This window comes from Zwartia vadi (assembly GCF_030410375.1).
Classification (GTDB): domain Bacteria; phylum Pseudomonadota; class Gammaproteobacteria; order Burkholderiales; family Burkholderiaceae_B; genus Zwartia; species Zwartia vadi.
In genome coordinates this window covers 1-41,835 of record NZ_JAUHHE010000021.1, presented here as the reverse complement: position 1 = coordinate 41,835, position 41,835 = coordinate 1, and the positions used below count along the sequence as shown (strand labels likewise).

Sequence of the window (41,835 nt, the reverse complement as noted above, 5' to 3'; positions counted from 1 at the left end):
GCCTTTTGTAGCCTCCGCCACCTGCTAAGTAATCATGAACTACTGATCTTTTAAATTCCTTTTCGTACTTCGCCATGAAAAACACCCCAAGAGTTGGATGGGTGTCCAACTTTTGGGGTGCAGTTCACGAAAGGTGCTTTTTTGCGGTCGCATCTAAACGGTAAACGCTTAGGCAGCGACTGTCTTGCGAACGAGCTTTTCTTTGATACGTGCGGACTTACCGGAACGGTCACGCAGGTAGTAGAGTTTCGCGCGTCGAACATCGCCACGGCGCTTGACTTCGATGCCAGCGATCTGTGGTGAGTACAACTGGAATGTACGCTCGACTGCCTCACCAGAAGAGATCTTGCGCACGATAAAGGCTGAGTTCAGACCGCGATTGCGTCGAGCAATCACGACACCCTCAAAAGCCTGTGTACGCTTGCGGTTACCTTCAACCACGTTCACGCTCACAACGACTGTGTCGCCTGGCGCAAAATCGGTGACAGGCTTGCCGCCAGTCAAACGAGCAATTTCTTCTTGCTCAATAATTTCGATCAAATTCATAAAAAACTCCAAGTCATCATGCTCTCGGTCAATATTATTTGGCTGGGATGTCCGACCTATTCGGGCATCTGCTACCGGGCAGAGGATGCGATAAAAAGTCATTGATTCTACTATATTTTTCGGCCTTTTGTCCTGAAACTAAGCGATTTTAGAGAGGCCTCCAGGCAAAAAATGTTTCAATATCTTGACAATTGCAGTGCCCAAGACCATCGTTGTCCTTTCATGGCAGTCCTTTCACTGAGCTTTCCTATACTGAGATCACTCTCGCATGACTTTTTCCGCACTGCTACTGGTCATCGTCGCGGCGATTTGTCATGCCTCGTGGAACCTCTTGGCCAAAAGAGCCGCTAAAGTTGGGCCACCCTTTGTTTTTGCATATGGCTTGTGCTCGACCATACTCTTTGCCCCCTGGGTAATTTGGATCCTAGTTTTTGAACAAAACGAATGGAGCTGGGCGATTTTAGGGTGCATCCTTTTATCAGGATCACTGCATCTAGCCTATAGCCTCAGCCTGCAACGCGGTTATCAAGTGGCAGACCTCTCCGTAGTCTATCCAATCGCCAGAGGGACGGGCCCGTTTTTATCGACAATTGGCGCCATTCTTTTTATTCGTGAACCCGCTACCGTGCTGGGTCTTGGTGGCATGCTCTGTGTGGTAGCGGGTGTGTTGATGATCGCCACACAAGGACAAATCAGGCGTTTGTTGCAACCAGAGGCCATGATAGGCGTGCGCTGGGGATTGCTGGTCGGCTGCTTGATTGCCGCCTACACGCTTGTGGATGCATATGGCGTCAAGGTGCTATTTATCGCTCCCGTGCTGTTTGACTGGGCAACGACTGCATCCAGAACAGTGATCATGCTGCCCCATATGGCTCGACAACCTAAACGAAACTGGCAGGCCATGCGGGGCTTTTGGCCATTGGCATGGGCTGTTGGCGTCCTTTCACCGCTGGGCTATATATTAGTTTTGTATGCTCTGCGCGATGGAGCACCGGTCAGCCTTGTGGCGCCCGCACGAGAAATGTCGATGCTGTTGGCGACACTGGCTGGTTTATATATCTTGCGCGAGCCTGTGGGCTGGGGCAGGCTTATAGGCTGTTGCTGTATTGCCATTGGTGTGGTGATGCTAGCAAGCAGCTAAGGCGGTGCAATGTTTTACTGCTCTGCTTTACTGCCATGGCATTAAAAACCTGCGGCAGTACCAATCCATAAGGAAACCGGCACCATGGCAATCCAAAAGGTCAGCAGTAATACATCGGAGACCATCTTTTTGGCTGTTGATGTCTGGCTGTCGGGACCGTATGCTGCAAATGATTGTGGGTAGTTGTGGCGGACTTCGCGTGTCATGTTGCTACTCCTTTTAAAGACTGAATACATAAACAGTACTGTATATTAAATCAGTACTGTTTGCAAGGACAGTATTTATTTTGTTTTTTTGCAACAACGCGCTTTATGCTAATTTCACCGCTATATGTTTTCCACTGCGATCTGAACATAGACAATTTATCATAAACAAAACTTAACTTAGCTAAGATTTTCATGAACGCTTTCACTTCCAGTCATGCACTCTTTCAAGTTTTTGCTGACCACAGTATCGATCGTATTTTTCTTGTCCCCGGAGAAAGCTATCTTGGTCTGCTAAATGCCGTCGTTGATTTTCCACAAATCGATGTCGTGACATGCCGACATGAAGGTGGCGCGGGCTATATGGCTGTTGCAGACGGTCGCTTGACGCGTCGTCCCGGAGTCGCATTGGTTAGTCGGGGTCCGGGCGCCTCAAATGCTGCGATTGCTGTTCATACCGCTCAACAAGATGCTGTGCCGATGATTCTGATCGTCGGCCAAATCGCCGCACGCGATTTGCGTCGCGAAGCCTTTCAGGAAATCGACTACCAGAAAATGTACGGCTCGATCGCCAAATGGGTGTTCGAATGCCAAACACCAGAACAACTTGGAGAGGCCGCATTTAAAGCGATCCGTATGGCGACCTCGGGCGTTCCGGGGCCGGTGGTGCTCGTCATACCCGAGGACATTCAGCAACAACCCGTTGCCAAGCCCGCCTTTCGCAATCATGCCCAAATTTTTGGCTTGCCAGATCAATCTGTCATGGACGAACTCAGTAAACGTCTAGCCAATGCCAAGCGACCTGTCGTAATCGCCGGCGGCATGTTTGATTGCCCGGGGGGACGCGAGGCACTCAAGGCCTTTGTGCACCACTGGCAACTTCCTACCATGGTGTCCTTTCGTCGCCACGACATTTTCCCCAACGACGATTCGCTGTTTGTTGGCGACTTGGGACTCTCCAACCAGGCCGCCCAGATGGAGACCCTGCAACAAAGCGATTTTGTTCTAGCGCTGGGCACGCGCTTAGGCGATATCACCACTCAAAATTTCCAATTCCCGCGCTACGCTCAGGCCTCTCAAACTCTCCTGCATTGTTACCCTGACTCACGGATCGTAAACTGGGATACGGTGGCTGATTATCCTTTGGTCTGTGATCCGGTCGCACTTGTACGCGCACTCACACAAGCTAATGCCACGCAACCCGGAACAGAGCGGCAAGAGTGGCTCAAGATATTGCGACAGCACTCACAGCCGTATGCCGCCTGGCCCAATCGCAAAGCAAAGAAAGGCGTCAACTTTACCGAAGTCGTACGTGCCGTGGCAGACATGGCGACACCTGATACGACTGTTTGTTTGGATGCCGGGACTTTTGCCGCCCCTGTTTACCGACATTTCTGCCTTAAAACCGGTCAGCGACTCATGGCTCCGCTTGCCGGCGCAATGGGGTATGGAACGCCGGCGGCGCTCGCATGCGCCCTGCGCCAACCTGAACGCATGACAATTTGCATGGTGGGTGATGGCGGTTTTCTGATGACTGGCAATGAGATGATTCTTGCTGTCGATAGGAAGCTTCCCATCGTTTTCATTGTGTCAAACAACGCCAGCTATGGCTCAATTCGACTGCACCAGGAGCGCAGCTACCCCGGACGCGTCAGTGGCACCTCGCTGTTCAATCCGGACTTTTGCACGCTTGCCACAAGTTTTGGGATGAAAGCTGCGCGGATTCAGGAGCAAGCTGAGATTGATTCCGTCCTGCGTGCGGCCATGACCGAACGCGCACCCATCTTGATCGAGGTCAATACAAGTCTTGACGCAATATTGCCCTAGGCGTGGCAAACCTGGCGGGGGACCACCAAATGAAAGCCATCCGCTAGCTTGCCTGCATCAAGGTAGAGTGATCAAGCGCTTGGGTCAACACCACGCCTTGGTGAATGGCATCAGCCAGAGCTTGCGTGCGGGGGAGAATCACACCCGCATAAAACACTGCGGTGGCAAATTTATTTTTGATGAAATCGGGAGAGACTTCTGTCAACAAACTCTCTGATTGCTCCTGCGCGCACACGAGAGCGGCACGCGCCATCAGCCATCCGCCAAGCACATAGCCCGAGAGCATCAGATAAGGCACACTGCCCGCATAGACTGCACGGATGTTGTGTTGCGTCTGCTCTTTCACGTATGACACAACCGAAGCGTAGTGCGCAACGGCTTGATTAAGTTTGTCCGCGATCAACAACAAACCAGCCTGGTGCTCAACCTGAGTCTGATTCGCGCATTCACGGAGTGCAGCAACCGTCTGACTCATGGACTCAATCAATTGTTCTGCAACCGCTCCGCCATCGCGCAAGGTCTTTCGTCCGATTAAATCGTTGGCCTGTATCGCTGTCGTTCCCTCATAAATCGTCAGGATTCTGGCGTCACGGTAAAACTGTGCAGCACCTGTTTCCTCGATAAATCCCATCCCTCCATGGACCTGCACACCAAGAGAGGAGACTTCCAGCGAGCACTCGGTGGAAAATCCTTTTACAACGGGCACAAGATAGTCGTAGAGGGCCTGATTGGCACGGCGAATCTCTGCATCGGCATGGTCGACACTGAGGTCATCCGCGGCAGCAGCCATACAGGCAATCGCTCTGGCCCCCTCGGTCAATGCGCGCATGGTCATGAGCATACGCTGAACATCCGGATGACGAATAATAGAAACGGGCCCCGCAGAGCCTTCTATCGCTCGACTCTGAACACGGTCACGCGCGTAAGACATGGCTTTTTGAGTAGCGGCCTCGCTCACACCGATGCCTTGCACACCCACGGCAAAACGCGCAGCGTTCATCATGATGAACATGTATTCCAAACCGCGATTTTCCTGACCGACCAAGGTGCCAACCGCCCCCTCACCGACCTCACCTTTGCCGTCGCCAAACAACAGTACTGCTGTGGGACTGCCATGGATGCCAAGCTTGTGCTCGAGCGAAGCGCACCAGACATCATTGCGCGGACCGAGCGAACCATCCGCGTTGACCAAGAATTTTGGAACAATAAATAGCGAGAGGCCTTTGACACCAGGAGGGGCATCTGCAGTGCGCGCCAAGACAAGATGAATAATGTTTTCGGCGAGATCGTGCTCTCCGAACGTGATGTAAATTTTCTGACCAAACAAACGGTAAAGACCATCCGCCTGAGGCACGGCGCGAGTTGTCACCAGAGACAAATCAGAACCGGACTGCGGCTCGGTCAAATTCATTGTGCCCGTCCATCGAGCACTCACGAGCGGCTCGATATACGTCTGTTTTTGAGTGTCAGAGCCAGTCAGCAACAAGGCCTCGATCACGCCATCTGTCAGCATCGGGCACAAAGAAAACGCGACATTCGCAGCGTACAGATTTTCAGTCGTGGCGGTCGCAAGCAACTTGGGCAGCCCCTGACCTCCCCACTGCTCTGGGTGTCTAAGACCTTGCCAGCCGCCTTCTACGAACTTTTTAAACGTTTCGTGAATTGCACGCGGCATGCTCACCTGTCCGGCATCACATACTGGCGGTTCGCGATCACTGATGCGGTTGGTCGGCGCGACAACCTCCGAGGTGAATTTCGCATTCTCCTCGAGGATCGCATCAACCAAGTCGGACTCAACACCAGAATATGCCGGCAGGTTTAAGACACCCGGCATATCCACGAGGTAGTTGAATATGAACTTAAAATCTTCGACGGGCGCACGATAAGTCATCTCGCCCCGCCTTCTTACAACGTACCGACTAGCTCTGGAACAGCAGTGAACAAATCAGCCACCAAGCCGTAATCCGCAACACCAAAAATGGGCGCTTCAGCATCTTTGTTGACTGCCACGATGACCTTGGAGTCCTTCATGCCTGCCAAGTGCTGAATGGCTCCAGAAATGCCAATCGCCACATACAGCTGAGGCGCAACGATTTTCCCGGTCTGACCGACTTGCCAGTCATTGGGAGCATATCCAGCATCCACTGCGGCACGCGAGGCACCGAGCGCAGCGCCAAGCTTGTCTGCCAAAGGATCCAGGATTTTGAAGTTTTCAGCGCTGCCCATGCCACGACCACCTGACACAACGACTTTGGCGCCTGCAAGTTCAGGACGATCACTTTTGGCAACTTCGCGACCGACAAAGGTCGACAAACCAGCTGCAGCAGCAGGTGAAACAGACTCAACAGCGGCGCTGCCACCCTCGGGGGCTGCATCAAAACCTGTCGTACGCACGGTGATCACTTTGACAGGGTCTGCGGACTGCACAGTGGCCACAGCATTACCTGCATAGATAGCGCGCTCAAAGGTATCGGGTGAAATCACGGACTGGATTTCAGAAATCTGTGCAACATCCAGACGAGCAGCGACACGAGGCGATACGTTTTTACCAGATGCGGTCGCGGCAAAAAGGATGTGGCTATAGCCTGAAGCCAAGGCAAGCACTTGCTCGGCAACGTTTTCAGCCAAACCATCCGCCAAGGCGGGAGACTCAGCCAGCAAGACCTTAGACACACCTGAAATTTTGGCAGCGTGCTGTGCAACCGCGGCAGCATTCGCGCCTGCGACGAGCACATGCACATCACCACCGATTTTGGATGCGGCAGCGACAACATTGAGGGTTGCGGCTTTCAGTTGAACATTATCGTGTTCAGCAATGACAAGTATTGACATGATCAAACCACCTTGGCTTCGTTCTTGAGTTTATCGACAAGTGCAGCGACATCGGGCACTTTGACACCCGCCGAGCGGGCTGAAGGCTCAGCGACCTTGAGGGTCTTGAGGCGAGGGGCAACATCCACACCCAGATCCTGAGGAGTCACGGTATCGAGCTGTTTTTTCTTGGCTTTCATAATATTCGGCAAAGTCACGTAACGAGGCTCGTTCAAGCGCAAGTCAGTCGTGACAATAGCAGGCAGCTTGAGCTCCAAGGTCTCGAGGCCGCCATCGACTTCGCGCGTGACGCGCGCAACACCTTCACCAAGCTCAACCTTGCTTGCAAAAGTCGCCTGAGACCAGCCCAGCAGAGCCGCCAGCATTTGACCCGTTTGGTTAGCGTCATCATCAATGGCCTGCTTGCCAAGGATAACGAGCTGTGGCTGCTCTTTGTCCACCAAGACTTTGAGGAGCTTGGCAACAGCCAAAGGCTGCAGCTCAACATCGGTTTGCACCAGGATGCCGCGATCCGCACCAATAGCCATGGCTGTGCGCAGCGTTTCCTGACACTGAGCGACTCCGCAGGAGACAGCGATGATTTCAGACACCGCACCTTTTTCTTTGAGTCGCGTGGCTTCCTCTACGGCGATTTCATCGAAAGGATTCATCGACATCTTGACGTTCGCAATATCGACACCCGACTGATCCGATTTCACGCGCACTTTAACGTTGTAATCAACGACACGTTTTACAGGCACAAGCACCTTCATCCAACGATCTCCAGAAATAAGTCATGCATTTGAAATATATATACCTCCGATTTTACCGGATATAGGTTTGATCTCGCCTGTCATCCCCTATGCGATTGTGAAACGATGCCTATGTCATTATGGAAGAAACACCTAAATCAGAAAAAAAACGGCTGTCTAGGTATCATAGCGACTATCGCCAATAAGGAAAATTTATGTTCCCACATCGCCGTACCCTGAACATTTTCGCCTTAAGCCTCATTCTTGGTACGGTTTTGAGCGCATGCTCAGGCTCGGCAGGGTCACCAGGCTCAAGCTCAGGCAATGACTCCGCCCGTGCGGCAATCAAAGATCAAGCTTCAGCCACCTCATCAGCCAGCGCGACGGAAAATAACCAACGTTACGATGCTCCAGCAGGTGGGCACACCCAAACATCTCGCAGCCAGGTTTTGCGTCAATTTGGCGTTGAACTCGCTTCCTCTCGCAATCTTTCAGAGCCCGCGGTCCTCAAATTAATTGAAGAGGCCAAGTACAACCCCACAGTGATCCGGATTGTGACCCCACCCGCTGTGGGTCAACCACGTGCGCCACGCAGCTGGGCCACCTATCGAGGCCGATTTGTTGAACCCATCCGGATCAATCAGGGCCGCGCGTTTATGCAGCAGTATGCAAAAGAACTCGATCGCGCAACAAAACGTTATGGCGTTCCACAAAACATCATTGCGGCGATCATAGGTGTCGAGACACTCTATGGAAAAAGCCAAGGCAATTTCCGCGTTCTGGATGCCTTGGCCTCACTTGGTTTTGACTATCCTGATCCTAAAAGACCCGATCGCGCAGCAATGTTCCGTGGGCAGTTCGCAGATTTGATTGAGCTCGATTTAACCGGAAAAATTGATGCCCGCAGTGTAAAAGGATCGTATGCCGGTGCAATTGGGATCCCTCAATTCATGCCTGGCAGCATCAAACGCTTTGCAGTCAGCGCGACCGGATCTCAAAAAATAGACCTTTCCAACAATATGTCCGATGCAATCGACTCCGTCGCAAACTTTTTGATTGAGCATGGTTGGCAGCGCGGACTACCGGTCTTCGCACCGGTCACACTGCCCGCTTCTGCCGACAAACTCGTGGACGGTGGTCTCACACCGAACTTGGATTGGCCGCAATTGCGTGCGGCGGGCGCAAAGCTCGCCCCCGGCGCAAAAGAAGCAGCTTGGTCCCGCGCACCACTTGGGGTGATTGACTTACCTGAAGAAGCGTCCGGTCGCGTCGAATTACGTACCGCGACACCAAACTTCTTTGCCATCACCCAATACAACCGGAGCTACTTTTATGCAGCATCCGTTGCAGACTTGGCCGAAGCGCTGAAGAACTAAGGGAGCGCGATGCACGCGGTGTGAGCGGGCTCTTCAAGCCGTGCTGCCTCACGCCTATTGAGCCTGCTCGTCAAATAGACCTGTGGAAAGATAGCGGTCACCACGGTCGCACACGATAAAAGCAATCGTGGCATTGCGTGCAGTCTGTGCGACGCGCAGTGCCGCAATCAATGCGCCCGCAGCTGAAACACCGGCGCAAATACCCTCCTCTGCGGCGAGTCGTCGCGCCATGTTTTCCGCATCCTTTTGCTCGATCTGCTCAAACTGATCCACTAAAGATGGATCGTAAATGGAAGGCAAATACGCCTCAGGCCACTTGCGAATCCCTGCGATTTGCGAACCTTCTGCGGGCTGAGCCCCAACAATTGTGATTGCAGGATTTCGACTTTTCAAATAACGGGAAACGCCCATGATCGTTCCGGTCGTACCCATGGCACTGACAAAGTGTGTGATGCGCCCCTCTGTTTGCTCCCACAACTCTGGACCCGTCGTTTTGAAATGCGCCAAAGGATTGTCTGGATTTGAAAATTGATCCAATACTTTTCCCTGCCCCTCGGCCTGCATGCGCGCAGCAAGATCCCTCGCATGCTCCATGCCTCCTTGACTTGCCGGAGTCAAAATCAGCTTGGCGCCATATGCTGCCATCGAAGCACGGCGCTCGATTGATAAATTGTCCGGCATGATCAAAATCATTTTGTAACCACGCATCGCAGCCGTCATGGCCAAGGCGATACCTGTGTTTCCACTGGTCGCCTCAATCAGCGTATCGCCAGGCTTGATTTCACCGCGCGCCTCCGCGCCCAGGATCATCGACAAGGCCGGTCGATCCTTGACCGAGCCAGCGGGATTGTTACCCTCTAGCTTGCCAAGGACGATATTGCCACGTTCACGGGCGACTGGACCAGGCAGTCTTTGCAACTGCACGAGCGGTGTGTTGCCAACTGTGCTTTCGACGGTAGGATATGTTTTCATAGTTGTTGATCATACCCAAAAGTGCAGAAAACTGTCCGTTCAAACCCATAAAATTTTCTAGAAAGGCTGAGGTGAAATGACCTCCGGTTTGGCAACGAACGACTGACTGTGAGACTGTGGTCTACGTTTTGCTGAGCTCGGTTTTTCCGGCATCTCGGGCAAAAGCGCCGCAGTCTCTTGTTGAGCGCCAGTCCCCGCCCTGTCTGAATGAACATCTAGACCTGCTTGGCGTAACGCACGCACCCGTCGCATACCCAGACCCCTGACCCGATCGGACAAATCCTCCATCGATACAAAGGCGCCCGCTCGACTTCGTTCCTGCACAATCATCTTGGCAGTTCTCGGACCAATACCTCGCAAGCTTTCAAGCTGGGTGACAGAGGCTGTATTGACATCGAGCGCTTGAGCCGGCAACACAATCGCTAGGCCTGCAGCGATCATGGCTGTTCGGTTTTTTTTCGAATGGCGAGGCTCGCGCACATGCTTGCTGCGCGCGCGCCAACTTGCGCGGGAATGCTGGACAAGGGGTTGTGCAACGGGGTCTTCAAGAAAAGGGTTCATGCGAGGTTTGCTCCGATAGTCTGACAACTTAAACAAACCCGGAATAGGTCCATTCAAGAGGCGTTATATTGGGGGACAAACCTGGCTGAGAAGTGTCAAAAACAAGCGCTCAGCCCTGCGGAGTTCACGCAACGGATTAGTGTTGATTTGCGTGCAACTGATGAACGTATTCGGACACCCCAGTTTCAACATCGCGCATTGGCTGAGTAAAGCCTGCGCGACGCAAGGCGGACACATCGGCTTGGGTATAGCTCTGATAGCGGCCCTTCAAGTCATCCGGAAAGCTGTCATAGCGCAACAAGCCCTGTTTGACCAAATCCTCGAGTGGCAAGTCTGACTTTCCCTGAATCTTGCGCATTGAATTGACCACTGCAGCTGCGACATCATTGAAAGGCTGCGCACGTCCAGTTCCGCAATTAAAAATTCCAGAGCTCTGGGGATGATCCAGAAAATGGAGGTTTACATCCACCACATCGTGCACGGAAATAAAGTCTCTCATTTGACCGCCATCGCCGTAACCATCCCAGCCACCAAACAAACGGACATAGCCCTCTGCGAGAAACTGATTCATATTGTGGAAAGCCACCGAAGCCATACGGCCTTTATGCTGCTCCTGGGGTCCATAAACATTGAAATATCTTAGGCCAACCACTTGGGCCGTCAGGGTATTCAACCGGGCACGGACAACCTGATCAAACAGAAACTTGGAATAACCATAAACATTCAGTGGTCGTTCGTTTTCAAGACTTTCAACATAAACAGGACCCGCACCGTAAACTGCAGCCGAAGAAGCATAAATGAATGGGACCTTGTGCGATTGGCAGTACTCAAACAACTCAAGCGTGACACGATAGTTGTTATCCATCATGAAATGGCCATTACGTTCGGTCGTATCCGAGCACGCACCTTGGTGAAAGACCGCGCGAATGCCTGGCAAAAAACCATCAAGCACACAACGACGGAAATCATCTTTGTGCATGTAATCAGAAATCTGCGCACCAACCAGATTCACGAACTTGTCGCCATCAGTGAGATCATCCACCGCTAGAATATTAGTCATACCCCTGCGATTCAAACCGCGCACAATATTGCTGCCGATAAAACCTGCCGCGCCAGTGACGATGATCATGAAAGCTCTCCTGCAGTAACGATGGAAGTACCTAGTTTACCGACAACGATACCACCGGCTCGATTTGCCCATCGCATCGCGCTCGGCCAGTCAACGCCAGAGGCACGCATAACCGCCAAAGTTGCCAATACTGTATCACCAGCACCTGACACATCGAAAACCTCATGGGCCTGAGCCTCCACATGCTCACGCCCTTGGGCCGTAAAGAGCGTCATGCCTTGCTCTGAACGTGTCACGAGCAACGCCTCAAGGCTGAGTTGCTCACGCAGCGTCTGCGCACGATCGGTCAAGGATTGCTCAGAGTCCCACGCACCAACAGCTTGTTGCATTTCACTGCGGTTTGGGGTGACAAGAGTCGCGCCACGATAACGCTGATAGTCGGTACCCTTTGGGTCCACCAGAATAGGCAAGCCTTTTTGACGCGCGAGCGCGATTAACATTTCAACCTGAGCTAAGGCGCCTTTGGCATAGTCGGACAAGACAATCACATCGTGATCAGAAAGCAAGTTTTCAACTTGGGCACGCAAATTCTCAAGCAATGAAGCGGTTGGTTTTTCTTCGAAATCAATGCGTAGTAACTGTTGTTGCCGCCCCAAGACGCGCATCTTGAGCGTCGTCGGATGCACCGCGTCCGCCATCAGATGAAACGCAATCCCTGCATCGGATAGCAGCTTGCGTACACTTTGGGCCGCCTCGTCTTCACCGACGAAGCCGACAAGGGTGGCTGAAGCACCCAAGGCAACAATATTGCGCGCCACATTCGCTGCACCACCCAGGCGATCCTCGCGTTTGACCACACGTACAACCGGTACGGGGGCCTCCGGAGAGATGCGCTCAACCTCGCCAAACCAGTAGCGATCCAACATGACGTCCCCGACAACGAGGACACGGGCACGCGCAATAGCTTCTTTAGGAAACGAACTCATTCCAACTCTTCCAATCTGCGCGGCTGATAGGTTTCCCACGCGTTACAACCCGGACATTGCCAGTAATAGCGGCGCGCCTGAAACCCGCAGGCGCTACAAATATATCGATCAAGACGTTGTGTATGGCGGTTAATCAGTCGGCGTAACAACGTCAAATCCGCACCTGGAATGGGGCTCTCGGACGGCGCATGATCGGCAGGCGCTTTTTGGGCCAACTCGGCCTCAAGCAAACGATCCAGACCCAGTAATGACGGATGCGACTGCAAAGCCAGTCTCGCAAAAGCCCAGGCTTGATCAACGCCTTGCTGTGTTCTCAACCCTCGAAATACAACATTAAATAAATCCAGGGAGGGATGTTGCTGATAGTGAGCTTGTAAACGTCCAAGGCCAGCAACAGCCTGACCTTGAGCACTGTAGCTGTTGAATAAATCAGAGGCGATCAAGCCTGCGAACTCTGGCGCTTCATCAAGGACTGACTCAAGATACCTCTGCTGCAGAGCAAAGTCCTTTAATGAACTCGCGATACTTGCATGAAGCATCGCGACGCGTACAAATGCCGGTGTTTTTCCAGTCGTTTGAACCTGTTGAACCGCGCGCTCAGCGAGGGCAAGGGCCACGCGTGCCTGCTCCACATTTGGTGGCTTCTCAGACAAAGAGGCTTGCGCCTGCTCGCAGTGATAGTGAACCAATTGAGGAACAGGCTCATTGACCAGCTTACGTAAATTCTCCACCGATGCGATTGCTCGCGCCCAATCATGTTCTGATTCGTAAATGCGGATTAAAGCTCGTAGCGCAGGTAATGCATAACTCGTGTCTTTAAGCACCGCAAAAGCTTCTTCGGCTCGATCCAGCATCCCCGCTTTTAAATAATCCTGTGCCAACTCATGTTGGGCATGATCTCGCTGAGCGATCGGGAGATCCTCTCTAAATAGCAGGCTTTGATGGACGCGTATCGCCCGCTCCATTTCACCTCTTCTGCGAAACAAACTTCCCAAAGCAAAATGCAATTCAGTTGTTTCCGGGTCGAGCTTAGCGACCTCGACAAAAGCATCGATTGCCCGATCGGGCTCTTCATTCAGTAGGAAATTTAAGCCTCGAAAATAAGAGTCTGGCAGATTGCGTGTCTCAGACAACATCTGCTTGATATCAAAACGAGCCGCCATCCACCCCAAAGCGAACAGTAACGGCAAGAAAATCAGCCACCAGGCTTCAAAATCCACGACTAGATTCCATAAAGATAAGTGGAATGCGGCACCGCAAAGGCACCGCGCGCATTACATCGGTGAGAGCGGCACCAGCGCATCAGGAGACAAACCAGCCTGCGTCTGAGGGTTGGAGGAAGCTTGAAGCTTTTCAATCTCTTTGCGTAAGCGTGCGAGCTCACGTCGGCGTCTGAGTGCAGGAGGAATCGTGAGTAACAGCCCGAAAATCGTACCCAATACAAACGTGGACAGCATCACCACGATCAGAGGTACATTCGGTATCGATAAACCATCGAAAAAGGTCACCGAGACGGGATTGGTGTTTTTAAGTGCGAATAAAAGTACTGCGAGAAAAACGATCAGGCGCAGGGCCCAGACGAAGTAGCGCATGGCTGATCCTCCAAAGTGCAAAAGGTGATTGTAAGCGCCCCGGGTACAGTACGCATAAAAAAACCGCCTTTCGGCGGCTTCAAACTATCCGGCTACGACCCCGGCCTGATCTTCATTTAAATCCACACGCTCGCGCAACTCCTTGCCAGCTTTGAAATGTGGCACCTGTTTTCCAGGCACCAACACTTGCTCACCCGACTTGGGGTTGCGCCCGACTCTAGGCGCACGTTCTGACAGAGAAAAGCTGCCAAAACCGCGTATCTCGATCCGCTGACCTTCAGCTAAAGCCTGGGTCATCGCATCAAGAACGGTCTTGACTGCGTAATCTGTGTCACGGGCGGCCAGCTGAGAGTAGCGGGCTGCCAGTGCGGCGATGAGTTCTGACTTAGTCACTGGATTTATTCAGTGTCGCGCGCTTGGTCGAGCTTGGCCTTGAGCAATGCACCCAAGTTTGTTGTGCCCGAAGAAGCACTTGCTTCAGTCATACGCTGCATCGTGTCAGCAGTTTCGGCTGTATCGCGTGCCTTGATCGACAACTGGATCGAGCGTGTTTTACGATCGACGTTGATGATCATGGCCTCGATATTGTCACCGACTTTCAAAGCTGTCGTTGCATCCTCAACGCGGCCTGTCGCGATCTCGGAGGCGCGCAGGAAACCTTCGACCTCATGAGACAACGTAACCGTTGCGCCCTTGGGCTCAACTGCCTTAACCGTACCAGGAACGACAGCGCCTTTATCGTAGGTGCCAACGAAGTTGTTGAATGGATCACCTTCGAGTTGCTTCACACCCAGGGAGATGCGCTCCTTGTCTGTGTCGATGCCCAGAACAACAGCGTCAAGCTCGTCACCCTTCTTGAAGTTGCGAACAGCCTCTTCGCCCGTTTCTGTCCATGACAAATCGGACAAATGAACCAAACCGTCGATGCCACCTGGCAAGCCAACAAACACGCCAAAGTCTGTGATCGACTTGATCGCGCCGCGGACCTTGTCGCCACGCTTGAAGTTGGAGGCAAACTCTTCCCATGGATTCTGACGGCACTGCTTCATGCCCAAGGAGATGCGGCGACGGTCCTCGTCGATCTCGAGAACCATGACTTCGACTTCTTCGCCGAGTGTCACGACCTTGCGTGGATCAACGTTCTTGTTGGTCCAGTCCATTTCGGAGACGTGAACCAGACCTTCGATCCCTGCTTCAACTTCAACAAATGAACCGTAGTCTGTGAGGTTCGTCACTTTACCGAACAGGCGTGTGCCCTGTGGGTAACGACGTGCCAAGCCCACCCATGGATCTTCGCCAAGCTGTTTGACGCCCAAGGAGACGCGGCTCTTTTCCTGATCAAACTTGAGGACCTTGGCTTCAACTTCCTGACCAACGGTCAAGACTTCGGATGGGTGACGCACGCGACGCCATGCCATATCTGTAATATGCAGCAAACCATCGATACCGCCGAGGTCAACGAATGCGCCGTAGTCGGTGATATTCTTGACAACACCCTTGACGATGGAGCCTTCCTGGAGGTTTTCCAAGAGCTTCTGACGCTCTTCGCCCATGCTGGCCTCGAGCACAGCACGACGTGACAACACAACGTTGTTACGCTTGCGGTCAAGCTTGATGACCTTGAACTCCATGGTCTTGCCTTCGAAAGGCGTTGTGTCCTTGACTGGACGCAGATCAACCAACGAGCCTGGCAAGAAGGCACGGATGCCTGCTGTCATGACAGTCAGACCGCCTTTGACTTTACCTGTAATCGTGCCAGTCACCAGTTCGTTCTTGTCGAGCGACTGCTCGAGTGACAACCAGGCTGACAGGCGCTTTGCACGATCGCGGGACAGCACGGTATCACCATAGCCGTTTTCAAGCGAGTCAATCGCGACAGATACAAAATCGCCTGGTTTGACTTCGAGCTCGCCCTGATCGTTGAGGAATTCTTCGAGGGGAATCAGTGCTTCTGATTTCAGTCCAGCATTCACCACAACGAAGTTGTGATCAATACGAACGACTTCGGCGGAAATCACTTCGCCGGACTTCATATCCTGTTTTTGGATACTTTCTGCAAACAGCGCGGCAAAACTTTCGCCGGCTTGGGTTGAGGTTTGTTGAGTTGACATGTACGGAAGATCCAGATGGCCTTTGGAGCCGGTAACACACCCTATTCGGGTGGAGTGGTTAAACCCTTGACCACAGGTCAAGGATGCTTTGCACAGTTTGTTCAATCGTCAGGTGAGACGAATCAACGACATGCGCATCCTGTGCAGGTAATAGAGGAGCGACCGCGCGTTCGATATCTCGCGCATCTCGCTCACGCATATCGGCAAGCAGGTCTTGTAGATTAGCAGAAATTCCCTTTTCGATCAATTGCTTACACCGCCTCTGGGCGCGCGCATTCACATCCGCAACTAAAAAAATCTTTAAGTTAGCGTCTTGAAACACAATTGTTCCCATGTCCCGACCGTCCGCAACAAGCCCGGGGCTCTGTCGAAAGGCCCGCTGTCGCCCAAGTAAAGCCGCTCGCAGAGCAGGGTTGGGTGCGAGCTGCGAAGCCAAATTACCGACGCGCTCTTGTCTGATCAACTCAGAGACTTCAGATCCGTCAAGCAGTATGCCTCCGGGGTGGAACTTAACCTGAAGAGTTCTCGCGATGTCTGCCACGGCCTGCGCATCAGACGGGTCAATACCCTTTTGCATCACGGCAAGCGCGGTGAGTCTATACAGGGCTCCACTATCAAGCACCCCCCACCCTAGCGCCTCGGCTACTCGATGGGCAACCGTGCCTTTACCAGAAGCAGTCGGGCCGTCAATCGTGATGACAGGGATAGGATGATTCATGTCAGCAGACCACTCAACACAGCAAAATAAGTTGGAAATGTTTTACTGACGCATTCAGGATCCATGATCCGCACACGGGATTGACCGAAGGCAGCCAGGGAAAAACACATCGCCACCCGGTGATCATCATAGGTATCGATCGAGGCATCGTGCCAAAGACCGGACTCGATGGGATGAACGCGCAACCAGTCCGGGCCACTCTCAACCCGAGCGCCAAGTTTTCTTAACTCAGTTTCCATCGCATGGATCCGGTCGGTTTCTTTGACTCGCCAGCTCGCGATATTGCGCAACGTGCACGGCCCATCAGCAAACAGCGCCAACGCCGCTGCAGTCATCGCTGCATCAGGGATCAAGTTGAAATCGGTGTCAAACGCCTTTAATCGATGACCTGCTGTGACATCGACCCCCGAGACTTCGATCGCAGCCTCTTCTCGACGCACCCTTGCACCCATGGACTCGACAACATCGGCAAAGGCTACATCACCCTGAATGCTATTGGCTCCAACACCTACCACCCGCACAGGTCCCCCACCGATCGCTCCAAGTGCCAGAAAATAGGAAGCAGATGACGCATCGCCCTCCACAAAAATGCTTCCAGGTGAGCGATAGCTTGCATCAGCATCAATCACAAACTGCTGCCAGCCATGACGCGTGACCACCACACCAAAACGCGCCATGAGATTGAGCGTAATGTCGATATATGGCTTAGAGATCAACTCGCCAATCACCTCGACAGTCAATGCTCGACCGGTGCGTGCCACAACAAGCGGCGCGGCCATGAGCACAGCTGTCAAAAACTGGCTGGAAACCGAACCTTGCACACGCACACGATCACTCAGCTGCCCGGGGGCAAGGATCTCAATCGGCGGGTAGCCTGGCTGATCGAGATAGTTGATTCGAGCTCCCATCTCCCTGAGCCCGTCAACAAGATCTCCAATCGGACGCTCGTGCATACGCGGCACACCAGAGAGACTGTAATGCCCGCCCATGACTGCAAGCGCTGCGGTGAGAGGACGTATCGCGGTTCCGGCATTGCCCATGAAAAGCTGCGCCTCAATGACAGGAAACCGTGCAACACCCGTCACGCTGACAGATTCAGAAGAATGCTTGATGACCTGGACCCCAAGCTGATTTAAAGCGGCCAGCATCACAGCCGTATCGTCAGATTCGAGCAGGCCCTCTATGCGCGTCGTTCCCTGGGACAGGGCAGAAAGCAGCAGGACACGATTAGAAATACTTTTAGAGCCGGGCAATATAACGGTACCCTCGGCATGTTTGGCTGGAGGCAAATCCAAGAACGCTTGACGACTCATGACCCAAGGTCCTGCCAATCACGACGCGCTTTAGAGGCATGATCAAGCATGTCCTCAAGCCACTGCGCATCATTTTCGCGCAAGGCATGTTCGGCGCGCTCAAAAACAGCCTTCATCGCTTGAAGTTCCGCAAGCATGGCGGGACGATTAGCGATAAAAATATCACGCCACATTTCAGCAGATCCTTGCGCGACGCGCGTGAAGTCTCGAAAGCCAGATCCCGCAGTCTCAAGCTTGAGCGCAGCGTCGTCGCTATGCGTCACATACTCCATGTAAAGCGCGGCCACCCAGTGCGGCAGATGACTAATGGCAGCTACTACGCCATCGTGTTGTGACGGTTCAATCGACACCACGTTTGCACCGCATGCCTGCCATGCCGAACGAACAGTCTCGACATCCTGAGGATGGTTTTCCACCAGTGGGGTCAGCATGACACGGCGTCCAACGTACAACTGCGGGTCTGCAGCCTGAGGCCCTTTTTCATGCGAGCCGGCCATCGGGTGACCAGGAACAAATTGCGCAATGCGAGTATTGAGTCCAACACGAGCGGCTTCAATTACGTTTTGTTTGGTGCTGCCACCATCAGTGATGATCGTTTTTGGACCAAGCCAAGGACACAACTCTTTGAAAATACTCTCAAAAGCCCCAACCGGTGCGGCCACAAAGATCAAATCCGCGCGTTGCGCAGCGTCTTTGTAGCTCACCACCTCGTCAATCAGTCCAAGCCTGGCGGCCTCTTGCAAGGTTTCAGGACGACGCCCCGCCCCCAATACCTTTTTCACTACGCCGGCTTGCTTGAGGGCGGCGGCAAATGAGCCACCGATCAAACCAACACCGATCACAGCAACAGTTTGAATCTTGAAAGCATCCATTTTGACGGCACTCATCTTGATCGCACTCACGCGCCCAACGATTTCAATATTGCAGTCAACGCATCAATAAACTTTTGATTCTCGTGCGGCAAACCGATTGAAACACGCAACCACTCAGGCAAGCCATCCCCTTTGACCGGACGGACAATCACCCCGCGCTTAAGGAGCTCGAGATTAATCCCAGCTGCGTCTCCGACCTTCACGAGTACAAAGTTTGAATAGCTTGGCACATAAGTCAAACCAAGCTTATCAAAAGCATGTTGCAGCTGAATCTTGCCTGCGCGATTGACTTCAAAGCTCTCGGCCAGGAACTTTTTATCACTCAGCGCGGCAATCGCAGCAGCCTGCGCAAGAGCGTTGACGTTGAACGGCTGTCGAACGCGATTGAGCAAGTCTGTCAGGACCGGTTGTGCCACGCCGAAGCCTACCCTCAAACCCGCCAGGCCATATGCTTTTGAAAAACTTCTGGATACCAATAGATTGGGATAACGTTTGACCAGTCCGATGCTATCCACGCGGAGCTCAGGCTCTAAAAACTCGTTATAAGCCTCATCAAGCACCACGGTCACGCGGGTGCCGTGACGCTGGGCCACAGCAGCTAAAAATGACTCAATTGCATCGTTGGCTAAATATGTACCCGTTGGATTGTTTGGATTGGCAATAAACACGAGCCTAGTATTGTTTTTAATAGCAGAGAGCATTGCAGGCAAATCATGTCCATAGTCTTTTGCCGCGACCACAATATGCTCCGCACCACGCGCTTGCGTGGCCAACCTATATACGACAAAGGCGAATTGCGAGTACACCACAGAGCTACCAGGCTCAAGCAAAGCAGAAGCCACAAGCTCCAAAATGTCGTTCGAACCGTTGCCTAGGGTGAGCCAATCTTGTGGTACCCCATAGCGTTCGGATAACGCCCTTTTGAGATCAAAACCCGCAGGGTCAGGATAGCGACCTAACCCAGCCACGGCATCGGCGATTGCGCGCCGTGCGGACTCAGGCATGCCAAGTGGGTTTTCATTTGAGGCAAGTTTCACAATACTGGCCGGATCCAGTCCGAATTCGCGCGCCAGCTCCTCGATGGGCTTACCGGCCTGATAGGGAGCGATTGCGGCAATGTGTGGGGGTGGAATCAATACAGAGTCTTGAGGGGACATGAGCGAGACACCAAGAAAACTGAACGAAGACGAAATAACCAACGAGCGCGCCGGACCTGGCACACTCGTGATTCATGAGAACTACTGCGCCGGATAAGAACCCAATAACTTATAGAACGCACACTGCTTTTCGAGAGCTGCGAGTGCCTTCTTGACCCGTGCATCCTCGCAATGTCCCTCGATATCGACATAGAAATAGTATTCCCATTGTCCAGTGCGAGCGGGGCGAGACTCAAAGCGCGTCATCGACACCCCATTTTCAGACAAGGGTGACAGCATCTGGTAGACAGCGCCTGCTCGATTCGGTACAGCGAGGATCAAGCTGGTTTTATCTCGTCCGCTAGGCAAAATATCGAGCTTTCCGATCGCCAGGAAACGCGTTTTATTTTGTGAGTCATCTTGAATCCCAAGTGCCACAACCTGTAAACCCCAAGTTTGCGCAGCGACTTCGCTGGCGATCGCAGCAATAGAGGGGTCTAGGGAAGCAAGGCGCGCAGCCTCGGAATTGCTCGAAACAGGCTCGCGCGCAATACCTGGATACTCACGATTGAGCCAGTTTTGGCATTGAGCCAAGGCCTGGGGGTGAGCGAGAATTTTAGTAATCCCCTGCATGTTGCCAGACTTGCTCAACAGGCAGTGGCGAATCATCAGAGAACGTTCGCCCAAAATTCGCAGAGAAGAACCGAGCAGCAAATCGAGCGTGCGGTTGACCGCGCCTTCGGTCGAATTCTCGACCGGTACCATTCCGACTTGTGCCGCACCTGCTTCGACTGCTCTAAACACCTCGTCAAACGAAGGACAGGCCAAACCTGTGACCGAACGACCAAAATGCTCAAATGCGGCTTGTTCAGAAAAAGATCCAGCAGGTCCTAAAAATGCAACAGTGAGTGCTTGTTCAAGCCCGCGGCAGGCAGAAATGATTTCAGTCCACACAGAGGCGACTGCTTCGGCGGGAAAAGGTCCGCGATTGAGTGATTGCAATTGCCGAATAACCTGCGCCTCGCGCTCAGGGCGCAGCACGGGACCCTCGGCGTGATGGGCATGCTTGACCTCACCCACCTCTTGCGCAGTCAGGGCACGTTTGTTGAGCAAATCGAGAATTTCAGCGTCGATCTGATCGATGCGCTGGCGTAGAGGCAACAACTGGGCTTGCAATGACTCATCCATGAGAGCGCTCGAAATCCTTGAGATAGTCGATAAGTGCCATGACACCCTCTAGAGGCATGGCGTTATAAATTGAGGCGCGCATCCCGCCCACACTCTTATGCCCTTTGAGTTGCATCAAACCGCGTGCTTGCGCCCCCGCCAGGAAGGCCGACTCCAGCGCAGTATCCGGTAAGAAAAAAGGCACATTCATCCTCGAGCGAACGGAGGGATGTACTGGAACTTTATAAAAGGAGCTCTGATCAAAATACCCGTAGAGTCGGGATGCCTTTGCGATGTTTTGCTGCTCCATCGCTGCAAGTCCACCCTGTTCCTTGAGCCATTTAAACACCAGTCCGGCAATATAAATGGCATAGGTTGGTGGCGTGTTGAACATTGAGTGTTCACGCGCAACATTGACATAGTCAAAAGCTGACGGGCAAATGGGCAAAGCATGACCGATCAAGTCACGTCTGACAATGACCACGGTCAAACCAGCCGGTCCGGCATTTTTTTGCGCCCCTGCAAAAATCATCCCAGTGCTGGAAATGGGCATTGGACGAGATAAAAAATGCGAAGAGGCATCGACTACCAAGGGGACGTCTGGAGCACCCAGATTAGCCATAACTGGCCAATCCATTGTCTCGACACCGCCAATTGTTTCATTGCTACATATATGCAGATACGCCGCATCTGGTCGTACGACCCAAGAACCAGAGGGCGGCAACCAGGTTCCGGGTGACTGAGCGCGCCCATCGATCACCGTCTCGGCTGCATTGGTCGCTGCCTCTTGGGCATCGCCATAACGCTGACATTCCTGCATGGATTTTTTGGCCCAAATCCCACTGATCACAAAATCCGCCTTGGGCTTGGCCACGCGACCCAGCAGATTCATGGGAATGATGGCATTTTCTGCCGTCGCACCACCCTGCATGAAGAGGACTGCATAATCCTCGGACACGCCCAGCAACTCGCGCAAATCGGCCTCGGCTTGAGAACAGATTTCAACAAACTGCTTGCCGCGATGACTCATTTCCATCACAGACATGCCCGAGCCATGCCAATCCAGCATTTCCTGCGCAGCCTGTCTCAATACTGATTCAGGCATCGCAGAAGGCCCGGCTGAAAAATTCCAGGGGCGCGCCATATTAGGACTCCGACCCTGCCTCACCAGCGGTATCTGGCGTAGCATCCGGTTTAGTCAAAGAGTCTTTCGCATCTGGCGATGCATTGGTTGCAGGTTGATCTGCATCCGCATCATCATCCACATCGCTTTCGACCACTCTGCGCACACCAGACAACTCGCTGCCGTCATCCACGCTAATGAGTGTGACACCCTGCGTCGCGCGACCCATTTCACGTATTTCCGCCACTCGCGTGCGTACAAGCACTCCGCCCGTTGTGATCAGCATGATCTCGTCCGTGGCATTTGCCAGAACGGCTCCGACAACTTTGCCGTTACGCGCAGATGTCTGAATCGCGATCATGCCTTTGGTGCCACGGCCATGGCGCGTGTACTCAGTAATCGGCGTGCGCTTTCCGAAACCATTTTGCGTGGCGGTCAAGACTGTTTGGGTTTCATCTCCTGATACAAGCATCGCAATGACCTGCTGGCCTTCCTCGAGCATCATGCCGCGCACACCGCGCGCGTTACGCCCCATGGGACGGACATCATTTTCGTCAAAGCGCACTGCCTTACCGGAGTCGGAGAAGAGCATGACGTCATGCTTACCATCGGTCAACTCAGCGCCTATCAGGAAGTCGCCCTCGTCGAGGTCAACCGCGATAATGCCTGCCTTGCGTGGGTTGGAGAAATCTGAAAGCGGTGTCTTTTTGACCGTTCCGCGCGAAGTCGCCATGAAGACTGTCTGATCATCGCTAAATGCTTTGATCGGCAAGACGACAGTGATCTTCTCACCATCCACCAACGGGAACATGTTCACAATCGGTTTGCCGCGCGAGATGCGTGTGCCTTGCGGCACCTCCCAAACTTTGAGCCAATAAACACGGCCGCGGTCTGAGAAGCACAGCAGATAGTCATGCGTATTGGCAATAAACAGCTGATCGATCCAATCATTTTCTTTGGTGGCAGTGGCTTGTTTACCGCGACCACCACGGCGCTGCGCACGATACTCGGACAAAGGCTGGCTCTTGATATATCCACCGTGCGACAAGGTCACAACCATGTCTGCAGGGGTAATCAAGTCCTCAGTATCCAGCTCAGTGGCGTTGAGCTCGATATCTGAACGGCGGACGTCTTTTGCATTAATTGAAAACTCGGTCTTGATTGCCTGCAACTCGTCACTAATGATGACGGTAATCCGCTCAGGTTTTGCCAAAATATCCAACAAATCCAAAATTGTTTCCATGACGGATTTGTATTCGCTAACAATTTTGTCTTGCTCAAGTCCAGTCAAGCGCTGCAAGCGCATGTTCAGGATTTCCTGAGCCTGCGTTTCACTCAAGCGGTACTGACCATCAGCCTGCAAGCCATATGCGTCTGGAAGATTGTCCGGACGATAGGCGCCGCGCCCGCCAACTGCTACGGTATCTGCTCGCGCAAGCATTTCACGCACAAGCGAAGAGTCCCAAGTCCTGTCCATCAAATCTTGCCGCGCAACGGGTGGCGTAGGCGCTGCCTTGATGATTGCGATGAACTCGTCGATGTTCGCCAACGCAACAGCAAGACCTTCGAGAACATGACCGCGTTCACGCGCCTTGCGCAGCTGAAAGACGGTACGGCGCGTGACAACCTCGCGACGATGCGCCAGAAAATACTCCACCATCTGCTTGAGATTGAGCAGACGGGGTTGGCCGTCGACAAGCGCCACCAGGTTCATCCCGAAGGTATCCTGGAGCTGTGTATGTTTGTAGAGATTATTCAGAATAACCTCGGGGACCTCACCTCGCTTGAGCTCGATCACCAGACGCATGCCGTCCTTGTCTGACTCATCACGGATGTCGGAAATGCCCTCGACCTTTTTCTCATTGACAAGCTCGGCAATGCGCTCCTGCAAGGTCTTTTTATTCACTTGATAAGGAATCGCATCAACAACAATCGATTGCCGATTATTACCAATGTCTTCGAAGTGGGTTTTGGCGCGCATGATCACGCGTCCGCGTCCCGTGCGATAACCTTCTCGCACACCGACGATTCCATAAATGATGCCTCCCGTCGGGAAGTCTGGCGCAGGAATGAGTTCGATCAGCTCATCAATCGTGCACTCGGGGTTGCGCAAACAATACAGGCAACCATCAATGACCTCGGCAAGATTATGCGGTGGAATATTGGTTGCCATGCCAACCGCAATACCCGAGCTACCGTTCACGAGCAAGTTTGGCAAACGTGAAGGCAACAGCAAAGGCTCGCTTTCACTACCGTCGTAGTTGGGACCGAAATCAACAGTTTCCTGGTCAATATCAGCCAACAGTTCGTGAGCGATTTTGGCAAGACGAATCTCGGTGTAACGCATTGCCGCCGCGCTATCGCCGTCGACGGAACCAAAGTTGCCCTGGCCATCTACCAACATATAGCGCAAGGAAAAGTCCTGCGCCATCCGCACGATCGTGTCGTAAACGGCTTGATCACCATGCGGGTGATATTTACCAATCACGTCACCAACGATACGCGCTGATTTTTTATACGCGCGGTTCCAGTCGTTATTGAGTTCGTGCATCGCAAACAACACGCGACGATGCACAGGCTTAAGACCGTCCCGGACATCCGGGAGGGCGCGCCCTACGATTACGCTCATTGCATAATCGAGATAACTGCGGCGCATTTCTTCTTCGAGTGATATCGGAAGAGTTTCCTTGGCAAAGGAATCCATAAAGTTCGCAACAAATGACAGCGGTTGAAAACCCGAGACGGGGTCGAAATGGTAAAAAGCAACTACAAATGGTCAGCCTTGGATTCTACACCGGCACTTGCCACGGTATCACTTCAAATAGGACGGCCAGTCGGCACACTGAAATAGAAAAAATATTTTTTTCTAAAACCGCTGAACTTTTCCAAAATTAGCCGGTCAGAAGTTCATCTTCTCTTGGGGAGGTATCGTCCTACCCACAAATTCCTGCAGGTTTTCGGATAGAAAATCTCGATAATTTGCGTCTAAACGTAAATTTTTGTTGCCAAAAACCAACAAGAAACGCCTGTTGAGCGTATAAATGCGCATATCAACGACTTAAGCGTGCCAGAAGAGTGACTAAACCTCATCAAATGCCTTAAGATTCGTTCAGCACGCAGGAAACCCAGCGGGTATTTTTAAATAGTGCTCACTGTGTTGCTATACTGGACCCGTTTCCTGATGTATTTTTTTATTTGCGGCGGGGGTTCGCTGCGAGTCACTTATCCAGCTTCAAGCTCAACGAGGAGAAACATGAACAAACCCTCCAAATTCGCTCTGGCACTCGCCTTTGCTGCTTTCACAGCAACAGGCGTCGCTTCCGCGCAAACGGTAGACAATTGGAAGAACGGCTCAGGTGAGCTCATTTGGAAGAACGGTTCCAATGAACTCTGCTGGCAGGACAACTTCTGGACCCCAGCTACGGCTGCAGCCGAGTGCGTCAAAAAATCTGGCCAGCCAATGGCTGACAAGATTTCGATCAAAGCAGAAGCTTTGTTCGACTTTGACAAGGCTATCGTCAAGCCAGAAGGTCGTAAGTTGCTCGACCAGGTTGCTGCTCGCCAAGCTGAAATCAATCTCGAAACCATCATTGCCGTCGGTCACACAGACTGGATCGGTACTGATGCCTACAACATGGCTCTCTCGATTCGTCGTGCTGACGCTGTGAAGGCATACTTGGTCTCGAAAGGCGTTCCAGCCAATCGTATTACTGCATCCGGCAAAGGCAAAGCTGATCCAGTCGCTGACAACCGTACAGCAGCTGGTCGTGCCAAGAACCGTCGTGTAGATATCGAAATCATCGGCAGCAAGAAGTAATTCTTGATGTTGACTGGCTAGGCCGCTTCGGCGGCACTAGCTAGACTAAAAGACCTCGCTCGCGAGGTCTTTTTTCTTTTGTGGACTCCCCTCGTTTATCGCCCAAAGTTTGGTAATGTATCTTGTTGTGATCAGCGCAATTTCATATCCATTTCGTGACATCCCTGCCGGACCTTTATAAGAATCGCCATGAACACTGACATGCCTAAGGGCTCCAATAACGTTGACCAGGCTGAACTGGACAAATTCAGCGCACTTGCATCGCGCTGGTGGGATCCAAACAGTGAATTCAAACCTTTACACGCTATTAATCCACTGCGCCTTGATTGGATTAAGGGGTTGACTGGCGGGCTGCAAGGCAAAAAAGTATTGGATGTCGGCTGTGGCGGTGGTATTTTGGCTGAAAGCATGGCACTCAGCGGGGCGGAGGTCACAGGAATTGACTTAGCGGACAAATCGCTTAAGGTCGCACGTTTACACGGCCTCGAGTCTGGTGTGCCTGTGACCTACCGAAGCATTAGTGCGGAGGATATGGCAGGCGAGCAACCCGGACAATTTGATGTGATCACCTGCATGGAAATGCTCGAACACGTCCCAGACCCCGGTTCAATCGTGCATGCCTGCTCAACGCTGGTCAAACCTGGCGGCTGGGTATTTTTCTCGACCATTAATCGCAATCCTAAATCTTTTTTGTTTGCAATCATTGGCGCAGAGTATGTTTTGCGCCTTCTGCCACGCGGCACGCACAGCTGGCGCAGTTTCGTACGTCCAAGCGAGCTCGCACAAGCCGCGCGGGCAGCCAAGCTCACAACACACCAAGTGATTGGCATGGGTTACAACCCTTTGACTGAACATTATTCGCTCAATCATGATACGAGCGTCAACTATCTCATGGCTACTCGTAAAGGCAACCTGTAAATGACCGCTCTTGTTTTGTTTGACTTTGACGGCACACTTGCCGACACAGCCCCCGATCTGGCAGCCGCCGCGAACAAGCAACGTCTGCGCGCAGGACTTGCACCTTTACCGCTCGACGTATTAAGGCCCTACTCGTCTGCTGGTGCACGCGGACTACTGCGCTGCGCACTGAACATGACACCGGAACATCCGGACTACGAACAGCATCGCGTGCAGTTTTTAAAAGACTACGAAGCCGCGATGCATGTCGACACCTGTTTATTCGATGGTGTACCAGAGTTACTCGACTCTATTTCTCGCAAAGGTTTATCGTGGGGAATTGTGACCAATAAAGCCACCTATCTAGCTCAACCTTTAGTTGCTTCACTTGGTCTGGACAAGGAATGTGCAGTCCTGGTTTGTGGTGACACGACGGCACACTCCAAGCCTCATCCCCTCCCCTTGCTTCATGCAGCACAAAAAGTAGGTTTCGGCACAGACCGTTGCGTCTATGTAGGCGATGACATCCGGGATATCCAAGCTGCTCGCGCCGCAGGCATGGCCTCGATTGCTGCAAGTTATGGCTATTGCGGACCTGATCATCCCGTGGAAACCTGGCAGGCTGATCATTGCGTTGCCTCAGCCAATGAAATGTGGCCCGCCATTCGCAAGATTTTGAACACTTGATACCGAGCCAATCATTCGCGGCATCAACAAAAGATGTAAATGTTGAAATATTCTGTCGATAAACTGAACTCTTTGACCTGTGATGGGTCTATCGCTATAGATTGTTCGTCTACAATCGTACTACTGGGGCCGATCCGGATTCGACGTGGGTCGCGAAACAGCGCAGGGCATGCCGAGCACCAGTTCGCTCGTAAATCCACTGGAAACACTATAAACGCCAACGACGAGCGTTTCGCTCTGGCCGCTTAAGCGGTGAGCCGCTGCACTGATTTGTCTTTGGGTCAAGTGGAGAAATCCACAGCAGCGTCATTTACAAAGAATCGGGGTTTGCCGGGTCACTCGTCAAATTCTTAAATCCAAGTGAATCGCCAAGGTCCGGCCTGTCGGTTGGCTAAGTCCAAGGTTAAACAAAAAGTAAATCGACTACGCATGTAGAACTGCCTGCAGAGGGCTCGCGGACGGGGGTTCAATTCCCCCCGGCTCCACCAAATACCGCACAAGACCATCCTTCCGAGGGTGGTCTTTTTTTATGAAAAATTCACTCATGCGGTATACGAGAACTAAAAATGAATCTGACCAATACTGACATCAAGCACCAATAAATTCAAAGACACGCTAGCATATCGAAATCACAATCGCTACGCCATCAGGGGCCAAAGTTCGTGATGGATCACAATGATTCAGTACATGAATAATTTAATCAAAGAAAACCAATGGCCCGAACTTGACGAAGGCGACCCGCTCGCCGATGCTGTCATAAATGACTGGTTAAACGCAACACCCCAGGAAAAAGCACTACTCATGCTAGGCATGAAAGAAGGTGCGCGTTCTATTCCACACGCTCCAGCTTCATATCGAAACTTTCTATTTGAAGCTGAAGAGTTTTTACTGTCTGCTCCACCACTAGATTTAGCCCAGTTACCTTATAAGTATGTCGGGCCCACTTGGATGAGCATCTCCATGGGACCGGGTGCACTTCTGCATACCTATACAGACCCTCAAATTGCAAAAGTCCTCATCCACACCGGAAAACTGATGAGTGAAGCCGCGTCCAAACGCTTATCAGAAACGCAATACTGGCTCCTAAAACTTCTACAACACAATGCGTGGCAGACGGGAGGCTCAGGGTTTATCCACTGTCTGCAAGTTCGATTGATTCATGCCAAAGTTCGAGCGAGCATTCGAAAAGCGCGCGGAGGATCGATAGACTTTCAACCGATTCCTCAACGGCTAATGCTGCGAACATGGCTAGATTTTGCAGTGGTCTCACCTCGGGCACTTGAGCGACTTGGCCTTGAATGGACCGGCGAAGAAAAATCTCATGTCGCGGCGCTCTGGCATATCGTCGGGCTACTGCTAGGCATACCAACCAGAGTCATGTCGGAGCTTGCCAAGCCAGGCTGCGCAACGGAATGGTTAAACCACTTCAATCAGGAGATGCCTCAGCCAGACGACAATGCGAGAGTGCTCACGCTCTCGATGCTTGAGGCAATCGGTCAGCGCATGTCCATGGTCATGAAGCTACCAAAAGATATCGCAATCGCACTCATGCATGGATTCGCCCGACATATTCATGGGGATGCTCTGGCCGATGCAATTGGTGCTACAGATACATCAGTTTCTGCTCTGATCCCAACTTATGTTGACTCCAACCTTTATCACATGCAAAAAATCAGACAGGATGCCACCTTTAGACAGACCGTCATTGAACGATCAACAAAGCAGATGGATTCAATTTGTAGCCAAATCGAGGGCACAGCCGCCTACCAGCATATTTAATCCACCAGAAAAGAGCATTTAGATCAGCTATGTACCTTACTGCCGGACTCCATCGCTCCATACAACGACATCCAGAAAAAGTCGCAACAGTGAGCGGTGGACGTCGTCAAACGTACGCGGAACTAATCGAACGTGTCGCACGCACAGCTTCATTACTGAAGGCAAACGGATTAAAAGCAGGAGATCGGCTGGCAATCATTTCTCAAAACTCAGACCGGATGATCGAACTGCTTTTGGCAGCATGGTGGTCTGGCTTGGTTGTACAACCCGTCAATACACGTTGGTCACCAGCAGAAATGGCCTATGCCATGACGGACTCTAGAGCACGCGCGCTAGCGACTTGCTCAAACTTGCTCAGCACTGTCCAAGCGATTGAGTCCGAACTGCCGGAGCTAGTTTGTCGGTTCTATATGGACGATGATCAAGAGCCCGTTGGCTATATCAAACTAAGCACTCAGATCATCACCAGCCCGACAATTGAGGATGTGCGCTGCGCGACTGATGATTTGGCGGCCATTGTCTACACTGGAGGCACAACAGGCAAACCGAAGGGCGTGATGCTCTCCCATGGCAACTTCTGGTCATCTCTGGTCGGAAGAATGGTCGAAGTACCGAGCTCACCACAATCCGTCACACTCTTGACCTCTCCAATGTTTCACGTGGCCGGACTCTCAAGAATGATTTTGCAAGTCCTGCTGGGCGGAACTTCTGTCGCACTTCCTGGATTTCAACCTCAATCAGTTATCGAGCTGATCAGACAAGAAGGTGTGCATGATTTGATGCTGGTGCCCAGCATGCTGCAAATGCTGATGAGTACTGCAAATTTTGATCCCGAATACCTGCCTACACTGAATAAGATTTTCTGGGGTGCGGCGCCCATTACGATGCCACTTTTACAACAAGCCTTAGAGAGATTTCCAAAGGTGGAGTTCGTCCACTCCTATGCAATGACTGAGACGGCGGCCTCTATTTCGGCATTGACAGTGTTAAACAATCCGTCTTTTCTTAAGAGCAATCGATTACGCTCTGTGGGTCGAGGCACCTTATCCTCTGAAATCCGAATCGCCGACGCGCAGGGAAAATCGTTACCTTCCGGCACGACAGGAGAAATTTTATTAAGAGGCCCCGGAATCATGAAGGGCTACTGGCACAAGCCTGTCGAAACAGCTGAAACGTTTATTGACGGCTGGTTGAAATCAGGTGATGTTGGTTACCTCGACGAAGAAGGCTATCTTTTTGTCACGGATCGAATGAAAGACATGATTATTTCCGGAGGGGAGAATATTTACCCGGCAGAAGTCGAAACCGTCATCTGTAGCCACCCTAGTGTCAGTGCGTGCGCCGTGATTGGTGTGCCCCATGAGCGATGGGGAGAAGCCGTTCATGCAGTGATTGTGCTTCATCAAGGACTGACAATCACTGAGGAGACACTACTCGCGTACTGCCGCCAATCACTCAGTCGATTTAAATCTCCCAAGTCTTTTGAAATCAGAGAGAGTCTGCCACTCACAGCTGCTGGGAAAATAGACAAAAAATTATTGCGCACGGCTCACACCTGAACTTCCCAAATAACAATCTGACAAATTCTGACATTTAAGTAACGCGTTGTATTTCAATCAGAATTTGTGGCGAATACCAACGCCTACCAACGAATAAGTCAGCCCTTGACTCATGCTGTAGTTTGTTGCGTATGCGCCCATCGCATAGATATTTGTTCTCGGAGTGAAGTTATATGTGTAGGCAAAGCTATAGACCGTTTGTGTATCAATTGGAAAGAAAAGACTCGACTGCATACCACTCGACGGCTTGGCCATTTGCCACGATAAAAATACATTGGTGGATTTGTTCGGTGTATAAGTGAGACCTAGCAAATAGGAGTCGACCGCAATATTTTGATCGAAAACAATACTGTTGTTTGTCGTACCAAGATCGCTTGGACGCTCAAAGCTTTGTATGAGCTGAGCGGGATTTAACCAGGCATTCCGTGTCTGACCGTAGGCGCCCGACAATTTAAATTGACCTACATCATATGCTGCGCCCAATATCCAGGCCGAGGCATTCGGCACCTGGCCTTTGGCCGTCGCAGCATTTGGATAATAAGCATCATAGGTCGCAGTCATGTAGAGAGGACCTTTTTTATATTGGATACCTGAAGTGATTGCACGCAGGTTATCTTGACTGGCAAAGTTGTAATCTCTGGAGTCACCTGGCACTACGGGATACTTACCATCAATGACGTAGGCGGAGGGAATTTGAGACGAAAAGGTATAGCCGACTCCCGCTTTGAAGCCTTCAATGCTGTCTGTCTCAAGTCGAATCATGTTGCTGAATCGCTCAGCGTTCGCAGAACCAAAAGAAAGGCCAAGCGATGCAGAAGCAAACTCACCAGGTCCGAAAGGCGTTAAATCTGAAATGTAGTCGTTAGCAAAGTCATATTGACGTCCTAAACGAAAATTCCCAAGTCCCTTACGACTGGCTCCAAACCAGGCTTGTCTGCCAAAGATGCGGCCGCTCTGGCCCATTGTTCCATTACCGATATCAAAACCATTTTCCAACACAAAATTGATATCTGTTTCGGCCGCAACTCTCTCCTTACCCCTAAGACCGAAGCGATTGCCTGATTGGCCTCCGCTAATCATTGCAAAACGCGAGGCACTACGATACGTGCCGGCGTCATTGGCAGAGTGATTTTGATATGCGAAGCCTGCATCAACCGTACCGTAAAGCGTGACTGATGACTGTGCATGGACTGATGACGCAGCAATTGTGAGCGCTGAGCAGCAGACATAAACAGGTAACAACCGCATTTTAAAATCCTCATATAAGTTTGATTTGTGAAATGATCTTAGGTCTAAGTTTTCTGATTCACAAGACACCATTGAGTGAGGTTTAACGCGCAAAACCGACAAATAACGACAAAAGTATATAAAAAGTGTGTCCGATGAATCTCGCGGCATAAACTCCTTCGAGAAATTCATCCTCATCTTCGTGGGTCGCAGAATGAAAGTTATAAGTATGTTGACCATTACATTGACTACAGTGCTGACCGGTTGCACTGGCATCAATTCAAGTAGTTTCAGCGATATGTCAACTGCATATCGACAAGTCGTTGAAAACTATAGTAATGAAAATATTTTGTTGAACATTGTGCGTTCGTCAAAGAATATGCCTCTGAGCTTTTTGGATATTCCATCCGTTATTGGCACGGGAAATGTGATGGCAAACGCAGGAGCGAATACAACGCAAAGCGCAGGCACTCAAGTCACCCCCCCCTCCATCACCTCGGGCTCACTCGGTCTTTCAGTCAATAACGGATTTACTTTTACGCAGGCTTCTTTAGATAACGCACAGTTCATGCAGTCGTTTCTTAAGGAAATTCCGCTGGGCGTTCTAGGGGTCAAAGGTACCGAACGTTTATTACCTCGCGCAGTGTCATATACGCTTTTAATTGAAAGCATAGAATTAAGAAAAAACAATCACTCAATTCACCGATTCAATAATGATCCGCTTGATCCCAAATATAAAGATTTTCAAAACCTTTTATATTTATTAATCGAGTCTGGATTGACGATCGAAAATGTGCAGGTTAAGACTCCGCTTGGACCACCGATTGAACCTGCGGCCTTGAGCAGATCAATGGAAGCCTGGGGTGGCTCAACAGTCGATAATATGGCCAAGGGTTTAATTTCCTTTGAAAAAGTCAACAAAAATGGCAGAGAGCTTTATCAGCTTGTAAAAAACGATCAGCAATCTCGTGTCTGCGTCAACAAATATAGAACTCAGGAGTTGCTCGGAGATATGTTGAGTCCACAGTCTTATTGCCAAGACTCGCCCCGATTTGCCAAACCTGACCTGGAGTATGCCAAAGCGATCAAGGCATTTGTCTCCCATTTTCCGGATGCCAAAAACCTAGAATTCGTCATCGGTGTGCGTTCACCCGGAAACGTATTCGATTTTCTGGGGGCTGTTCTGAATGCGCAATTCGAAGGCGATGGCTCCAAGGAAGTCATGTTGCAACCTTCTAAATCCGTGTTTGACAGCTACAACCAGAGATACAAGAAACCCTTGCCTTTATTCAAGGTGTATAGAAACGCCATCAATATTGATCCTGCCGCCTCTGTCAAATACAAAGGCATCACGTACTCCGTAGCGGACAATGACGAGTCCTACACAAAGGACGTGATGGAGTTTATGGCGACGCTTGTCACAATTGCCAAGATACCAGGTGCAATACCTGCTTCTCCCGCCGTGATTGTGAGGTAAATGATCATTCGAATTAACGACTTCGGATAGGCATGATGCTGGCAACCGTAAACTCTTTAAGAGTCACTCGTCCATCTCGATCTGTATCCATAGCAATGAACTGTGCCTCTGTAAAACCTGCCTGATTCGCTTCAGCAGTGCTTAAAAAGCCATTTCTATCCAAATCCCATTCGTCGAATGGTGAACCAGCCCCGCCGTTACCACCTGCCGATCCTTTGCCTCCGGTACCAGCATATGCACCCGACCTTATATCCGGGGCAATACCACCTCTTGCGGGGTCTTCAACAATCGCACCACCATTCCCACCGACCCCTCCCACATTTTGTGCGAAAGCAGCACTGCTAAGTGCCGCAACTGTTAAAGCGATAGAAAATTTTTTCAACTTACTCTCCTTTAAGTATCAAGCTTGAGTTTGAATTGGCATAAAAATTTGAACGTGTCCCATTTCATAAAGCTCCCTCAACGTACGGGCCACGAAGACTTTGTAGGATTCATCGATAAAAGTTTTATCAGGTTTTAAATCAATAACGGATCGGATTGATCTACGTGCTTCCATGGCCTCAAGAAGTTGATGTAAATATTTCGGCATAGTGAAGTGAAGATTACCTCTGGTGCCCTGCAATACTGAAAAGTCAGCAGACTCATGATCGTGATTGATATTCGCACCGGGAGATAAACGAAAGGTGAAATCAAATAAAGAATCATTCTCAAATGGAATAGACACCCGAGATACATAATCAGGATGTGCGGCGAACCAGCGGTGGGTTCCGCGAGACTGCAACAATAAATCGCAAACATGAGCGGATTGTTCAATTGAGAGATCACCCAATCTCGACCAAAGAGGATGATCCTCAGTAACTTGCGCTCGCAAACTGTACTCCGCAGGTTCACACCAATTTAAAAACTCTAAACCTGCACGTCTGGTGAAAGAAAAGATCTCCTTGACTGAGTAAGCCTGATCAATAGGATTGAGAAAAGTATCAACAATCCCTGCGTCATAATGTAAATCTCCAGAGTGATGGATGTAGCGCTTGACCGGATGATCTTGAGGTAACGAGTACAGAACGTCTTTAATGAGAGAGACATCTTCTGTTGTTTGCTCTAGTCGAATCAGTCGGAATGCTTCTTGGAGGGGATAGACTCCCATGCGCAAATGTTTTCCATAAACCATGATGTTCAGTATGCCATCTGGGCGCAAAACAGAGGCAAGCGCCTTGAGACCAGCATCCGGATCTTCTAAGTGATGCAATACTCCTGTGCATGTGATGAAATCAAAACTTCGACCGAGCTGCGAAATTTTCGTGAGATCCATTTCAAGGATTTCTAGATTACTCAATCCATGGCGCTCTTTGAGAAACTTCTGATGCGATAAACTCGATTCTGATAGATCGATTCCCAGTACATTCCAGTTTGGATTCTGACAAGCGTAATAAGCGGCTTGATTACTCCCGCATCCCGCGCACAAAATATCCAGCCTAGTCTCGACAAGATTTCTATCTGACAACATTAAGGGCCAATAGAATGTGGGATCGCCGATTTCGAGATAGGCACCTGTTGAAATCGCCTGTTGCATATCCATGACCGGACGGGGATAGACCCAATTGCGATACTGTTCAGACAATGACTGTGCGTTCATGAATAAGTGCTTGCACCTTCAATAAATTAAGTTCTGCACGGAAAATCACAATTAGAAATATACATTCGTATATAAAAAATCAGTGATATGAATTCCGACAAATTCTGACGATATAAATACGTTCAACTTCAGTGGCGATAAAATTTACGAAACACTGCACTCCAGCCAAATCTTAGGCATCGATCAATGAATACTAAAATTCCGAATACCTCATTAAGAAAGTTCTTAAAAAATGGACTGATCGGCATAGGCGGGCTCACATTGGGTATGCCGTTTGCACTTTCAGATCCACGCTATAAATTTGTTGACGCCAACCACAATGCTTCGGGAACGCATTCGCTCTGGATACGTGACGCAATTAAAAAAATGTGGCGAGATCGTGAGCAGTCAGGCATCACGCCATTGATCAAACTGGATTGCCCGTTTGATCAAAGAATCAGCATCTATCTAAAAGACGAATCTAAATCCAGGACGGGAAGCTTAAAACATCGCGTTGCTTGGGCGCTGTTGATGCATGCATTGATTGAGGGAAAAATTGGTCCGCACACGCACCTCTACGAGGCATCGAGCGGAAATACGGCCATTGGAGAGGCCTACTTTGCAAAGCTTCTTAATTTGAAATTTACCGCGGTCATGCGTGCCGGAGTAAGCGAAGGAAAATTGCGTGCGATTCGAGGCTTTGGTGGAAACACTGAAATTTTGACTCAGAATACAAGTCCTGCCGAATTTATTCGGCTTGCTTTAGAAAAACAGCCACACGCATACAACATCGATCAGTTCGCCAATGCTGAAAAAGCCCTGGATTACTACAAAGGTCATCCGGCAGCTACGATGAATATGGCAAACGAAATCTATCTGCAACTCCAGCATAGCGACCATGCATGTCCACAGTGGTTTATAACGGGAGCGGGCTCGGGAGGAACCGCCACAAGCATTGCAAGATATTTAAGAAAATGGGCTGACTACGACAAAGCATGTCCCGCTAGACTTCTGGTCGTTGATCCCGAAGACTCCGTATTAATGGATTGGTTTCAAACGGGTCAAAGCGAGCTTTCAATATCGACTGGCTCAAGAATTGAGGGTATTGGCTCTCGAGGTCCAATCAAAATGGGAAACACCTTCAGTCTGCTGCGCGAAGGTGTTGACAAAATCATCAAGGTACCCGATGCAGACTCAATCGCAGCCATGCATCTTTTAACCAAACTTGTCGGATTCGAAGTGGGGCCCTCATCAGGCACTAACTTTTGCGGAGCACTGAGTATCGCCAGCCAAATGCATCAATCCGGTCAATCCGGCGCTATCGTCTCTATTATTTGCGATGGGGGCCTAAGGTATGCAGACAATTACTACAATTCTGCGTGGATTGAAAAATCTGGCCTACAGTACCAAGTACCTTTATTGCGACTAGAGAAATTTTGGAATACAGGTCAATGGCTTTGACAAAATATGTCGCAATTGGTCGCTATTGATATGCACCTTAAGTGATACATTTTTATGAAGACAAACGTTCTAAAAATCCACTGAAAATAATATCAAACAAGATGCGTTTAACAACGACCCAGATTGCTTTAATCGCACTTTACTTACTATGCTCGACGGCCGTTTTTGCGTCACAAACTCATCATCCCATAAAAATAGACTCTGGCCTTTTACAAGGGCATATCCGCAAAGCAGGATCGGGTAAAAGCGTCATTGAATATCGTGGTGTACCTTTTGCGCAAAATCCAACTGGAGAATTACGCTGGAGTTTGCCTCAGCCTGCAATCCCTTGGAACGGTATTTTTGACGCCAGGGAATTTGGACCTGCTTGCCCTCAAGTATCAAGATTTAACTTAACCGATAGCAGTATCGAAGAAGATTGCCTGAGCATCAACGTCTCTGCCCCTGCAGATCTCAAGCCAGGAGAAAAATTGCCTGTTTTCTTCTGGATACATGGGGGAGCCTTTGTGGGAGGCGCTTCCAGTTTATACAGATTGGATAAACTTGCCTCAGAAGGTCGGATGATCGTCGTCAGTGCGAACTACAGACTTGGCGTTCTTGGTTTCGTTCCCCTCCCCGGATTAGCTAAAGAAAAAGTAAACGGTAACTTTGGCATTGAAGATCAAATGGAAGCTTTACGTTGGATACAACGTAATATTTCAGCTTTTGGTGGGGATCCAAATAACGTCACTTTAGCTGGCGAGTCGGCAGGAGGCGCATCTATCTGCTTACATCTGAGCAGTCCTGATCAGGTTAAAGGACTTTTTCATAAAGCCATGATCGTCAGTGCAGGCTGTTTATCGCAAGTCAAGACTACCTTTGAAGCAATCAATAAGATCGGAAAAGTCATCACAAAAAAACTCGGATGTCCTGAAGATGATGACTTGAAATGTTTACGTCGTCAATCGGTTGCTGAGATTCTAAAAGTACAAACTAAGTTAGCAGATGATCATCCAACAGATCTCGCTATGTATGCCCCAACGCATGGGACACCTTCTCATCCGAACTCAACCGTTCCAACTTCGATTACCGACGCACTCAATCGCGAAAACGGCGGTAGTTTTGCGACGGTTCCTCTCGTCATTGGTGGTATGGAGAAAGAACTTCTTATTTATGTCGGATACTGGTGGCAGGATGCACTAGCTGGGAAAGGTCCCGCCTTAGACAATCAAACAATCAATCGTCTTTGGTTGGAAAATTTTTATGGAATACACTCAAAAGCAGTGGCAAAAAAATACGGATTTGAAAATCCGAAAGTCGGCGCACATCGATTGGGAGAGGCTTTATCAGACTTTAATCCTAAATTGGCCCTCAATAGTTGCATCTACTATAAGACTGCTGACAAAATTATTGCTTATCCCGATGCACGACTGACCTATGTTTTTGAATTTGCCGATCCAAATGCTCTGGTCAAGGGCGTTGCAATCTTACCTCCCTATCCGGATTTTCCACTTGGGCCCGTACACTCTTCCATACTCAATTATTTGTTTCCTCATTTCTCAAATAATATAAAAATCAACGCACCCAATTTGACTCTCGCATCACAAGCGCTTGCCAATCAAATTGTTCAATATTTTTCTGCTTTTGCAACAACTGGTCAGCCTAAGATCTCGGGTGCTCCAGTCTGGCCTAGCTATAAAAACAGTCAGGATATTTTTAAATTCACTCCTGGAGTCGTAGGTCCCTTTGATGGGGGGCTAGCTCACCATTGTGATTGGTGGAAAACTCTTTTTCCCAATCCTTAGTTAATCTGAACGATTAAAGAGAAAGGCATATCAACATGAAAACTGTAAAAAGGGTGGTTTCAAGTTTGAAGTGCAACAAGCCGGCGGTAATACTCGTCGGCATTAAATGTATCAGGTAAAAAGAGTTCTGCAGGGCATTTAAAGCCGAGACTTTTTCGAGGTCTAGTATTTAATGCCCAAGCAACACTATCCAGTTCTTCTTGGCTAAACACGGACAGGTCGATTCCCTTGGGTAAATATTGTCTCAGTAATCCGTTTGTGTTCTCGTTGATGCCACGCTGCCAAGGGCTGTGGGGGTCTGCGAAGTACACCTTTACGCCTGTGCGTTCGGAGAGCTTCTCATGCTGAGACATCTCGCGGCCTTGGTCGTAGGTCATCGACAAGCGACGCTGTACTTCGATCCGGTTGAGAACCATACTAAAGCCCTCGACCGCTGCTTGAGCACCACCATCTGCAACCTTGGCCAAGGTCACAAACAAACTTGTTCGTTCAACGAGCGTGCCGACAGCCGAAGCATTTCCGCGCCCTTTGATCAGGTCGCCCTCCCAGTGACCAGGGATCACCCGCTCATCGACCTCTGGTGGTCGTTGGTGAATACTGACCATATTAGGAATCTCGCCACGGCGATCCTCACCGCGTGCGCGAGGACGACGAACTTTGCGTCCTTGCCTCAGGGTTGCAAGCAGCTCGGTACGCAGCTCACCGCGCGGCATTGCGTAGAGCGCCGTATAAATGGTTTCGTGACTGGCACGCATCGAGGAATCATCGGGGAACATGCGTGGAAGTATGCCCGCAATCTGTTCCGGAGAGTATCGTTGCCTAAGCAGTTTTTGAACTTGAAACCACAAAAAGCCGTCCATCGCCAAGCGAGAAGGCTTGCGGCCTCTGGAGCGAGTCAAAGCCGCACGCTGGTGGGCACTTGCCGCACGATATCCACCTGCCAAAGCGGGGCGACCGGCTTGAGCGGGCTGAGATCTTGGATCACACCATCCGTTACGCGCAAGCTCACGACTAATAGAGCTGGCGCTGCGATCCAGGCTCAAAGCGATAGCCCTCATGGTGCAACCTCGCTCAAGGCTCAATTGAATCAACGTCCGCTCTTCACAATTAAGATGTTTGTATTTGGTATTCATCGCAACACAGTACCTCAAGGTTAGTGTTGCACTTCAGTTTTGAACTCAACAAGAGTAATGAGTAAAAATCCTGCAAAAAATGTTCACACTGTACGTATGACTGATTTTGCGACCAAAACTGCAGCTTCAATCACTGAAGCAATCAGTCGATCTGGTTCGCTCAATCATTCAGACGGAAAAGTCAATGTGCATATTCATGTTGGAGACATCATTTTGATTGGTTTTGACGAGGCAATTGATGCCGAAGAATGGGGTATGAGAGAAAATAATACTGAAATAATCGGTGCTCCAACCTCAAATGGCAAACGACGTCAGAAGGAAAATGTCTCAAGCGAACAGACTGATAATAAAAAGACCTCACGCTCAGTCAGCTTTAAGAAAGGAGCGCTTGAACTAAATGCCACTGAGCATGCCGAGCCTGTCAAACAGTCTGCCGCTACCAAAAAATCGACCCGCAAGAAAATGAGCAAATAAAGGTGATCAATATGAATCAACGTATCGAATTAATCTCGCGTGATATAAAAAATAATACAACCCTCAAAGCGCATACTACCTATGTGATTGACGCCGAGATCCATGTAAAGAGCGGTGTCACACTTACGATCGAAGATCGCACGATACTGTTGATCACCAACGGATTAAAACCAAAATCAAGACTGCGCCGCTCATGCTTGATCTTTGATCAGGGATCTACTCTTTCAGCCAAGCGCTTGTATGTCAAAGCAGCAAGTGATAAGCATAAACCTGTCAAACAAAGTGATAACGGCGGAATCTGGTTTTTAGGAAACTTTCAGGATGCGACGAAAGACTCAATTTCAGTTGTCGAAAATCGTAAAAAGCCCTTGTCGTCTTTCAATGCGGAGATGATCGCAACATATTACCTAGGGCGCCATGACCCACTAAGTGAAACAAAAAAACAAAAGGCCATCGCTGCGCGAGATGACATTGACGGATTTTCAATATTGGGAGTAGGTAAAAAAGAATGGAATGTCCGTACTGTTCGAACTTTTTATTCAGGTGACGATGGTCTCGACATCACGAATTCTCATATCTCGTTTGATCGTATTGAAATTAAAAATCCAATGGAAGACGCACTGAACTTTAGTAGTAGTCGTGTGGAAGTACATAAAAGTTTGATTATTGATGCGACCAAGGATCAACGAGCGGATCGAGATATTTTCGATTTTGAAGTGGACGATGGATCCACCTTCATGGAAATTTATCAACATTGTTCGATTAACATCTGCGGATGTTTTGGTGATGAAGTGGTATTGAGCTCAATTGATTTACCTCATCCCAATCCTAATCCTGATGCGCGCTATGCATTCAAAGGAAAATCAAAAAACCGCTCCACTCTTGTCTACTCAATTCGTCGAGATTAAATCCTCCATTGAACAGGAAGTGCAACCATGAAAAATACCCCCCCTGTCAATCCAAGAAACTCCCTGGAGTCTCTAATGTTTGCAGCGCGATGGTTGCAACTTCCTTTGTATTTTGGACTGATCGTTGCGCTTGGAGCCTATACCTACGAATTCTTTATCCATTTGTGGGAAGTGGTTGAGTTGATTGTATTTAAGCGTTCTCCCGAAAGACATGTCATTCTTGAGGTTCTGGACCTGATCGATATTGTGATGGTAGCCAATCTTCTTGTCATGGTGATCGTTGGAGGTTATGAAAGCTTTGTTTCTAGATTGAATCTTGACGATCACCCCGATCAGCCAGAATGGCTCGCTCATGTCAATCCAGGCTCTCTAAAAATTAAATTAGCAATCTCCATCGTAACAATCGGTGCGGTACATCTATTGGCTACATTTGTTAACGCTGCACAAATCGAAATGGAAACAATTCTCATGCAAATGGCCATTCAAATTGTATTGATGGCGACAGCGATTACGATAGTCGTTGTGGATAGACTGTCCGTCAAAACACACTAGATCTCATTAGCTAATCTTAAGCTTGTGATAGTCATGAACAAAAATTTCGTACAACACTTGAGTGACCTGTCCCAACTTTTTCGATCCAAGATAACTTGAGACAATGGCCTCTTCGAGAGTGAGAGGCAAATGAAGAAGACGCGATACAGCGATGAACAGATTGTTCGGATTCTGCGGGAAACGGACAAA

Annotated in this window: 39 protein-coding genes and 1 other RNA gene; 15 read left to right on the top strand and 25 right to left on the bottom strand. The window is 50.3% G+C overall.

Annotated elements, in window-relative coordinates; all coding sequences use genetic code 11:
• Positions 1 to 168 precede the first annotated feature (168 nt).
• Complete coding sequence (gene rplS / locus QWY27_RS14675) at positions 169 to 546, bottom strand: 50S ribosomal protein L19 (protein ID WP_290199185.1); 378 nt, start codon at positions 544 to 546, stop codon at positions 169 to 171.
• Between the two features lie 268 nt (positions 547 to 814).
• On the opposite strand from rplS, the gene QWY27_RS14670 reads away from it, so the two are divergent.
• Positions 815 to 1,687, top strand: coding sequence for a DMT family transporter (locus tag QWY27_RS14670; protein WP_290199184.1), 873 nt, complete (start codon positions 815 to 817; stop codon positions 1,685 to 1,687).
• A gap of 41 nt (positions 1,688 to 1,728) precedes the next feature.
• Here QWY27_RS14670 and QWY27_RS14665 read toward each other — a convergent pair whose 3' ends face one another.
• Positions 1,729 to 1,893 (bottom strand): hypothetical protein, encoded by a 165-nt coding sequence (locus QWY27_RS14665; protein WP_290199183.1) that lies wholly within the window; start codon positions 1,891 to 1,893, stop codon positions 1,729 to 1,731.
• A 192-nt stretch (positions 1,894 to 2,085) separates the two neighbouring features.
• On the opposite strand from QWY27_RS14665, the gene QWY27_RS14660 reads away from it, so the two are divergent.
• Positions 2,086 to 3,717: a thiamine pyrophosphate-dependent enzyme gene (locus QWY27_RS14660; RefSeq protein ID WP_290199182.1), complete on the top strand. Its 1,632-nt coding sequence runs from the start codon at positions 2,086 to 2,088 to the stop codon at positions 3,715 to 3,717.
• Between the two features lie 43 nt (positions 3,718 to 3,760).
• On the opposite strand, the gene QWY27_RS14655 is transcribed toward QWY27_RS14660, so the two are convergent.
• From QWY27_RS14655 to QWY27_RS14645, 3 genes are read right to left on the bottom strand one after another with little or no spacing between them, the layout of a single operon-like run.
• Complete coding sequence (locus QWY27_RS14655) at positions 3,761 to 5,608, bottom strand: acyl-CoA dehydrogenase family protein (RefSeq protein WP_290199181.1); 1,848 nt, start codon at positions 5,606 to 5,608, stop codon at positions 3,761 to 3,763.
• 14 nt (positions 5,609 to 5,622) lie between these two features.
• Positions 5,623 to 6,549: an electron transfer flavoprotein subunit alpha/FixB family protein gene (locus QWY27_RS14650; RefSeq protein WP_290199180.1), complete on the bottom strand. Its 927-nt coding sequence runs from the start codon at positions 6,547 to 6,549 to the stop codon at positions 5,623 to 5,625.
• A gap of 2 nt (positions 6,550 to 6,551) precedes the next feature.
• Positions 6,552 to 7,301 carry an electron transfer flavoprotein subunit beta/FixA family protein gene (locus tag QWY27_RS14645; protein WP_290199179.1) on the bottom strand — a complete coding sequence of 250 codons (750 nt, stop codon included), beginning with the start codon at positions 7,299 to 7,301 and terminating at the stop codon, positions 6,552 to 6,554.
• Between the two features lie 194 nt (positions 7,302 to 7,495).
• On the opposite strand from QWY27_RS14645, the gene mltB reads away from it, so the two are divergent.
• Positions 7,496 to 8,656 carry a lytic murein transglycosylase B gene (gene mltB / locus QWY27_RS14640; protein WP_290199178.1) on the top strand — a complete coding sequence of 387 codons (1,161 nt, stop codon included), beginning with the start codon at positions 7,496 to 7,498 and terminating at the stop codon, positions 8,654 to 8,656.
• A gap of 54 nt (positions 8,657 to 8,710) precedes the next feature.
• Here mltB and cysM read toward each other — a convergent pair whose 3' ends face one another.
• The 15 genes from cysM to gyrA all read right to left on the bottom strand — a co-directional run bounded on the left by cysM (position 8,711) and on the right by gyrA (position 24,980).
• Positions 8,711 to 9,628, bottom strand: coding sequence for a cysteine synthase CysM (cysM, locus tag QWY27_RS14635; protein WP_290199177.1), 918 nt, complete (start codon positions 9,626 to 9,628; stop codon positions 8,711 to 8,713).
• 57 nt (positions 9,629 to 9,685) lie between these two features.
• Positions 9,686 to 10,189, bottom strand: coding sequence for a ComEA family DNA-binding protein (locus QWY27_RS14630; protein WP_290199176.1), 504 nt, complete (start codon positions 10,187 to 10,189; stop codon positions 9,686 to 9,688).
• A 136-nt stretch (positions 10,190 to 10,325) separates the two neighbouring features.
• On the bottom strand, positions 10,326 to 11,318 hold the full coding sequence (gene rfaD, locus QWY27_RS14625) for an ADP-glyceromanno-heptose 6-epimerase (RefSeq protein ID WP_290199175.1): 993 nt from the start codon (positions 11,316 to 11,318) through the stop codon (positions 10,326 to 10,328).
• A complete protein-coding gene (gene rfaE1 / locus QWY27_RS14620) occupies positions 11,315 to 12,244 on the bottom strand; it encodes a D-glycero-beta-D-manno-heptose-7-phosphate kinase (RefSeq protein ID WP_290199174.1) in 930 nt (309 codons plus the stop codon). Before rfaE1 ends, rfaD begins: the two co-directional genes overlap by 4 nt.
• On the bottom strand, positions 12,241 to 13,464 hold the full coding sequence (lapB, locus tag QWY27_RS14615; protein WP_290199173.1) for a lipopolysaccharide assembly protein LapB: 1,224 nt from the start codon (positions 13,462 to 13,464) through the stop codon (positions 12,241 to 12,243). The genes rfaE1 and lapB overlap by 4 nt, the downstream gene beginning before the upstream one ends.
• A gap of 54 nt (positions 13,465 to 13,518) precedes the next feature.
• Positions 13,519 to 13,836 carry a LapA family protein gene (locus QWY27_RS14610; RefSeq protein ID WP_290199172.1) on the bottom strand — a complete coding sequence of 106 codons (318 nt, stop codon included), beginning with the start codon at positions 13,834 to 13,836 and terminating at the stop codon, positions 13,519 to 13,521.
• An 84-nt stretch (positions 13,837 to 13,920) separates the two neighbouring features.
• The gene (locus QWY27_RS14605; protein WP_290199171.1) at positions 13,921 to 14,229 is read right to left on the bottom strand and encodes an integration host factor subunit beta; all 309 of its coding nucleotides are present in this window, start codon (positions 14,227 to 14,229) and stop codon (positions 13,921 to 13,923) included.
• Between the two features lie 5 nt (positions 14,230 to 14,234).
• The gene (rpsA, locus tag QWY27_RS14600) at positions 14,235 to 15,947 is read right to left on the bottom strand and encodes a 30S ribosomal protein S1 (RefSeq protein ID WP_290199170.1); all 1,713 of its coding nucleotides are present in this window, start codon (positions 15,945 to 15,947) and stop codon (positions 14,235 to 14,237) included.
• Between the two features lie 58 nt (positions 15,948 to 16,005).
• A complete protein-coding gene (cmk, locus tag QWY27_RS14595) occupies positions 16,006 to 16,665 on the bottom strand; it encodes a (d)CMP kinase (protein ID WP_290199169.1) in 660 nt (219 codons plus the stop codon).
• Positions 16,662 to 17,978: a 3-phosphoshikimate 1-carboxyvinyltransferase gene (gene aroA, locus QWY27_RS14590; RefSeq protein WP_290199168.1), complete on the bottom strand. Its 1,317-nt coding sequence runs from the start codon at positions 17,976 to 17,978 to the stop codon at positions 16,662 to 16,664. Before aroA ends, cmk begins: the two co-directional genes overlap by 4 nt.
• A complete protein-coding gene (locus QWY27_RS14585; RefSeq protein ID WP_290199167.1) occupies positions 17,975 to 18,865 on the bottom strand; it encodes a prephenate dehydrogenase in 891 nt (296 codons plus the stop codon). The genes aroA and QWY27_RS14585 overlap by 4 nt, the downstream gene beginning before the upstream one ends.
• Positions 18,866 to 18,876: 11 nt before the next feature.
• On the bottom strand, positions 18,877 to 20,007 hold the full coding sequence (gene hisC, locus QWY27_RS14580) for a histidinol-phosphate transaminase (RefSeq protein WP_290199166.1): 1,131 nt from the start codon (positions 20,005 to 20,007) through the stop codon (positions 18,877 to 18,879).
• Positions 20,008 to 20,088: 81 nt separating this feature from the next.
• Positions 20,089 to 21,174, bottom strand: a complete 1,086-nt coding sequence (gene pheA, locus QWY27_RS14575) for a prephenate dehydratase (protein WP_290199165.1) — start codon at positions 21,172 to 21,174, stop codon at positions 20,089 to 20,091.
• The gene (gene serC / locus QWY27_RS14570) at positions 21,167 to 22,297 is read right to left on the bottom strand and encodes a 3-phosphoserine/phosphohydroxythreonine transaminase (RefSeq protein WP_290199164.1); all 1,131 of its coding nucleotides are present in this window, start codon (positions 22,295 to 22,297) and stop codon (positions 21,167 to 21,169) included. The genes pheA and serC overlap by 8 nt, the downstream gene beginning before the upstream one ends.
• Position 22,298: 1 nt before the next feature.
• A complete protein-coding gene (gene gyrA, locus QWY27_RS14565; RefSeq protein WP_290199163.1) occupies positions 22,299 to 24,980 on the bottom strand; it encodes a DNA gyrase subunit A in 2,682 nt (893 codons plus the stop codon).
• 549 nt (positions 24,981 to 25,529) lie between these two features.
• Between gyrA and ompA the strand changes: the two genes are divergently transcribed.
• The 6 genes from ompA (at position 25,530) to QWY27_RS14535 (ending at position 31,015) form a co-directional block, all read left to right on the top strand.
• A complete protein-coding gene (ompA, locus tag QWY27_RS14560) occupies positions 25,530 to 26,093 on the top strand; it encodes an outer membrane protein OmpA (protein ID WP_290199162.1) in 564 nt (187 codons plus the stop codon).
• A gap of 189 nt (positions 26,094 to 26,282) precedes the next feature.
• A complete protein-coding gene (ubiG, locus tag QWY27_RS14555; RefSeq protein WP_290199161.1) occupies positions 26,283 to 27,011 on the top strand; it encodes a bifunctional 2-polyprenyl-6-hydroxyphenol methylase/3-demethylubiquinol 3-O-methyltransferase UbiG in 729 nt (242 codons plus the stop codon).
• Positions 27,012 to 27,677, top strand: coding sequence for a phosphoglycolate phosphatase (gph, locus tag QWY27_RS14550; protein ID WP_290199160.1), 666 nt, complete (start codon positions 27,012 to 27,014; stop codon positions 27,675 to 27,677).
• A gap of 125 nt (positions 27,678 to 27,802) precedes the next feature.
• Positions 27,803 to 28,165: a transfer-messenger RNA gene (ssrA, locus tag QWY27_RS14545) on the top strand.
• A 199-nt stretch (positions 28,166 to 28,364) separates the two neighbouring features.
• Positions 28,365 to 29,456, top strand: a complete 1,092-nt coding sequence (locus QWY27_RS14540) for an oxygenase MpaB family protein (protein WP_290199159.1) — start codon at positions 28,365 to 28,367, stop codon at positions 29,454 to 29,456.
• Positions 29,457 to 29,485: 29 nt separating this feature from the next.
• Positions 29,486 to 31,015 carry a class I adenylate-forming enzyme family protein gene (locus tag QWY27_RS14535; RefSeq protein ID WP_290199158.1) on the top strand — a complete coding sequence of 510 codons (1,530 nt, stop codon included), beginning with the start codon at positions 29,486 to 29,488 and terminating at the stop codon, positions 31,013 to 31,015.
• 57 nt (positions 31,016 to 31,072) lie between these two features.
• Here the strand turns inward: QWY27_RS14535 and QWY27_RS14530 are convergent, their stop codons facing one another.
• Positions 31,073 to 32,263: a porin gene (locus QWY27_RS14530; protein ID WP_290199157.1), complete on the bottom strand. Its 1,191-nt coding sequence runs from the start codon at positions 32,261 to 32,263 to the stop codon at positions 31,073 to 31,075.
• A 277-nt stretch (positions 32,264 to 32,540) separates the two neighbouring features.
• Here QWY27_RS14530 and QWY27_RS14525 point away from each other — a divergent pair, with 277 nt between their 5' ends.
• The gene (locus QWY27_RS14525) at positions 32,541 to 33,719 is read left to right on the top strand and encodes a hypothetical protein (protein WP_290199156.1); all 1,179 of its coding nucleotides are present in this window, start codon (positions 32,541 to 32,543) and stop codon (positions 33,717 to 33,719) included.
• A 13-nt stretch (positions 33,720 to 33,732) separates the two neighbouring features.
• Here the strand turns inward: QWY27_RS14525 and QWY27_RS14520 are convergent, their stop codons facing one another.
• Both QWY27_RS14520 and QWY27_RS14515 read right to left on the bottom strand, forming a co-directional pair.
• Positions 33,733 to 34,101, bottom strand: a complete 369-nt coding sequence (locus tag QWY27_RS14520; protein WP_290199155.1) for an EF-hand domain-containing protein — start codon at positions 34,099 to 34,101, stop codon at positions 33,733 to 33,735.
• An 18-nt stretch (positions 34,102 to 34,119) separates the two neighbouring features.
• Entirely contained in the window at positions 34,120 to 35,355 is a 1,236-nt protein-coding gene (locus QWY27_RS14515; RefSeq protein WP_290199154.1) for a class I SAM-dependent methyltransferase, read from the bottom strand.
• 186 nt (positions 35,356 to 35,541) lie between these two features.
• On the opposite strand from QWY27_RS14515, the gene QWY27_RS14510 reads away from it, so the two are divergent.
• Entirely contained in the window at positions 35,542 to 36,795 is a 1,254-nt protein-coding gene (locus QWY27_RS14510) for a PLP-dependent cysteine synthase family protein (RefSeq protein ID WP_290199153.1), read from the top strand.
• A gap of 41 nt (positions 36,796 to 36,836) precedes the next feature.
• A complete protein-coding gene (locus QWY27_RS14505; protein ID WP_290199152.1) occupies positions 36,837 to 38,579 on the top strand; it encodes a carboxylesterase/lipase family protein in 1,743 nt (580 codons plus the stop codon).
• A 59-nt stretch (positions 38,580 to 38,638) separates the two neighbouring features.
• Here QWY27_RS14505 and QWY27_RS14500 read toward each other — a convergent pair whose 3' ends face one another.
• A complete protein-coding gene (locus QWY27_RS14500; protein ID WP_290199151.1) occupies positions 38,639 to 39,712 on the bottom strand; it encodes an IS30 family transposase in 1,074 nt (357 codons plus the stop codon).
• A gap of 57 nt (positions 39,713 to 39,769) precedes the next feature.
• Here QWY27_RS14500 and QWY27_RS14495 point away from each other — a divergent pair, with 57 nt between their 5' ends.
• The 3 genes from QWY27_RS14495 to QWY27_RS14485 are packed head-to-tail and all read left to right on the top strand — an operon-like array spanning position 39,770 to position 41,646.
• The gene (locus QWY27_RS14495; RefSeq protein WP_290199150.1) at positions 39,770 to 40,186 is read left to right on the top strand and encodes a hypothetical protein; all 417 of its coding nucleotides are present in this window, start codon (positions 39,770 to 39,772) and stop codon (positions 40,184 to 40,186) included.
• Between the two features lie 11 nt (positions 40,187 to 40,197).
• Positions 40,198 to 41,094 (top strand): hypothetical protein, encoded by an 897-nt coding sequence (locus QWY27_RS14490; RefSeq protein WP_290199149.1) that lies wholly within the window; start codon positions 40,198 to 40,200, stop codon positions 41,092 to 41,094.
• A 27-nt stretch (positions 41,095 to 41,121) separates the two neighbouring features.
• Entirely contained in the window at positions 41,122 to 41,646 is a 525-nt protein-coding gene (locus tag QWY27_RS14485) for a TIGR00645 family protein (RefSeq protein WP_290199148.1), read from the top strand.
• Between the two features lie 6 nt (positions 41,647 to 41,652).
• On the opposite strand, the gene QWY27_RS14480 is transcribed toward QWY27_RS14485, so the two are convergent.
• Positions 41,653 to 41,835, bottom strand: a 183-nt coding sequence (locus QWY27_RS14480) for a hypothetical protein (protein WP_290199147.1), incomplete at its 5' end; no start/stop codon positions are given.

Coding starts and splice junctions, on each gene's coding strand:
- QWY27_RS14650 (WP_290199180.1), bottom strand. CDS start 6,549: ATGTCAATACTTGTCATTGCTGAACACGATAATGTTCAACTGAAAGCC.
- rfaD (WP_290199175.1), bottom strand. CDS start 11,318: ATGATCATCGTCACTGGCGCGGCAGGTTTTATCGGCAGCAATATTGTG.
- QWY27_RS14525 (WP_290199156.1), top strand. CDS start 32,541: ATGTCAACTGCATATCGACAAGTCGTTGAAAACTATAGTAATGAAAAT.
- cmk (WP_290199169.1), bottom strand. CDS start 16,665: ATGAATCATCCTATCCCTGTCATCACGATTGACGGCCCGACTGCTTCT.
- hisC (WP_290199166.1), bottom strand. CDS start 20,007: ATGTCCCCTCAAGACTCTGTATTGATTCCACCCCCACACATTGCCGCA.
- QWY27_RS14490 (WP_290199149.1), top strand. CDS start 40,198: ATGAATCAACGTATCGAATTAATCTCGCGTGATATAAAAAATAATACA.
- QWY27_RS14500 (WP_290199151.1), bottom strand. CDS start 39,712: ATGAATACCAAATACAAACATCTTAATTGTGAAGAGCGGACGTTGATT.
- QWY27_RS14530 (WP_290199157.1), bottom strand. CDS start 32,263: ATGCGGTTGTTACCTGTTTATGTCTGCTGCTCAGCGCTCACAATTGCT.
- ompA (WP_290199162.1), top strand. CDS start 25,530: ATGAACAAACCCTCCAAATTCGCTCTGGCACTCGCCTTTGCTGCTTTC.
- QWY27_RS14645 (WP_290199179.1), bottom strand. CDS start 7,301: ATGAAGGTGCTTGTGCCTGTAAAACGTGTCGTTGATTACAACGTTAAA.
- serC (WP_290199164.1), bottom strand. CDS start 22,297: ATGGCGCGCCCCTGGAATTTTTCAGCCGGGCCTTCTGCGATGCCTGAA.
- QWY27_RS14535 (WP_290199158.1), top strand. CDS start 29,486: ATGTACCTTACTGCCGGACTCCATCGCTCCATACAACGACATCCAGAA.
- ubiG (WP_290199161.1), top strand. CDS start 26,283: ATGAACACTGACATGCCTAAGGGCTCCAATAACGTTGACCAGGCTGAA.
- QWY27_RS14670 (WP_290199184.1), top strand. CDS start 815: ATGACTTTTTCCGCACTGCTACTGGTCATCGTCGCGGCGATTTGTCAT.
- QWY27_RS14510 (WP_290199153.1), top strand. CDS start 35,542: ATGAATACTAAAATTCCGAATACCTCATTAAGAAAGTTCTTAAAAAAT.
- QWY27_RS14655 (WP_290199181.1), bottom strand. CDS start 5,608: ATGACTTATCGTGCGCCCGTCGAAGATTTTAAGTTCATATTCAACTAC.
- pheA (WP_290199165.1), bottom strand. CDS start 21,174: ATGGATGAGTCATTGCAAGCCCAGTTGTTGCCTCTACGCCAGCGCATC.
- cysM (WP_290199177.1), bottom strand. CDS start 9,628: ATGAAAACATATCCTACCGTCGAAAGCACAGTTGGCAACACACCGCTC.
- QWY27_RS14495 (WP_290199150.1), top strand. CDS start 39,770: ATGAGTAAAAATCCTGCAAAAAATGTTCACACTGTACGTATGACTGAT.
- gph (WP_290199160.1), top strand. CDS start 27,012: ATGACCGCTCTTGTTTTGTTTGACTTTGACGGCACACTTGCCGACACA.
- gyrA (WP_290199163.1), bottom strand. CDS start 24,980: ATGGATTCCTTTGCCAAGGAAACTCTTCCGATATCACTCGAAGAAGAA.
- mltB (WP_290199178.1), top strand. CDS start 7,496: ATGTTCCCACATCGCCGTACCCTGAACATTTTCGCCTTAAGCCTCATT.
- rfaE1 (WP_290199174.1), bottom strand. CDS start 12,244: ATGAGTTCGTTTCCTAAAGAAGCTATTGCGCGTGCCCGTGTCCTCGTT.
- QWY27_RS14630 (WP_290199176.1), bottom strand. CDS start 10,189: ATGAACCCTTTTCTTGAAGACCCCGTTGCACAACCCCTTGTCCAGCAT.
- QWY27_RS14665 (WP_290199183.1), bottom strand. CDS start 1,893: ATGACACGCGAAGTCCGCCACAACTACCCACAATCATTTGCAGCATAC.
- QWY27_RS14585 (WP_290199167.1), bottom strand. CDS start 18,865: ATGAGTGCCGTCAAAATGGATGCTTTCAAGATTCAAACTGTTGCTGTG.
- QWY27_RS14660 (WP_290199182.1), top strand. CDS start 2,086: ATGAACGCTTTCACTTCCAGTCATGCACTCTTTCAAGTTTTTGCTGAC.
- QWY27_RS14610 (WP_290199172.1), bottom strand. CDS start 13,836: ATGCGCTACTTCGTCTGGGCCCTGCGCCTGATCGTTTTTCTCGCAGTA.
- rpsA (WP_290199170.1), bottom strand. CDS start 15,947: ATGTCAACTCAACAAACCTCAACCCAAGCCGGCGAAAGTTTTGCCGCG.
- QWY27_RS14485 (WP_290199148.1), top strand. CDS start 41,122: ATGAAAAATACCCCCCCTGTCAATCCAAGAAACTCCCTGGAGTCTCTA.
- QWY27_RS14515 (WP_290199154.1), bottom strand. CDS start 35,355: ATGAACGCACAGTCATTGTCTGAACAGTATCGCAATTGGGTCTATCCC.
- aroA (WP_290199168.1), bottom strand. CDS start 17,978: ATGAGTCGTCAAGCGTTCTTGGATTTGCCTCCAGCCAAACATGCCGAG.
- QWY27_RS14540 (WP_290199159.1), top strand. CDS start 28,365: ATGAATAATTTAATCAAAGAAAACCAATGGCCCGAACTTGACGAAGGC.
- rplS (WP_290199185.1), bottom strand. CDS start 546: ATGAATTTGATCGAAATTATTGAGCAAGAAGAAATTGCTCGTTTGACT.